The 57421-nt window shown below is 72.4% G+C and carries 47 protein-coding genes and 2 pseudogenes (2 of these 49 only partly in view); 28 read left to right on the top strand and 21 right to left on the bottom strand.

Annotated elements, in window-relative coordinates:
- Together ACWCXC_RS25460 and ACWCXC_RS25455 are read left to right on the top strand one after the other, a co-directional pair.
- Nucleotides 1–213: the 3' portion of a class I SAM-dependent methyltransferase gene (locus ACWCXC_RS25460; protein WP_450890623.1), read on the top strand. The gene continues 483 nt to the left of window position 1, outside the view; 213 of the gene's 696 nt are visible here — the last part of the coding sequence; its start codon lies off the left edge, out of view; its stop codon occupies nt 211–213.
- Between the two features lie 15 nt (nt 214–228).
- Nucleotides 229–753 (top strand): annotated as a pseudogene (locus ACWCXC_RS25455) (HAD domain-containing protein); the annotation flags it as partial.
- 166 nt (nt 754–919) lie between these two features.
- Here ACWCXC_RS25455 and sodN read toward each other — a convergent pair.
- Nucleotides 920–1315 carry a superoxide dismutase, Ni gene (gene sodN / locus ACWCXC_RS25450; RefSeq protein WP_136330979.1) on the bottom strand — a complete coding sequence of 132 codons (396 nt, stop codon included), beginning with the start codon at nt 1313–1315 and terminating at the stop codon, nt 920–922.
- Nucleotides 1316–1497: 182 nt separating this feature from the next.
- On the opposite strand from sodN, the gene sodX reads away from it, so the two are divergent.
- Nucleotides 1498–1974: a nickel-type superoxide dismutase maturation protease gene (sodX, locus tag ACWCXC_RS25445; RefSeq protein ID WP_450890622.1), complete on the top strand. Its 477-nt coding sequence runs from the start codon at nt 1498–1500 to the stop codon at nt 1972–1974.
- On the opposite strand, the gene ACWCXC_RS25440 is transcribed toward sodX, so the two are convergent.
- Entirely contained in the window at nt 1860–2507 is a 648-nt protein-coding gene (locus ACWCXC_RS25440; protein ID WP_450890621.1) for a CGNR zinc finger domain-containing protein, read from the bottom strand. The two genes, sodX and ACWCXC_RS25440, sit on opposite strands and share 115 nt — an antisense overlap.
- A gap of 89 nt (nt 2508–2596) precedes the next feature.
- Here ACWCXC_RS25440 and ACWCXC_RS25435 point away from each other — a divergent pair, with 89 nt between their 5' ends.
- From ACWCXC_RS25435 to ACWCXC_RS25425, 3 genes are all read left to right on the top strand, one after another.
- The gene (locus tag ACWCXC_RS25435) at nt 2597–3358 is read left to right on the top strand and encodes a class I SAM-dependent methyltransferase (RefSeq protein ID WP_450682750.1); all 762 of its coding nucleotides are present in this window, start codon (nt 2597–2599) and stop codon (nt 3356–3358) included.
- Nucleotides 3359–3574: 216 nt separating this feature from the next.
- Nucleotides 3575–4063 (top strand): SigE family RNA polymerase sigma factor, encoded by a 489-nt coding sequence (locus ACWCXC_RS25430; RefSeq protein WP_450682751.1) that lies wholly within the window; start codon nt 3575–3577, stop codon nt 4061–4063.
- On the top strand, nt 4060–4830 hold the full coding sequence (locus ACWCXC_RS25425) for a hypothetical protein (protein ID WP_450682752.1): 771 nt from the start codon (nt 4060–4062) through the stop codon (nt 4828–4830). Before ACWCXC_RS25430 ends, ACWCXC_RS25425 begins: the two co-directional genes overlap by 4 nt.
- A 64-nt stretch (nt 4831–4894) precedes the next feature.
- On the opposite strand, the gene ACWCXC_RS25420 is transcribed toward ACWCXC_RS25425, so the two are convergent.
- Genes ACWCXC_RS25420 through ACWCXC_RS25410 form a run of 3 tightly spaced genes read right to left on the bottom strand, consistent with a single transcriptional unit; the run spans nt 4895 to nt 7600 of the window.
- Nucleotides 4895–5656, bottom strand: coding sequence for an amino acid ABC transporter ATP-binding protein (locus ACWCXC_RS25420; protein WP_450682753.1), 762 nt, complete (start codon nt 5654–5656; stop codon nt 4895–4897).
- Nucleotides 5653–6606, bottom strand: a complete 954-nt coding sequence (locus ACWCXC_RS25415) for an amino acid ABC transporter permease (protein ID WP_450682754.1) — start codon at nt 6604–6606, stop codon at nt 5653–5655. The genes ACWCXC_RS25420 and ACWCXC_RS25415 overlap by 4 nt, the downstream gene beginning before the upstream one ends.
- A 28-nt stretch (nt 6607–6634) precedes the next feature.
- Nucleotides 6635–7600 (bottom strand): ABC transporter substrate-binding protein, encoded by a 966-nt coding sequence (locus tag ACWCXC_RS25410; protein ID WP_450682755.1) that lies wholly within the window; start codon nt 7598–7600, stop codon nt 6635–6637.
- A 524-nt stretch (nt 7601–8124) separates the two neighbouring features.
- On the opposite strand from ACWCXC_RS25410, the gene ACWCXC_RS25405 reads away from it, so the two are divergent.
- The 4 genes from ACWCXC_RS25405 (at nt 8125) to ACWCXC_RS25390 (ending at nt 11297) form a co-directional block, all read left to right on the top strand.
- Complete coding sequence (locus ACWCXC_RS25405) at nt 8125–9336, top strand: NAD(P)-dependent malic enzyme (protein WP_450682756.1); 1212 nt, start codon at nt 8125–8127, stop codon at nt 9334–9336.
- A gap of 173 nt (nt 9337–9509) precedes the next feature.
- Nucleotides 9510–10481 carry a zinc-binding dehydrogenase gene (locus ACWCXC_RS25400; RefSeq protein ID WP_450890620.1) on the top strand — a complete coding sequence of 324 codons (972 nt, stop codon included), beginning with the start codon at nt 9510–9512 and terminating at the stop codon, nt 10479–10481.
- Between the two features lie 31 nt (nt 10482–10512).
- Nucleotides 10513–10722, top strand: a complete 210-nt coding sequence (locus ACWCXC_RS25395) for a sigma factor-like helix-turn-helix DNA-binding protein (RefSeq protein ID WP_266782775.1) — start codon at nt 10513–10515, stop codon at nt 10720–10722.
- Complete coding sequence (locus ACWCXC_RS25390) at nt 10722–11297, top strand: Clp protease N-terminal domain-containing protein (protein WP_450682758.1); 576 nt, start codon at nt 10722–10724, stop codon at nt 11295–11297. The genes ACWCXC_RS25395 and ACWCXC_RS25390 overlap by 1 nt, the downstream gene beginning before the upstream one ends.
- A gap of 129 nt (nt 11298–11426) precedes the next feature.
- On the opposite strand, the gene ACWCXC_RS25385 is transcribed toward ACWCXC_RS25390, so the two are convergent.
- Both ACWCXC_RS25385 and ACWCXC_RS25380 read right to left on the bottom strand, forming a co-directional pair.
- On the bottom strand, nt 11427–12431 hold the full coding sequence (locus ACWCXC_RS25385) for a helix-turn-helix transcriptional regulator (protein ID WP_450890619.1): 1005 nt from the start codon (nt 12429–12431) through the stop codon (nt 11427–11429).
- Nucleotide 12432: 1 nt separating this feature from the next.
- On the bottom strand, nt 12433–13290 hold the full coding sequence (locus ACWCXC_RS25380) for a DUF4097 family beta strand repeat-containing protein (protein ID WP_450890618.1): 858 nt from the start codon (nt 13288–13290) through the stop codon (nt 12433–12435).
- Between the two features lie 173 nt (nt 13291–13463).
- Here ACWCXC_RS25380 and ACWCXC_RS25375 point away from each other — a divergent pair, with 173 nt between their 5' ends.
- Nucleotides 13464–14333: a hypothetical protein gene (locus tag ACWCXC_RS25375; RefSeq protein WP_450890617.1), complete on the top strand. Its 870-nt coding sequence runs from the start codon at nt 13464–13466 to the stop codon at nt 14331–14333.
- Between the two features lie 97 nt (nt 14334–14430).
- On the opposite strand, the gene ACWCXC_RS25370 is transcribed toward ACWCXC_RS25375, so the two are convergent.
- A complete protein-coding gene (locus ACWCXC_RS25370) occupies nt 14431–14613 on the bottom strand; it encodes a DUF6104 family protein (RefSeq protein WP_005312030.1) in 183 nt (60 codons plus the stop codon).
- Nucleotides 14614–14841: 228 nt separating this feature from the next.
- Between ACWCXC_RS25370 and ACWCXC_RS25365 the strand changes: the two genes are divergently transcribed.
- The 8 genes from ACWCXC_RS25365 to fxsT all read left to right on the top strand — a co-directional run bounded on the left by ACWCXC_RS25365 (nt 14842) and on the right by fxsT (nt 28543).
- On the top strand, nt 14842–15498 hold the full coding sequence (locus tag ACWCXC_RS25365; RefSeq protein ID WP_450682762.1) for a CU044_2847 family protein: 657 nt from the start codon (nt 14842–14844) through the stop codon (nt 15496–15498).
- A complete protein-coding gene (locus tag ACWCXC_RS25360; RefSeq protein ID WP_450682763.1) occupies nt 15495–17576 on the top strand; it encodes a VMAP-C domain-containing protein in 2082 nt (693 codons plus the stop codon). Before ACWCXC_RS25365 ends, ACWCXC_RS25360 begins: the two co-directional genes overlap by 4 nt.
- Before the next feature lie 148 nt (nt 17577–17724).
- Nucleotides 17725–18756, top strand: coding sequence for an AAA family ATPase (locus tag ACWCXC_RS25355; protein ID WP_450890616.1), 1032 nt, complete (start codon nt 17725–17727; stop codon nt 18754–18756).
- Between the two features lie 208 nt (nt 18757–18964).
- On the top strand, nt 18965–22465 hold the full coding sequence (locus ACWCXC_RS25350) for an SAV_2336 N-terminal domain-related protein (RefSeq protein WP_450890615.1): 3501 nt from the start codon (nt 18965–18967) through the stop codon (nt 22463–22465).
- Nucleotides 22466–22485: 20 nt separating this feature from the next.
- Nucleotides 22486–22698 carry an FxSxx-COOH cyclophane-containing RiPP peptide gene (fxsA, locus tag ACWCXC_RS25345; protein ID WP_450682766.1) on the top strand — a complete coding sequence of 71 codons (213 nt, stop codon included), beginning with the start codon at nt 22486–22488 and terminating at the stop codon, nt 22696–22698.
- A gap of 190 nt (nt 22699–22888) precedes the next feature.
- Nucleotides 22889–24088, top strand: a complete 1200-nt coding sequence (locus tag ACWCXC_RS25340; RefSeq protein WP_450890614.1) for an FxsB family cyclophane-forming radical SAM/SPASM peptide maturase — start codon at nt 22889–22891, stop codon at nt 24086–24088.
- Nucleotides 24085–25485 carry an HEXXH motif domain-containing protein gene (locus tag ACWCXC_RS25335; protein ID WP_450890613.1) on the top strand — a complete coding sequence of 467 codons (1401 nt, stop codon included), beginning with the start codon at nt 24085–24087 and terminating at the stop codon, nt 25483–25485. Before ACWCXC_RS25340 ends, ACWCXC_RS25335 begins: the two co-directional genes overlap by 4 nt.
- Nucleotides 25486–25549: 64 nt before the next feature.
- Complete coding sequence (gene fxsT, locus ACWCXC_RS25330) at nt 25550–28543, top strand: FxSxx-COOH system tetratricopeptide repeat protein (protein WP_450890612.1); 2994 nt, start codon at nt 25550–25552, stop codon at nt 28541–28543.
- 82 nt (nt 28544–28625) lie between these two features.
- Here fxsT and ACWCXC_RS25325 read toward each other — a convergent pair whose 3' ends face one another.
- The 5 genes and pseudogenes from ACWCXC_RS25325 to ACWCXC_RS25305 form a co-directional block, all read right to left on the bottom strand.
- Nucleotides 28626–32429, bottom strand: coding sequence for a multifunctional oxoglutarate decarboxylase/oxoglutarate dehydrogenase thiamine pyrophosphate-binding subunit/dihydrolipoyllysine-residue succinyltransferase subunit (locus ACWCXC_RS25325; RefSeq protein WP_450890611.1), 3804 nt, complete (start codon nt 32427–32429; stop codon nt 28626–28628).
- Nucleotides 32430–32686: 257 nt separating this feature from the next.
- Nucleotides 32687–33763, bottom strand: a complete 1077-nt coding sequence (locus ACWCXC_RS25320) for a HAMP domain-containing sensor histidine kinase (protein ID WP_450682771.1) — start codon at nt 33761–33763, stop codon at nt 32687–32689.
- Nucleotides 33760–34497, bottom strand: coding sequence for a response regulator transcription factor (locus tag ACWCXC_RS25315; protein ID WP_103530668.1), 738 nt, complete (start codon nt 34495–34497; stop codon nt 33760–33762). The genes ACWCXC_RS25320 and ACWCXC_RS25315 overlap by 4 nt, the downstream gene beginning before the upstream one ends.
- A 246-nt stretch (nt 34498–34743) precedes the next feature.
- On the bottom strand, nt 34744–35436 hold the full coding sequence (locus ACWCXC_RS25310; RefSeq protein WP_450682772.1) for a spermidine synthase: 693 nt from the start codon (nt 35434–35436) through the stop codon (nt 34744–34746).
- A 945-nt stretch (nt 35437–36381) separates the two neighbouring features.
- Nucleotides 36382–36951: pseudogene (locus ACWCXC_RS25305) on the bottom strand (isochorismatase family protein); the annotation flags it as partial.
- A 257-nt stretch (nt 36952–37208) separates the two neighbouring features.
- Between ACWCXC_RS25305 and lon the strand changes: the two are divergent.
- Nucleotides 37209–39629, top strand: a complete 2421-nt coding sequence (gene lon / locus ACWCXC_RS25300) for an endopeptidase La (RefSeq protein ID WP_450682773.1) — start codon at nt 37209–37211, stop codon at nt 39627–39629.
- A 164-nt stretch (nt 39630–39793) separates the two neighbouring features.
- On the opposite strand, the gene ACWCXC_RS25295 is transcribed toward lon, so the two are convergent.
- Together ACWCXC_RS25295 and ACWCXC_RS25290 are read right to left on the bottom strand one after the other, a co-directional pair.
- Entirely contained in the window at nt 39794–40474 is a 681-nt protein-coding gene (locus ACWCXC_RS25295; RefSeq protein WP_450682795.1) for a polysaccharide deacetylase family protein, read from the bottom strand.
- A 300-nt stretch (nt 40475–40774) separates the two neighbouring features.
- A complete protein-coding gene (locus ACWCXC_RS25290; protein WP_450682774.1) occupies nt 40775–41620 on the bottom strand; it encodes a lysozyme in 846 nt (281 codons plus the stop codon).
- Between the two features lie 239 nt (nt 41621–41859).
- Between ACWCXC_RS25290 and ACWCXC_RS25285 the strand changes: the two genes are divergently transcribed.
- Nucleotides 41860–42357 (top strand): MarR family winged helix-turn-helix transcriptional regulator, encoded by a 498-nt coding sequence (locus ACWCXC_RS25285; RefSeq protein ID WP_450682775.1) that lies wholly within the window; start codon nt 41860–41862, stop codon nt 42355–42357.
- A 166-nt stretch (nt 42358–42523) separates the two neighbouring features.
- On the opposite strand, the gene ACWCXC_RS25280 is transcribed toward ACWCXC_RS25285, so the two are convergent.
- Nucleotides 42524–43309: a hypothetical protein gene (locus tag ACWCXC_RS25280; protein WP_450890610.1), complete on the bottom strand. Its 786-nt coding sequence runs from the start codon at nt 43307–43309 to the stop codon at nt 42524–42526.
- Nucleotides 43310–43673: 364 nt separating this feature from the next.
- Between ACWCXC_RS25280 and ACWCXC_RS25275 the strand changes: the two genes are divergently transcribed.
- Genes ACWCXC_RS25275 through ACWCXC_RS25255 form a run of 5 tightly spaced genes read left to right on the top strand, consistent with a single transcriptional unit; the run spans nt 43674 to nt 49542 of the window.
- A complete protein-coding gene (locus ACWCXC_RS25275) occupies nt 43674–46742 on the top strand; it encodes a nitrate- and nitrite sensing domain-containing protein (RefSeq protein WP_450890609.1) in 3069 nt (1022 codons plus the stop codon).
- Nucleotides 46739–47221 carry a roadblock/LC7 domain-containing protein gene (locus ACWCXC_RS25270; RefSeq protein WP_450682778.1) on the top strand — a complete coding sequence of 161 codons (483 nt, stop codon included), beginning with the start codon at nt 46739–46741 and terminating at the stop codon, nt 47219–47221. The genes ACWCXC_RS25275 and ACWCXC_RS25270 overlap by 4 nt, the downstream gene beginning before the upstream one ends.
- A complete protein-coding gene (locus tag ACWCXC_RS25265; RefSeq protein ID WP_450682779.1) occupies nt 47218–47634 on the top strand; it encodes a DUF742 domain-containing protein in 417 nt (138 codons plus the stop codon). Before ACWCXC_RS25270 ends, ACWCXC_RS25265 begins: the two co-directional genes overlap by 4 nt.
- Nucleotides 47615–48265, top strand: a complete 651-nt coding sequence (locus ACWCXC_RS25260) for a GTP-binding protein (protein WP_450682780.1) — start codon at nt 47615–47617, stop codon at nt 48263–48265. The genes ACWCXC_RS25265 and ACWCXC_RS25260 overlap by 20 nt, the downstream gene beginning before the upstream one ends.
- A gap of 41 nt (nt 48266–48306) precedes the next feature.
- Nucleotides 48307–49542, top strand: coding sequence for a styrene monooxygenase/indole monooxygenase family protein (locus tag ACWCXC_RS25255; protein WP_450682781.1), 1236 nt, complete (start codon nt 48307–48309; stop codon nt 49540–49542).
- Between the two features lie 118 nt (nt 49543–49660).
- On the opposite strand, the gene ACWCXC_RS25250 is transcribed toward ACWCXC_RS25255, so the two are convergent.
- From ACWCXC_RS25250 to ACWCXC_RS25230, 5 genes are all read right to left on the bottom strand, one after another.
- Nucleotides 49661–50833, bottom strand: coding sequence for an NlpC/P60 family protein (locus ACWCXC_RS25250; RefSeq protein WP_450890608.1), 1173 nt, complete (start codon nt 50831–50833; stop codon nt 49661–49663).
- Between the two features lie 247 nt (nt 50834–51080).
- A complete protein-coding gene (locus ACWCXC_RS25245; RefSeq protein WP_450890607.1) occupies nt 51081–53783 on the bottom strand; it encodes an outer membrane protein assembly factor BamB family protein in 2703 nt (900 codons plus the stop codon).
- Between the two features lie 76 nt (nt 53784–53859).
- Nucleotides 53860–54126: a hypothetical protein gene (locus ACWCXC_RS25240; RefSeq protein WP_450890606.1), complete on the bottom strand. Its 267-nt coding sequence runs from the start codon at nt 54124–54126 to the stop codon at nt 53860–53862.
- A gap of 50 nt (nt 54127–54176) precedes the next feature.
- Nucleotides 54177–54935, bottom strand: a complete 759-nt coding sequence (locus ACWCXC_RS25235; RefSeq protein ID WP_450682785.1) for a TetR/AcrR family transcriptional regulator — start codon at nt 54933–54935, stop codon at nt 54177–54179.
- Nucleotides 54936–54996: 61 nt separating this feature from the next.
- The gene (locus ACWCXC_RS25230) at nt 54997–55932 is read right to left on the bottom strand and encodes an AurF N-oxygenase family protein (protein WP_450682786.1); all 936 of its coding nucleotides are present in this window, start codon (nt 55930–55932) and stop codon (nt 54997–54999) included.
- Nucleotides 55933–56112: 180 nt separating this feature from the next.
- Here ACWCXC_RS25230 and ACWCXC_RS25225 point away from each other — a divergent pair, with 180 nt between their 5' ends.
- Both ACWCXC_RS25225 and ACWCXC_RS25220 read left to right on the top strand, forming a co-directional pair.
- Entirely contained in the window at nt 56113–57213 is a 1101-nt protein-coding gene (locus ACWCXC_RS25225) for a ferritin-like domain-containing protein (protein ID WP_450682787.1), read from the top strand.
- 111 nt (nt 57214–57324) lie between these two features.
- On the top strand, nt 57325–57421 hold the 5' portion of the coding sequence (locus ACWCXC_RS25220) for an ADP-ribosylglycohydrolase family protein (RefSeq protein ID WP_450890605.1). Its footprint extends 797 nt past the window's final position; the window shows 97 of its 894 coding nt (coding positions 1–97); the start codon lies at nt 57325–57327; its stop codon lies beyond the right edge, outside the window.

Genomic DNA, 57421 nt, shown 5'->3' with positions numbered 1-57421 from the left:
AGACATCCATGCACGGACGACCGTCCGCGCGAGGACTACGTCACCATGCCCGACCGCACCCCACTGCCACTCGTTCGATGGGAATTCGACGCCCACCGGTGGGGAGCCCACCTCTTGCGGACGGGTTTGCGTATCACCTCGGCGGTGGAGCTGCGGCACCCGCGCCGTGACCCGTGGCCCACCACCCTCCTGATCACCGCCCGCAAACGCTGACCGAAGGAGGCACCGATGACCCCGCCCTACCTGCTCCTGGACATCGACGGCGTCCTCATACCGTTCCCGGCCGCCGACGGCAGCACCCCGCCCACCCACGTCCGCCACACCGTCCTGCCCACCGGCCGACACCCCGACGACCCCGTGCCCATCTGGCTCGATCCGAGCCAGGGCCGCATGCTGAGCGATCTCGTCACCGGCGGGCTCGTCACCCCCGTGTGGTGCACGAGCTGGCGCAAGGACGCCACCACGATCATCGGTCCTCTCCTCGGGTTGCCTTGCTTTCCTCACCTCGACCTGCCGCACCCCCAGATCATCACCAGCCATCCCCGTGGCTACCTCTGGAAGCGCGACTACGCCGATGCCTGGCTCGGCGACGCACCCGCTGTATGGATCGACGACGACTTCACCCGCCTCGACCACGCCTGGGCGGCGGAGCGCACCGTCGGGGGAGTTCCGACCCTCCTCGTTCAACCTGACTCGCACGCTGGGCTCCGCCCTGAGCATCTGTCCGAGGTGACTGCCTGGGCCTCGGAGCTTTCTCGGCCGAGCCCGTCCGAGCCCCCGACCGCGCCCGTACGCGCGTCTCCCGAACATCTCCCAAATGATCTTGAAAGTGCGGAGAGGCCCGACCGCTCGCTGCGGTCGGGCCTCTCGCGTTCGTGCTTTGACCTGCGGTCCAGCCGGTGGCCGAACGGCGGGAAGATCAAGCCTTCTTGGTCTCCCAGAAGATCTTGTCGATCTCCGCGATCAGGTCCAGGGCCTTCTGGCCCGTCGCCGGGTCGGTCGAGCCCTTGGCGGCCGAGAGAGCCTTGAGGGTGTCGTTGACCAGCTGGTGGAGCTGGGGGTACTTCTCGAAGTGCGGGGGCTTGAAGTAGTCGCTCCACAGCACGGAGACGTGGTGCTTCGCCAGCTCGGCGCGCTGCTCCTTGATGACCACCGCGCGGGCCCGGAAGTGCGGGTCCTCGTTGGCCTGGTACTTCTCCTGGACGGCCTTGACGGACTCCGCCTCGATGCGGGCCTGGGCCGGGTCGTACACGCCGCAGGGGAGGTCGCAGTGGGCGCTGACCTTCACCTTGGGGGCAAACAGGCGGGAAAGCATGGAGCTGTCCTTCCTCGTGATCGTCTTCTCAGGTGGGACATTACTCCGTGAGAGACGCGAAAACGTGGGTGCCCCCATGGGCTTAGGCCAAAAGTCCAGGGTGAGGATGAGACCAGTGGCCGAATGTACGTAACCCTGTGGGGGAGACGGTGTACGGGACGGACCGGGGAGGTGCGGGAGAGATGCGGGAGGTGCCGGAGGTGCCGGAGCCGGCCGGGGAGCGGCACGGACGGGGGGCCGGGGCGCGGTCGCGGTTCCAGGTGGTGGAGGTGACGGGGCCCTCGATGGTGCCCACGCTCCATCACGGGGACTGGCTGCTCGTGCGCTACGGGGCGCGGGTGCGGGTGGGGGACGTGGTGATTCTGCGCCATCCGTTCCAGCAGGACCTGCTGGTGGTGAAGCGGGCCGCGGAGCGACGGGCCGGCGGGTGGTGGGTGCTGGGGGACAACTCGTTCGCGGGCGGGGACAGTACGGACTACGGGGTGGTCCCGGAGGAGCTGGTGCTGGCCAGGGTCCTGGCGCGGTACCGGCCGCTGACGAAGGATCAGCGTTCGGTGCTCGGCGCCGTCGGCTGGGCCGTGTCCGCGCTGCGGCCGGTCTCGTCGGCGCGGCCGGGGGCGGCGGCGCGTTCGGTCTCCAGGCGTTTGCGGGCCCGGTAGGCCGCCACGTTGGCGCGGGTCGCGCAGCGGTCCGAGCAGTAGCGGCGCGAGCGGTTGGTCGAGGTGTCGAGGTAGGCGTTGCGGCACGGTGACGCCTCGCACAGGCCGAGCCGGTCCGCGCCGTACGACGTCAGATGGAAGGCGAGCCCCATCGCCGCGATCGCCGCGTAGCCCGAGGTGGCGTTGGACGGGTGGTCGGCCAGATGCATGTGCCAGTCCGGCTTCCCGTCCGAGTCCCGGTGGTCGTGCCCGGAGATCTGCGGGCTCACCGGGAACTCCAGCAGCAGCGAGTTCAGCAGGTCGACCGCCAGGGTCTCGTCGCCGGCGTCGGCCGCCTCGAAGACCGTCCGCAGCCGCGCCCGTACCGACCGGAAACGCGTCACGTCCGCGTCCGTCGCGCGCCGCGCCGCCTGCTGGTTGGCGCCGAACAGTTCGCGGACCGCCTCGACCGAGGTGAGCGTGTCCTTGCCACGGGCCGGCTCCTCGGTGTTGACCAGGCGCACGGCGTAGTCCGAGTAATAGGCCAGTTCCACTTGTAGTCCTTACGCCGTCGGTCTAGAGTCGCTGTGGTGGCGAAGTAATGGTCTGTCGCCATTACAGGGTATTACATCGGGAGGATCGGATGACCGGGACAGCGACGGGCACCGACTGGCGGGCCTGGCAGACGAGCTGGGACCGCCAGCAGGAGTGGTACATGCCCGACCGTGAGGAGCGCTTCCGGGTGATGCTCGACATGGTCGAGGCCTTCACCGGACCCGCCCCGCGGGTGCTCGACCTCGCCTGCGGTACGGGAAGTATTACGGACCGGCTGCTCCGCCGGTTCCCGGAGGCCACCAGCACCGGCGTCGACCTGGACCCGGCCCTGCTCGCCATCGCCCGCGGATCCTTCGCCGGGGACGAGCGGGTCACCTTCGTCACCGCCGACCTCAAGGACCCCGACTGGACGGCGAAGCTCCCGTACGACTCGTACGACGCCGTCCTCACCGCCACCGCCCTGCACTGGCTGCACAGCGAACCGCTCGCCGCGCTCTACGGGCAGATCGGCGGCCTCGTCCGCGACGGCGGCGTCTTCATGAACGCCGACCACATGATCGACACGAGCACGCCCCGGATCAACGCCGCCGAGCGCGCCCACCGGCACGCCGGCATGGACCGGGCCAAGGCCGCCGGGGCGGTCGACTGGGCCGAATGGTGGGCCCTGGCCGCCAAGGACCCGGTCCTCGCCGGACCGACCGCCGAACGTTTCGTCATCTACGGCGAGCACGCCGACGGTGACATGCCCTCCGTGACCTGGCACGCGGACACCCTGCGCGCCTCCGGCTTCGCCGAGGCCCGCGCCGTCTGGTCCTCGCCCTCCGACAGCCTGGTCCTCGCGGTGAAGTAGCCGGCCCCACCCTCCGGCGGCCCTGCCGCGCACCTTCCGGCCTCCCGGTTCTTGCGGTGCGGCGGGGCGGGGGAGAACCATGGCCCGGGGCGGTGCGGACGACGGTCCGTGCCGCCCCGCCAACATTTCCGGAAGCCCCTGCAACCCCGGCGCCCACCCGCCGCACTGGAAGGGTGAGACGGTCCGCGCCCGCGGACCAGGAGAGGGGCGCTGACGATGCGGAGCGATGACGACGCCGCGCTGCACGCCTTCGTCGAGAGCCGACGCACCGCACTCTTCCGCAGCGCGTATCTGCTCTGCGGCGACCGGCACGAGGCCGAGGACCTGGTCCAGGCCACGCTGGTCAAGGTGGTGCTCGGCGGACGGCGGCACGGACGGCTCGACAACATCGAGGCGTACGCGCGCAAGACGTTGGTCAACACCTTCATCGCGGCCCGCCGCCGGTTCTGGCGGCGCGAGCACTCGTACGGCGAACTGCCCGACCGGGCGGCCCAGGCACCCGACACGGACACCGGCCTCGCGGTACGGGCGGCGCTCGCCCGTCTCACGCCCAGGCAGCGGGCCGTACTGGTGCTGCGCTACTGGGAGGACCTGAGCGTCGAGGCCACCGCCGCGGTGCTCGGGATGCGGGAGAACACGGTCAAGAGCCACACGGCTCGGGGGTTGGCGGCGCTGCGCGCCGAGATGGCGGAGGAACTGGTATGAGCGACGTACGGGAACTGCTGGGGCGGGCCGCGGAGGACGCGGGGCACCCGGTGATCAGCACCGAGGTGGTGTACGCGAGGGCCGCACGGGTCCGTCGGCGTCGCCGGGCCGCGGTGTCGGCCGCCGCGGTCTGCGCGGTCGCGGCGGGGGCGTTCGTCCTGCCCGGCCTCACCGCCGGACCGGAGAACAGCCCGCAGACCGCGTCCGTGGCCGCCCCGGTCACGGCCGACGGCGGCCGGGCCGAGCGGCTGGCCGCGCTGCTGCCGAAGGAGACCGGGGCGATTCAGCAGGTGTCGCTGGCGCAGATCATCAAGAACGCGACCCCCGCCCAGGCCAAGGAGAAGTACTACGGACCGCTGGACGGGCAGTACGCCGTGCGCCGCGACGGCGGCGTCGGCTATCTGACCATCAGCCTCCAGTCGGCGAAGTTCCTGGAGAAGAAGCGCGGTGGCTTCCCGCCCGAGGCCGACCTGTGCCACCCGGGCAACGGCGAGCCCGCGCCCACCGACTGCGTCCGTGAGGCGCTGCCGGACGGCCGGGTGCTCACCCTCTGGAGCGACGCCATGGAGTACGGCGCCGGCACCCTGCAGTGGGGGCCCGAACTGGTGGCCCGCCTCACGCTGAAGGACGGATCCGAGCTGGCCGTGCGCGACAGCACCGGTTTCGAGTCCGACCGTTCGCAGGGACCGCTCCTGAAGACGCCGCCGCTCACCCGCGAGCAGCTGCGGGCCCTCGTGCTCCGGCCGGAGCTGGTCGCGAAGAAGTAGCCGGCCGCCGGGACACGACGAGGGCGGTACGGAACCGGTCCGTACCGCCCTCGTCGTGTGCGTCCTACAGCACCTTCGACAGGAACGACTTCGTCCGGTCGTGCTGCGGGTTGGTCAGGACATCGCGCGGGTGGCCCGATTCGACCACCACACCGTCGTCCATGAAGACCAGCGCGTCGCCCACCTCCCGGGCGAAGCCCATCTCATGCGTGACGACGATCATCGTCATCCCGTCCTCGGCCAGTCCGCGCATCACGTCCAGGACATCGCCGACCAGCTCCGGGTCGAGCGCCGACGTCGGCTCGTCGAAGAGCATCAGCTTCGGCTCCATGGCCAGCGCGCGGGCGATGGCCACGCGCTGCTGCTGACCGCCGGAGAGCTGCGAGGGGTAGTTCCTCGCCTTGTCGGACAGCCCGACGCGGTCCAGCAGGCGTTCCGCGCGGGCGCGGGCGACCGCCTTGGACTCCCGCTTGACCTGGACCGGCGCCTCCATGACGTTCTCCAGCGCCGTCATGTGGGGGAACAGGTTGAAGCGCTGGAAGACCATGCCGATGTCCCGGCGCTTCAGGGCGACCTCGCTGTCCTTCAGCTCGTAGAGCTTGTCGCCCTTCTGGCGGTAGCCCACCAGTTCGCCGTCCACGTACAGCCGGCCGGCGCTGATCTGCTCCAGGTGGTTGATGCACCGCAGGAACGTCGACTTGCCGGAACCGGACGGGCCGATCAGACAGAAGACCTCGCGCGGGGCGACCTCCAGGTCGATGCCCTTGAGGATATGCGCGGCGCCGAAGGACTTGTGGACGCCCTCGGCCTTCACCATGGCGGTCATGCCATGCCTCCCTTCGGGCGGCCCAGCGACAGCACGTTGGCCCTGAGCTTCTGGAGCGGTGTGGGCGGCAGGCTGCGGCTCGATCCACGCGCGTAGTACCGCTCCAGGTAGTACTGGCCGATGCTGAGCACGGAGGTCATGATCAGGTACCAGGCGGCGGCGAGGAAGTACATCTCCACCGGGGACCCGGAACTCTGCCCGATGTCCTGGGCGTTCTTGAAGAGTTCGTAGAACTGGACGGCCGCCACCAGCGAGGTCGTCTTGAGCATGTTGATGACCTCGTTGCCCGTCGGCGGCACGATCACGCGCATCGCCTGCGGGATGATCACCCGGCGCAGCGTCTTGCTGTGGCTCATGCCCAGCGCGTGCGAGGCCTCCGTCTGGCCCTCGTCGACCGAGAGCAGACCGGCCCGGCAGATCTCCGCCATGTACGCGGCCTCGTTGAGGCCGAGTCCGAGCAGCGCCGTCAGCAGCGGCGTCATGAAGCTCGACCAGTAGTCCTTGTAGATCGGCCCGAGGTTGATGTACTCGAAGACCAGACCCAGGTTGAACCAGACGAAGAGCTGGACGAGGACCGGGGTGCCCCGGAAGAACCAGATGTAGAACCACGCGATCGACGAGGTCACCGGGTTCTTCGACAGGCGCATCACGGCGAGCAGCACACCGCCCACCACGCCGATCACCATCGACAGCGCGGTCAGCAGCAGCGTCTGGCCGACGCCGTCGATGATGCGGTCGTCGAAGAAGTAGTCCGGGACGGCACCCCAGTTGATCTTGCCCTGGCTGAAGGCGTAGACGATCGAGGCGAGTGCGGCGATGGCGACGACCGCAGCGACGTACCGGCCGTAGTGCCGGACCGGGATCGCCCGGATGGCCTCCGGGGCGGCCGTCGCGGCGGCGAGGGGTGCGGCCGGCCCGTCGTCGGGGCCCGTCTTCTTGATGTCAGTCACGGCTGATGCCTTTCAGCGCCGGATCCGGTCAGGATCCGCCGTTCACCTTGGCCTCGGTGACGGCACCGGCCTCCACGCCCCACTTGGCGATGATCTTCTCGTACTCGCCGTTCTTGATGATGGCGTCCATGGCCGCCTTGATGGCCTTGGTCAGCTGGTCGTTGCCCTTGGCGACGGCGATGCCGTACGGGGCGGCCTCGACCTGCTCGCCGACGAGCTGGAAGTCCTTGCCGCCGCCCGAGGTCTTCACCGCGTACGCGGCGACCGGGAAGTCGGAGGAGCCGGCGTCGGCACCGCCCGAGCGCAGCCGGGTCTGGGCCTCCAGGTCCGTGTCGTAGGACTCGATGGCGATCTTCTTGCCGCCTGCGCACTTCTTGGACTCGGCCTTGGCCAGGTCGTTGGAGACCGTGTTGCGCTGGACGGCGATCTTCTTGCCGCACAGGTCGGCCCAGCTCTTGATCCCCTGGTCGTCGCCCTTCTTGGTGTAGATGGAGACGCCAGCGGTGAAGTAGTCGATGAAGTCGACGCCCTCGCCGACCTTCTTCTTCGTCTCGGGGTCGATACCGTTCTGACGGTCCTTGGTGTCGGTCATGGCCGACATCGCCAGGTCGTAGCGCTTGGCGCGCAGACCGGTGATCAGGGTGTCGAAGGTGCCGTTCTCGAACTGGAACTCCACGCCCAGCTCCTTGCCGAGCGCGGCGGCGAGGTCGGGGTCGATGCCCACGGTCTTGCCGGACTTGTCCTTGAATTCGACCGGCGGGTACGCGATGTCCGAACCGACCTTGATGACGCCCTTGGACTTGATGTCCGCCGGAAGCAGGTCGGCGGGGGAGGACCCGCCGTCGCCCGACTGGGCCGAGGCCGAGGCGGCGTCGCTCGTGTCGTTCTTCGTCTGGTCGCCGCAGGCGGTCAGCAGCACGGTGCCGGCGACCGCGATGGCGCCGACCGCGGCAAGCCGGGACTTAGCGGATCGACGGATGGTGCGTGCGGTCATGATGGGGCTCCTCCGGCAGGTGAGGGGGGTGTTGCCAGGCGGTTGACACACAGCGTCGGGAGTCGCCGCCTTGTGTGATTACGGCATCTTGCCATTCGGACTAGCCCGAACAGGGGGCGCAGCATGTCAAAATCGGGTAACGGGACACCCCCGTAGCCAGTGGGCCGGCACACACAGGCCGGACCTTTCCCTGGAATCGCTTCTTCCTGCCGGAAGATCCTCCGCCTCGGACCCGTTCCGGGCGGATTTCGTCTCGGTGTGCCGACGGGCGCGTATGTCCCCCTATGAGACGCGTCACCGTGGGCATACGGACTCGTCTGCGGTGCCCCCTGTCCGGTAAGAAGGACGTTTACACCCCTCATCCGGGGCTCAGGGCGCGTGTGCGGCGCGCCCGCGCGTACGTCGTTTTCCCCTGCCGGGGCGGGCCAAATCGCCCGGCGCAGGGCATGTACGCGGTGCCCGCCCACCCCTCCTCAACCAGGAGTGGCCACCCTCAAACGATGAAGACTTAAGGGGTCAACACCATGGCAGCGGAGATCGTCAATCCTCGCAGCGACAGCAGTACGGAGAGCGCCACGGACGAGCCGTTCGATCCGGCCTTCGCGCTCCACCGGGGCGGGAAGATGGCCGTGCGGGCCACCGTCCCGATCCGGGACAGGGACGACCTGTCCCTCGCCTACACACCGGGCGTGGCGAAGGTGTGCAGCGCCATCGCCGAGAATCCCGAGCTCGTGCACGACTACACCTGGAAGTCCCAGGTCGTCGCGGTCGTCACGGACGGCACCGCGGTGCTGGGGCTCGGCGACATCGGACCCGAGGCCTCCCTCCCCGTGATGGAGGGCAAGGCCATCCTGTTCAAGCAGTTCGGCGGGGTGGACGCGGTGCCGATCGCGCTCGCGACCACCGACACGGACGAGATCGTGGAGACCGTCGTCCGGCTCGCCCCGTCCTTCGGGGGTGTCAACCTGGAGGACATCTCGGCGCCGCGCTGCTTCGAGATCGAGCGCCGGCTCCAGGAGCGGCTCGACATCCCGGTCTTCCACGACGACCAGCACGGCACCGCCGTGGTCACCCTCGCGGCCCTGCGCAACGCGGCGAAGCTCTCCGGGCGCGGCCTCGGCGATCTGCGCGGCGTCATCTCCGGCGCGGGCGCCGCGGGCGCGGCCATCGCCAAGTTCCTGCTGGAGGCCGGGATCGGCGATGTCGCCGTCGCCGACCGCAAGGGCATCGTCAGCCGGGACCGCGAGGACCTGACCGACGTCAAGCGCGAGCTGGCCGAACTCACCAACCGGGCCGGGCTCTCGGGCTCGCTGGAGGTGGCGCTGGCGGGCGCCGACGTCTTCATCGGCGTCTCCGGCGGTACGGTCCCGGAGGCGGCCGTCGCCTCGATGGCCCCCGGGGCCTTCGTCTTCGCCATGGCGAACCCGAACCCCGAGGTCCACCCCGACATCGCGCACAAGTACGCGGCCGTCGTGGCGACCGGGCGGTCCGACTACCCCAACCAGATCAACAATGTCCTGGCGTTCCCCGGCATCTTCGCCGGCGCGCTCCAGGTGCGGGCCTCGCGGATCACCGAGGGCATGAAGATCGCCGCGGCGAACGCGCTGGCCGACGTGGTCGGCGACGAGCTGGCCGCCGACTACGTGATCCCGTCGCCGTTCGACGAGCGCGTCGCCCCCGCGGTCACGGCCGCCGTGGCCGCCGCCGCCCGCGCGGAGGGCGTGGCCCGGCGCTGAGTCCGGTCGGGTGAACGCGCGGGGCCGGTGTCTCTCCGGGGACACCGGCCCCTGCCGTTGGCGCGGGGCCGGTGTCTCTCCGGCCCCGCCGGTCCCTGCCGTTGGTGCGGGGCGGCGCGTGTCACAGCCGCAGCCGGTTACGCGGGAGTAGCGCGGCCCCTATCGTCGGCCCCATGTTCGCCGCCTACGCATCCCGCATCGACCGCGACCACCCCCTCAACGGCCTTGAGCTGGGCGAACGCCCGGCTCCCCAGGCGCGTTCCGGGTGGACCACCGTCAACGTCCGGGCCGCCTCCCTCAACCACCACGATCTCTGGTCCCTGCGCGGCGTCGGCCTCGCCGAGGACAAGCTGCCGATGATCCTCGGCTGCGACGCCGCGGGCGTCGACCAGGACGGCAACGAGGTCGTCCTGCACTCCGTCATCGGCCAGACCGGGCACGGGGTCGGTCCCGACGAGCCCCGCTCGATCCTCACCGAGCGCTACCAGGGCACCTTCGCCGAGCAGGTCACCGTCCCCAGCTGGAACGCACTGCCCAAGCCGAAGGAGCTGACCTTCGAGCAGGCCGCCTGCCTGCCCACCGCCTGGCTCACCGCGTACCGCATGCTCTTCACCAACGCCGGGGTGCGGCCCGGCGACTCCGTGCTGGTGCAGGGCGCCGGCGGCGGGGTCGCGACCGCCGCGATCGTGCTCGGCCGGGCCGCCGGGCTCCGGGTGTACGCCACCAGCCGCGACGAGGCCAAGCGCCGGCGGGCCGTCGAGCTGGGGGCCGTCGAGGCGTACGAACCCGGCGCGCGGCTGCCCCACCGGGTGGACGCCGTCATCGAGACCGTCGGCGCCGCCACCTGGTCGCACTCCGTCAAGTCGCTGCGCCCCGGCGGCACCCTGGTCATCTCCGGGGCCACCAGCGGCGACCGCCCCGCGCACGCCGAGCTGACCCGCATCTTCTTCCTGGAGCTGAAGGTCGTCGGCTCGACCATGGGGTCCCGGGACGAACTGGAGGATCTGCTCTCCTTCTGTGCCGCCACCGGGGTACGGCCCGTGATCGACGAGGTGCTGCCCCTCGACCGGGCCCGCGAGGGCTTCGAACGGATGGCCTCGGGGGACCAGTTCGGGAAGATCGTGCTCACCGTCAACCAGGGTTGACACCTTCCCGCTGTCAACGTACGTTGACAGCATGACGGAAGCAACGGATCTCGCCGAGCGCGCCGGCGACCGCGACCCCCGGGTGGGGCTGCGGTCGGTCGCCGCGCTGCGGCGGCTGCTGGAGCAGCTCGAAGCCGTACAGGTCAGAAGCGCCCGGGTGCAGGGCTGGTCGTGGCAGGAGATCGCGGCCGAACTGGGCGTCAGCCGGCAGGCCGTGCACAAGAAGTACGGGAGGCATTGATGTTCGAGCGATTCACCAAGGGCGCCCGCGCCACCGTGACGGGCGCCGTGACCCTGGCCGGACGGGCCGGCGCCGACCGGGTCACCGAGGAACACCTGCTCCTCGCCGTGTACGACACGGCGGAGGGGCGGGCCTCGTTCGCCCTCGGGGCCCTGGGCCTGGTGGACCACCGGGCCGCCGTCGAGACCGCGCTGTTCGAGGCGCGCAGACGCGGCGGCATGAGCCGGGCCGACGCCGACGCCCTCGCGGACATCGGCATCGATCTGACCGCGATCGTCTCCCGGATCGAGGAGGCGCACGGCGAAGGGGCCCTGTGGGACGGCCGCCGGCCCCGGCGCGGCCGCACCGGCACCCCGCGCTTCAGCCGGCCGGCCAAGAAGATCCTGGAGAGGGCGCTGCGGATCGCGCTCGGCCGCGGCGACCGCTTCATCGGCGAGGAGCACCTGCTGCTCGCCCTTACCGCCACGCCCGGCGTGGTCGCCGACGTCCTCGCCGACCACGGCGCGACGTACGCGACGGTCGAACGCGCCCTGTACGGCGAGGGCGGCGCGGGCCAGGAACGCCGGGCGGGCTGAACGGGGGCGGGGCCCCGGCGGCAGGCGTCCCGCCACCGGGGCCCGCCACCGGAGCCCTTGCATCGGAATCCCGACTTCGGAGCCCCTGCATCGGGGTCCCGCCCCCAACGCCCGCCCTGCTTCCCGTCCCTACTTTCCGTCGCTGTCGCTGTCGCCGTCTCCGCGCAGCAGCGCTCCGATGTGCGCCGCCGCCGTGGACAGATGGCGGCGGGCCTCCGCGAGCTGGTCCTCCGTCACCCCCCGGTCCCTGGCCGCGTCCCGGATGTCGTCACGGAAGCGGTCGAGCAGCCGGTCCAGATCACGGGCCGGATCGCCCGTGCCGCCGGTGTCCTTGCCCCACTCGGGGTCCGTGCCGGCGGCGTCCGGCTTGATGTACGGGGCCCAGGTGCCGGTACGGGCGAAGCCGCCCAGCTGGCCGGTGATCTCGGCCAGCCCCTCCCGTACGCCGGCCGGCCAGTCGCCCCGGGCGAAGTGCTCCTGGACCTGGCGGGCGGCGTTCTGCATCTGCTCGCGTGCCCGGTCCTGGGCCTCCTTGGCCTGGCGGCGGGCCCGCTGGGCCTCCTCGCGGGCGCGCCGGGACTCGTCCTTCGCCCGGCGGGCCTGCTCCTTCCACTCCTGCTTCGCCTTGCGCAGTTCCTCCTTCGCCGTGCGCCAGGCCTCCTTGTCGCCCAGATCGGCGAAGTCGCCGAGGTCGCCGAACGGGGAGGAGGACCCGGCCTTGCGGCCGGGACGGGAGGGGCCGGAGTGCCGGGACTCGTCGGCCGCCGCGCGCATCTCGCTGCGCAGCTGACCGGCCGCGCCCCGCACGTCGTCGCGGATCTCGGCGGCCAGCTCCGAGACCGACTCCCTGATCTCCAGCTCCAGATCGGCCAGCTCACCGGTGCGCCCGGCCAGTTCGGCGCGGCCCGCGTCGGTGATCGAGTACACCTTGCGGCCGCCCTCGGTGGCGTGGGTGACCAGGCCCTCGGCCTCCAGCTTGGCCAGCCGGGGGTAGACCGTGCCCGCCGAGGGCGCGTACAGGCCCTGGAACCGCTCCTCCAGGAGGCGGATCACCTCGTAGCCGTGGCGCGGGGCCTCGTCGAGCAGCTTCAGCAGATAGAGGCGGAGGCGGCCGTGGGCGAATACGGGCGGCATGTCAGAGCACCTTTCCGGTCGGCTCGGTGTCGTGCGGACCGTCCTCGGCGGGCGGGCGGCGCAGCAGGGCGATCGATCCCGAGACCGTCGTCGCCTTCAGTGTGCCCGTGCCGGAGCCGAGGGTGCCCGTGATCTTCTTCGCCCCCCACTGGCCGCTGACCCGCAGGTCCTCGAAGCCGTTGGAGACGGAGCCGCTGGCCGTGTTGGCCTCGACCCTCGCGTCGGCCGGATGGGGGAGCCGGATGGCGATCTCGCCGGAGACCGTGGTCAGCCGGATGTCGGCCGGACGGCCCGTGGGGTCCAGGTCGAGCACCATGTCGCCGCTGACCGTTTCGGCCTTCACCGCGGCGCCCGCGCCCTCGACGACGGTCAGGTCCCCGGAGACGGACTGGAAGCGCAGCTCCCCGGTGACGCGCTGGGCCTCCACATTGCCGGAGACGGTCTCCGCGCCGACCGGCCCGGCGAGCCCGACGAGCGTGGTGTCGCCGGTCACGCCGCGGACGTCGGTGCGGCCCCGCACCCCGGAGACGAACGCCCCGGCCCCGACCACGCCGACCTCCACCCGCGAACCGGCCGGGACGGCGAGCGAGACCTCGGCGCGGCGGGTCCAGCCCTTGCGTTCCAGCCACTTGAGGAGGCCGTGCCAGGCCAGGTCCTCGTACGCGACCGTCAGGACGCCGTCCTCCTGGGTGACCACGAGTGGTGGTCCCTCGATGCCGGAGACCTCCAGCCGGGCGGTCGGTTCGTCGGTGCCGACGACATTGACCGTGCCGTTGACGATGCGCACGTTCAGCGCGGTCACGGGTCCCTCGAAGGCGAGCTTGCGCGGCTCGGCGACGGCCCACGTCGACACAGGCATGGTTCTGACCTCCCGGGGAGCGCGGCGACGCAACATATCGCGTCTCTTGAAGAACACGATATATCGCGGATTGGGGAAGTCAAGGCGTGAAGGGAGGGACGGAAGGGCCCCTAGGGCTCCTCTATGCGATCAAAAGAGGTCATGAAGGGTGAAACTGGCCTACGGTGTGGGGCATGGACGCGACCTCACCCGTGGGTGCACTGCTGCTGTGCCGGGCCGAACCGGAGACCGTGCGGCCGGTCGCCCGACTGCTCCGCGACCGGATGCTGCTTGCGCCCGCCGGACACGGCTGGAGCGTGCTGGTGCCCGAGGGGCGCCCCTGGCGTGGCGGCGGGGACGACGGCGGCGTTCCTTCGGAGCCGGGCGAGGTCGTGGAGCCCGTCGACCGGGTGCTCGGCGGCTGGGCCACGGCCCTCGCGGTCGGCTCCACCTGGCCGGTCCTCGCCCTGTGGTGGGACGCCGACCGGGCCGGATACACGCTGGCCGCGGGGTTCCGTCGCCCGGTCGGCTACGTCTGGCTCGCGGACGGGACCCCGGCCGGCGAGGACGAGGCGATGCGGACGTTCGCCGAACGGCTCGGTCTCGACCCCGTCCTGGACGTCCAGGTTCTGGAGGCGCTGACCCGGCCGGACCCGGAGGCCGACGGGCGGGCCAGGCTGCGCGGACTGCTCGCCGTCCTCACCCGCATCGGGCTGGAGCTTCCGCCGGGACTCGACCCGGGCGAGCCCTCGCACCGGCTGGCGGCGGGCGCGGACGCCTGGCCGCACACCGAGCGGATCGCCTGGACCGGCTGGCGCGACGCGGTCCTGGCCGAACTCGACGTGGTGGAGTCCAGCCGCGTCGGCGCCTGGATGCGCGGCCCCCGCGCCCGCGCACTGGCGGGCGCCCAGCTCGTGGCGGGACTGCCCCTGGCGCTGTGGGGCGCGTCCCGGCGCAGCGGCGGCTGGATCGTCGCCGGAACCCTGCTGATGGCGCACGGCGCGCTGGGACTGGCGTACGACCGGATCAGGGACGACGGCCCGGAGGGCGTGCGGGGCGTGTGAGACGTACGGGACGCACCAGGCGTACGGCAGGAGGGCACGGTCTGAGACCGGGGCCCCTGACTCGGTCCGGCCGCTCTGCTCCCGCTCCGGCCCGGTCCTACTCCTCGTCGTCCTCGTCGTCCAGCCGAGCCAGCCACGTGGCCAGCCGCTCGACAGGAACCTCGAAGTCGGGGTTCAGGTCGACGAACGTACGCAGCTGCTCGGCGAGCCACTCGAACGTGACTTCTTCCTCGCCACGCCGCTTCTCCAGCTCCTCGATACCGCGGTCGGTGAAGTACATACCCACAGTTTAAGGGCCTGCCGAACGCCCTCCGAACGCCGTCGGAACGTCCTCCGATCGCTCCCCGATCGCTGTCCGCACGTCCTCCGGCGGCCCTCCGGACGCGGTCGCGGAGCTCTGCGCGGCGGGTCGAGAACCGACCCGCCGCCCCCTCGCGTCATGGTCCATGTCTCTCGCGCCGGTCCTCTGCGGCCGTTAATCTGCGGGGAGTTGGGGAACGGGGGGTTCATGGCGGACAACGGGTCCCGCATCACACGCATCGAGATGCCCGACGGCACACCGGTCTGGGCGCGCGTCTCCGGCGCCGAGGAGTTGGACGGGCCCGAGCCGGGCGGTCTGACGTTCACCGACACCGGGTTCGCCGGTGACGTCGCCGACCGGGTGCAGGCCGGGGTGCAGGCCCGGGTCGAGAGCCTGCACTCCGTGGTGACGAGCGTCGCGCGTTCGCTCGCCGTGCCGCTGCGGGCCGTCCGGCCGGACGAGGTCAGCGTCGAGTTCGGCATCGAGCTGACCGCCAAGTCCGGCAAGGTCGTCGGACTCCTCGCGGACGGCGAGGCCAAGGGCGCGATCAAGGTGACACTGACCTGGAACGGCGGCGGACCGCCGATCGACCCGCCGGTCCCGCCCGCCCCGCCCGCGCATCTCCCGGCCCAGGCCCCCGCACCGGCCCCCGCCGGACCGCCCGCGCCAGCCCCTGCCGGACCGCCCGCACCGGTCCCCGCCGGGTCGCCCGCGCCGCCGCCCCCGCCCGCACACGCCCCCTCCGCGCCCCCGGTGTCCGAACCGTCCGCCGGCGCGTCCGGGGTGGTGCCGCACGCCGGGGCAGACCCCGGCGCACCGGCCCACCCGGACGGCGCGGACGGCACCGGCGGCGGCGGGGCATGACCTCGGACGGCGGCTGGGGCGCAGAGGAGGACCGGCGGCGCTACGAGCGTGCGCTCATGGCCCTCGTCCAGGAGGCCACCGTACGAATTCACCGGCCCCCGCCCGGGTATGCCCCTGAAGGGCCGGGGGACTTCCTGGGGAGCGGCTTCTTCATCGCTCCGAGCTGGATTCTCACGTGCGCGCACGTGGCGACGCGCGGGGAGGGGGGCACGGTGAACGTGGTGTTCCGGAGCGACCGGTACGGCGGGGACCGTGCCGAGGTCCCCGGCCGCGTCGTCGTCGCCCTGCCCGGCGCCCGGCCGCCCGGGGCCACCGGCTGGCCCGCCCCCGATCTGGCGCTCGTCCAGCTCACCCGCCCGGTGGAGCACTCCTGCGTCTATGTCACCGAACGCTCCGGGGGACTGCTCTGGGGCAGCGACATCCGCTGCGTCGGCTGGGCCGACGCGCCCGGCGGCGAACTGAAGCTGCTCAGCGGCGCGTACCGGGTGCGCGGCGCGTACGGGGCCGCCGACGACGTCGACCAGCTCGTCCGGCTGGACGAGGACTGGCTGGTACCGGGCATGTCGGGCGGGCCCGTGGTCGACTTCGCACGCGGCGAGGTGGTCGGGGTCGTCAAATCACAGCTCGACCGGCAGCAGGGCGGCATCGCCGTCGGCATCGAACGGCTGCGGACCCTGACAGTGCCGTCCACACCCGTGGAGGCGGAGACCGACGACGTCTACCAGGCCGTCTTCCACGCCCACGACCGCTACCACGCCGACCGCCACAACAGCGCCGGCGCCGAGCGCACCTGGGCCGACGTGCAGAGCGAACTGCCCGTCCCGCCCGGCGGGGTCCTCGGCCCCAAGCGCCGCGCCGACCTGCTCGGCCGGCTCGCCGACCTCACCCCGCCGCCCAGCACCCGCTCCCTGCTCACCCTCCTCGACGGGCTGCCGGGCGTCTACTCCCACGACCACCGCCCCGCCCCGCGCGGCTGGCGCGACGGTCTGGGCGTCCTCTACGACACCGAGGCCCGCGACCGTACCGCCGGGTTCGAACTGATCGTCCGCTACTGCCTGGGCGTCCTCGCCGCCGACCGGCCCCACGGCCGGCTCTCGGTGCGCAACGCCAAGGCGCTGTGGGGCTGGGCCAAGACGATCGCCGACGTCGAACTGCCCCGCGACCTGCGCCGCCGGCTCGACCAGGAGTGGGCGGACATCCGGCTGGGCCTGGAGCAGAACCGCCAGCAGGCCGCCCCGCCCCCGGCGCCCCCACCGGTCGGCTACGGGGACCGCGACGGGGTCGTCCTCCAGATCGACCAGCAGGGGTGGGCGCGCGGGCAGTACGACTGGCGGGTCTCCGTCGGCCGACCCACCGGCGAGGCGCAGCCCATCGACGAGGACAGCCGGGGCGTGCCGCTCGACACCGTGCCCGACCGGCTCGCCGCCGCGCTGACCGAGGCGTTCCGCCGCTGCGACGAACCGGGCAGCCCGGCCGTGCTCTACGCCGTCGTCGCACCGGGCCAGTTCGGGCTGCCGGTCGACGGCTGGACGCTGTCCCCGGAGGGGCCCTCGCTCGGAGCCGTACGCCCCGTCGTGCTGAGCAGCTCCTACCGCGGACCGGACGGCGTCGGCCCCGACGAGGAGGGGCCCGGCGGCCGGCACGGCGCCTTTGACCCCGGCATCCAGGCCGAGGTGGTCGACTGCGAGGACGATGTGCGGGTACGCGTACCGGAGGTGGCCGGGCTGCGCACCCTGCCGCCCGCCACCGTGCCCGTCCTGTGCCGTTACGGATCACGGCCGGACGCCGAGGCCGCGGCCGGTGTGGTGCGGCTGATCGACGCGGGGTTCGGGGCGGCGCTGATCCAGCGGCGCCCCGCCGAGGCCGATCGCGTGTGCCGCGCCTTCCACCGGGGCGTGGGCCGGACGGTGTCGGAGGCGGGGACCCGCGACCGGCTGCCGTGGGCGGTCCACGAACTGCGGCGCGGGGTGAGCGCCGGGCGCTCGGAGACGTACTGGTCCGACGGCGTCGCCCTCTACGTCCGCGACGCGCCCCACGAACCGCCCGGAGCCGACGACCCGTTCCTGGCGGCGCCGTGAACGGCGCCGTCGGGGGACCGCTCCGACCCGATCCCCGGGGCCGCGCCGGCCGGCCCCTTAACGGGACTGTGCCGGATCGCTACGGTGAGGCGGCGGCGGGCGCGACGGCCGCCGTCCGTGGCGGACGAGTGACATCGAGGAACACGGTATGAGTGAATCCAGCGAGTGGCTCATCTACCGGGGCATCGGCGAACCCCACGACGACGTCCCGCAGTTGCCCCCGCCACCGCCCTGGCGCGATTTCGCCGGGGCACGGGAGGGCGGGCCCGGCGAGAGCGGCTGGGACGAGTCGGCCGACCGCCGCCTGGGCATTCCCGGGCGCGTCGCCGAGGAGCACCGGCCGGGCGCCGAGGAACTGGAAATGATCAACGCGGCGCTTTATCTGCGGCGCCCGCTGCTCGTCACCGGGGACCCCGGGGCGGGGAAGAGCACCCTGGCCCATTCCGTGGCCCGGGAGCTGGAGTTCGGCAAGGTGCTGCGCTGGCCCGTCGTCAGCCGCACCACCCTTCAGGACGGGCTCTACCACTACGACGCCATCGCCCGGCTCCAGGACGTGCAGATCGCCTCGCACGCCGCGGCGGACGGCGGGGAGGCCGCCGACTCGGCCCAGAGCGTGGGCAGTTACATCCGCCTCGGCCCGCTCGGCACCGCACTGCTGCCCTCGGACCGGCCCCGGGTGCTGCTCATCGACGAACTCGACAAGAGCGACATCGACCTCCCCAACGATCTGCTGAACGTCCTGGAGGAGGGCGAGTTCGCCATCCCCGAGCTGGAACGGATCGCGGACCGCCTGCCCGACGGCGAGGCCGTCGTGCTGGACCACGACGGCAACAAGGTGCGGATCAAGGGCGGCCGGGTCCAGTGCAGGGCCTTCCCCTTCGTGGTGCTCACCAGCAACGGCGAGCGCGACTTCCCCGCGCCCCTGATGCGTCGCTGCGTCCACCTGGAGCTGGGGCGCCCCGACCACAAACGGCTGGCGGCCTTCGTCAAGGCGCATCTGGGCGAGGAGGCGGCCCGCTCCAGCGAGGACCTGATCACGCACTTCCTGGAGCGCTCGCGCAGCGAACTCCTCGCCACGGACCAGCTCCTCAACGCCATCTACCTCACCCAGACCGCCGCCCCCACCGGCCGCGACCGCCTCGCGGACCTGCTCATCCAGCGACTCGACCGGCCGAGGTGACGACCAGATGGACGGGGCGGGCGAGGTGAGAGGTGAGGCATCGGCCCCTGGGGCGGATGCGCCTGCCGCAGCGGGTGCCGGGCCGGGGAGCGGTGCGGAGTCGGGGGCTGGTGCCGGGCCGGGGGCGGGTGCTGGGCCGGGGGTCGGTGCGGCGTCCGGGGCGGGTGCCGCGGCTCCGGCCGCCGAGGACGCGCTGACGGCGCTGGTCGTGCGGCTGCGCGGCGCCGGGCTCGACCCCGACGTCGAGCAGCTCTGCGACGCGCTCTGGCTGGCGCGCTGGACCCGTGGCGCGGAAGCGGAACCCGCGGACCGCGCCGAGGACACGGAGGGCGACGGGAGCGCGGGCGGGAGCGGAGCGCCGCCGGAGCGCACCGCGCCGGACCGGCCCGGCGGCGACGCCCCGGGGTCCGGAGGGACCGCCCCGGACCCCGGAGCCGACGAGGACCACGTGGAGGACCCGCCCCGCCCCCGGGGCGACGGCAGGGTCGCGCTGTACCCGCTGCCCGGCCGCTCCGGCCCGGGCCCGGGGGACGGCGACGGTGCGCTCGCAGGCCGGGGCACCCGGGATCCCGGGTCCGCAGCAGACCGGGGCACCCGGTATCCCGGCCCCGGGACCGTGCTCACCTTCGGGGTGCCCGCCGCCCCCGTGCTGCCCGCGCCCATCGAACTGACCCGCGCCTTACGCCCGTTGCAGCGCTACCGCCCCGCGTCGGCGCCGCTGCGCCGCGTCCTGGACGAGACGGCGACCGCCGAGCGCAGCGCACGGGCCGGCGGGACCGTGATGCCGGTGTTCCGGGGCGTGCGCCGGGCGGACGCCATCCTCCAGTGCGTCATGGACGCCTCCACCTCGATGCTGGTCTGGGACCGGCTGTTCGGTGAACTCCAGAGGATCTTCGCCCAGTTGGGCGCATTCCGGGATGTGCAGGCGCGCTATCTCCACCAGGGCCCGGACGGCGGCTGCGCCGTCAGCCGCAGCTCCGACCCGGCCGCCGCCCCGCTGCACTCCGCCGACCGGCTGAGCGACCCGACCGGGCGGCGCGTCACCGTCCTGATCAGTGACTGCGCCGGACCGCTCTGGCACAGCGGCCGGGCCCACCGGCTGCTGCACCAACTGGCCCGGCAGGCCCCGGTCGCCGTACTCCAGCCGCTGCCCCAGCGGATGTGGAACCGCACCAGGCTGCCCGTCACCTTCGGCTCCCTCGCGCGCGGCGACGGCCCCTCCGGGGCGGCCCTCCTCAAGGTCACCGAGGACGCCGGCACCGGCCCGGCCGTGCACCCGGGTGCCCTGCCCGTACCCGTGCTGCCGCCCGTACCGGAGGCGCTGGCCGCCTGGGCCCGGCTGCTGTCGGGGGCAGGGGGCCGGATCGCCGGAGCAGTCGGCTGGGTCCGGGCCGACCAGCCGGCCGCCGCCGCGCAGCGCTCGGGCGGCACGCTCTCCTCGCTGCAACTCGTCAGCCGCTTCCGCTCGGTGGCCTCACCGGCGGCCGGACAGCTCGCCGTCTATCTGGCCGCGGCGCCCCTCTACCTTCCGGTGATGCAGCTCGTCCAGCGCACGATGCTGCCCCATTCCGGGCCCTCCGAACTGGCCGAGGTGCTGCTCAGCGGATTGCTGACCCGCGCGGACGGGGGCGGCGGACGCGGCCAGTGGTACGCGTTCGAGCCCGGCGTCCGGGACGCGCTGCTCGGCCCGCTCGGCCGCGACGAGGCCCTGCTCGTCCTCAAGCACTGCTCGCAGTACATCGAGCAGCGGTTCGGCAAGGGCGGCCCCAACTTCCCCGCCCTGGCCCTGGCCCAGCTGGGCGAGGGCACCCGGCGCGGCAGGGCACGGACCACCGCCCCCGGCACCGCCTGGCCCGGCGAGAACCCCGCCCTGAACACGCACAGGGAGGACCGGGACGAACAGGAGGACCGAGAGGACCGAGCGGACCGGGACGAACTGGAGGATCCGGAGGACCGGGACGAGACGGAGTACGGCGACGAGGCCGGGGCCCGGACCGGCGCGCCCGGCCGGCCGGGCGCCGGGAGCGGCTGGGGCGGTACGGGGGACGGCCTCGACGTCCCCCACGCCTTCGCCGAGGTCGCGGCCCGGGTCCTGGAGCGCTTCATGCCGATGCCCCCGAGCTTCGTGCCCCGCGACACCCCGGTCCCGGACGCGGCGGCCGGCACCAGCCCCGCCGTGGAGCAGGCCCGGTCCCTGGTGCGGCAGTTCGACGCCGACCGATCGGTGCAGCGCCTCATGGACGCCGTACAACTGCTGCGCGGCGCGGCCGAGAACGGGCCCCGGCCCGCCGGCCCCGAGGTCTGGGCCGAGTACGCGCGCTGCGCCCTGCGGCTCTGGGAGGTGCGCGGCGGCGCCGACCTGCTGAGCGAGGCCGGACGCGCGGCCGAACGCGCCGTCGCGCACCCCGGCGCGGTCCGCGAACGCGCGGTGCTCGCCCAGGTCCTGCACGCCGCGGCCGACGACCGGCGGCGCCACGGCGACCGCCGGGGCGCCCTGGACCTCCTCCGCCGCGCCGAACGCGAGTACACCGCCGCCTGCGCCGCCCCCGGCCTGGCCCCCGCCGAGGCCCTGCGCCTCACCCTCGAACGGGTACGCGCGCTGGAGGCGCAGTGGCGGCTCGACGGCGACAGCGCCCTCCTCCAGAGCGCCTGCGGCATGCTGGAGGCCTTCGCCGACTCCTGGCCCGACCAGGAGAACCGCCCGGCCGCCCTGCCCCTCCAGCACGGCCGCACCCTGCTGAAACTCTCCGGAGTCACCGACGACCCGGAACAGTCCCGCCAGTACGCCCGCCAGGCGGCCCGCTCCCTGCGCACCGCCTTCACCCAGGGCACCGGCCACACCGCGAACACCAACGGCCGCATCGTCCTGGACCTCGTGGACGCCCTCCTCGCCTCCGGCGACGAACCGGAGGAGGCCGCGGCCCTGACGGGGCAGGCCCTGGAGGGGGTACGGGACCAGCGCCGGCGGGCCCAGCTCCAGACCAGGGCGGCCAGGGTCGCCGTCGCGCGCTACGAGCACACCGGCGCCCCCGAGGCACTCGACACCGCCGCCGACTGGTTCGCGCGGGCGGCCCGGGGCACCCCGCGCGACTCCCGGGCACACACCGAGCTGCTCGCCGAATGGGGTGCCGTCCTGCTCCGCCGGGCCCGGCTGCCCGCTGGAACCGCCCACGTGGGGGCCGCCGTCCGCGTCCTGCGGGACTGCCGCTCCGAGACCCCGTCCGGCGACCCCCAGCAGTCGGACCGGCTCCTCATGCTCGGCCGCGCGCTGATGCTCCGCCACCACGCCACCGCCGACCGGGTCGACCTCCGCGAGGCGGAGCACCTCTTCCGCCTTGCCGCCCAGGAGGCCGCGGCCCCGCTGACCGCCGCGCGGTGCTGGCTCGACCTGGGCAGGGCCAGTCTGGAGGCCGCCGACGTCCTCGGCCGCCCGGCCCGCCGCGACGATGCCGCCGAGGCGTTCCGGGCCGCAGCCGAATCGGCCGCCGAAGCCGAAGCGGAGCTCGATCATCCACAACACCGCCAAGAGGCCGTCGAGTTGAGTGCTACAGCCAACCACTGGCGGGGTATGACCTATGAAAGAGCGGGACGCCCCCGCGCCGCGCGCGACGCGTACCGGGCGGCCCGCCAGGAGTGGCGCAAACTGCCGGACGACGGCGGTGCCGCCGGCCAGTCCACCGCGGAGCGGCTGACCGAGCTGGAGCGGTGAGGTACCCACGGGGAGGCGTGATGGACGAGGCGACACACGACACGAGGCCGGCCGCGCCCGGCGACGACGGCAGTGGCCCGCCGGCCGCCGGTGCGCTGCCGGATCTGCTGGGACTCGATCTGGAGACCCTGCGCACCCTGGACCACCCGGTGCTGGCCGAGGTGGTCACGGATCTGCGGGGCCGGACATCACAGCCCAGAGAGATGCTCTGGGGGTTCCAGAGCGCCTTCTGAGACCGTGCCCCGCGCGACCGGGACCGGACCCGGCGCGGCGGTGCGGTCACGGCGGGGAGCACGACCGGCCACCACGCCACCGCCCGGGACGAACCCCTCCTCGCCGCGCGCCGGGGCCTCGTACCCCGGGCCGGTCGGGGGTGCGTTCCGGCAGCCGCACCAGTTCGGGGGTACGGGAGTGTCTCGTCGGGTGACACCGCGGGAGGACGACCAGGCGCGGCCGCACCCGCGCGTGCCGTTCGGGCAGTTCATCGTGAAGGTCCACGGCCGGTGCAACCTCGCCTGCCGGTACTGCTACCTGTACGAGGGGCCGGATCGGACCTGGCGGGACCGGCCCGCCGCGGCCGGACCGGCCGTCCTGGAGCGGGTCACGGACCGGATCGCCGAGCACGCGGCCACCCATCGGCTCCCGCGCATCGCCCTCGTCCTCCATGGCGGTGAGCCCCTGCTGGCGGGGCCCGACCGGCTGGCCGCCCTCGCCGACCGGATGCGTGAGCGCGCTCCCGAAGGCTGCGCGGTCCACACCGTCGTCCAGACGAACGCCACGCTCCTCACCGACGCGGGCATCGCCACCCTCGCCCGGCACGGCATACGCATCGGCATCAGCCTGGACGGCGGACTCGCCGCCCACAACACCCTGCGCGTCGATCACGCGGGCCGCCCCTCCTGGCCGGCCGCCTCCCGGGGCGCCCGGCTCCTCGCCGAGCGGCACCCGGACGCGTACGCGGGCGTCCTGACCGTGGTCGACCCGCGCACCGACCCCCTGGAGATGTACGAGTCACTGCTCGCCCTGCGCCCGCCCGCTCTGGACCTGCTCCTCCCGCACGGCAACTGGACCAGCCCGCCACCCGGCCTGGAGGACCGGACCGGAGCGCCCCGGGGCCCGGGATCCGGCAGCCCCACTCCGTACGGGGACTGGCTCTGCGCGGTCTTCGACCGCTGGTGGCCGGCGGCCCGGCGGGAGACGCGGATCCGGCTCTTCGAGGAGTGCGTCGCCCTGCTCCTCGGCCTGCCGGGCGCCACGGAGTCCCTCGGCCTCGACCCCCTCAACGCGGTCGTGGTCGAGACCGACGGATCGATCGAGCAGGTCGACTCCCTCAAGTCCGCCTACGACAACGCGGCGGCCACCGGGCTCGACATCTTCCACCACACCTTCGACGAGGCCCTGCTGCACCCCGGTGTCGCCGCCCGTCAGGCGGGCCCCCACGCCCTCGCCCCCGCCTGTCGCGCCTGCCCGCTGCTGTCCGTCTGCGGCGGCGGGCACTACGCCCACCGCTACCGTGCGGAGAACGGCTTCCGCAACCCCTCCGTCTACTGCGCCGACCTCGAACGGCTGGTCCGCCACGTCGCCTCGCGGCTCGCAGAAGCAACCGCAGGAGACCCCCCATGACCCCCGCCCCGCCCCCGCGTCTGCTGCGCGAACTGGGCCGCACCGAGGGCGGAACCGACGCCCTCGGCCTGCTCGTACGCGACCAGGACACCCGCCGTCTGATCCTCCTCAGAGCCGTGCTCGACGCGGCGGAGGCCGCCCCCGCCTCCGTCTGCCCGCCGTCGCTCCTCGACCGGCTGCGGGCGGACTGGGCCCTGCTGGAACGGGCCGAGCGGTCCGGCCGGCACGCCGTGCGCACGGTGCTGTTCCATCCGATGACCGGCCCCTGGGCCCAGCGGCTGCTGGCCGGCCTCACCGGCGCGGACGCCCCGGGACCCGTCCCGCGAACCGACCTCGGCCATCTGACCGCGCTGGCCGTGGCGGCGGCCGTCCGGGCCGGGGAGCCCTGCACCGTCCGCATCGAGCCCCGCGACGGCCTCGCCGTACTCCCCACGCTGGGAGCGGTCCGCACGGGCTCCGGCCCGGTCGCCCTCACCCACACGGAGGGCCGGATCACGATCCGGCCGACCGACGGGCCGCCCCTGGCCGCCCGCACCCAGCCGGACTCCACCGTGACCTCGGCCGACCCCCGCTGGATCCCCCTGCCGGCGCTTTCCGCCCTGCTGCCCGGAACCGGGACGGTACTTCTCGACGACCTCGACCCGTACCGGGGCCGGACGGGCGCACTGCCGCGCCAGGGCCTCGGCGGCGTCGTCCGCACGGACGACCAGGAGCGCAAGGCATGGGCCGCATGCTGGGCGGGAGTGGATCACGCGCTCCGGGCCGGGGGCGAGCACCGGCTGACCGAGGCGGCCGTGCTGCTGCGGTGCCTGGTGCCGCTCGGCCACCCGCCCGGCTCCGGGGACGGAGGGACGGCGTCGTGCAGCGGAACCCGGCGGGAGGCGTTCGGCGCGGTGCTCAGCAGCAGGCCGCCCACCCCCGCTCACTTCGCCGCCACCCTCGTCCACGAACTCCAGCACACCAAACTCTCCGCGCTCACCACCCTCGTCCCCCTGCACCACGAGGACGCGGCACCACGCCACTTCGCCCCCTGGCGCCCCGACCCCCGGCCCTTCGACGGCCTGCTCCAAGGCGCGTACTCCCATCTGGCGCTGGCCGACTACTGGCAGCGGCTCGCCTGCGGCGACCGGCGTCTCATCTCCCGCGACCAGGCGTGGGCGGAGCACGCGCGCTGCCGGGAACAAGTGGGCGCGGTGCTGCCCGCGCTGGCCGGTTCGGCGCGGCTGACCCCCGAAGGCCGCCTCCTGGTCAACGAGATGATCACGCTCTACCACCGGATGGACGATTGTCCGCCCCCCGCGGGTCATCTCGCCCGGGCGAAGGCGTACGTCAGCACCGTCAGGGTGATATGGCAGCAGAGGAACGGCTCGCGACGTCAGGAGCGGCCACCGCGATGACGACCGGAGCCGACCGCTCCGGTGTATCTTGACAAGGCTCGTATCGAGGCAGGGAGACGGTTGAATGCCCGGAACGGCAAGGCACGTTGGAGCAACCGGGGCGAGTACCGTCACCATCAGCTTCGCCGGGTACAACCGCGCCTGGGCGGCGTGGATCACGTCCCGTCTGGAGCGGCGCGGGGTCACGGTCTACCAGCAGCGGTGGGACCCCCCGGTGGAGATCCCCCTGGAGGAGTCGCTCCGCGATCTGAGGCTCGCGCACGGCCGCGTCCTGGTGGTCCTCAGCGACTGGTACGTCCAGCTCGGCCCGCGCAGCCACGACGAGTGGAACAGGGCACTGCGGTCGGAGATCGCCCCCGACCCCGACCGGTTCGCCGCCGTCTGCGTCACCACCTCCGCGCTGCCCGGCGCCACCTCCGTCCTCGGCGCTGCCGATCTGACCAACGTCGGGGCCGACGAGGCGGAACGCCGGCTCCTCGTCCGCCTGGGGCTGCCCACCGACCCTCTGCCCGACGCGGTCGCCGACCGGCCCGGCCCCCGCTACCCGGCCGACACCCCGCAGGTCTGGGGCGGGGTCCCGCGCCGCAACATCCGGTTCACCGGCCGCGAGGACCTGCTCAGCCAGGCGTACAGCGCCCTCCAGGACGCCGACCGCGGCGCCGGGGTCGTGACCCTGCACGGAATGTCCGGTGTCGGCAAGACCCAACTCGCCGCCGAGTACGTCTACCGCTTCGGCTCGGAGTACGACGTGGTCTGGTGGGTGCCCGCCGACCGCCGCGCGCTCTTCCGCCAGAAACTCGCGGAACTCGCACCGGAGTTGGGCCTGTCCACCGGAGCCGAGTACGGCGAACGGCTCCGCGCGGTCCGTGACGCGCTGCGCCGGGGCGACCCGCACGCCCACTGGCTCCTGGTCCTGGACGGGGCGGACGAGCCCGACCAGATCTCCGACCTGGTGCCGACCGGCCCCGGCCATGTGCTCATCACCTCCCGCAACCCCGAGTGGAGCGAGCACAACAGCCACCTCGTGGAAGTGCCCGTCTACACCCGCGAGGAGTCCGTCGCCTTCATCCGCCGCCGCGCTCCCCGGCTGACCATCCCCGAGGCCGACCAGCTGGCCGACGCCCTCGAAGACCTCCCGCTCCTCCTCGACCAGACCGCCGGCTGGCTCAACGACTCCGACATGTCGGTCGAGGAGTACATCGAACTGCTCGAAGGCGGCATCGACCAGGACGTCGTCAAGGTCTCCGCGGACTTCCCGCTCGCCTTCCAGACCGCCTGGTCGATACTGCTCAACAAGCTCAAGGACACGGTCCCCGAGTCCGTCGACCTGCTGCGCCTGTGCAGCTTCTTCGCGCCCGGCTCCATCCCCGTACAGCTGCTGAAGGACATGCCCGCCGGGGAACTCCCGGAGCAGGTCTCCGGCCTGATGAACGATCCGCTGCTGTGGAACAAGGCGATCGGCCAGCTGCGCCAGTACTCCGTCGTCCGGCTCGAATCCCATGAATCGGCCGTCGACATGGCGTCGTCGGGCGAATCGCTCTACATGCACCGCATGGTCCACCAGATCGTCGGCCACGACATGACGGAGCGGGACCGGCAGGAGTTCATCGACGTCGTCCGGCGCGCCCTCGCGGCCGCCGACCCCGGACGCCCCACCGAACCCAGCCAGTGGCCCACCTACGCCGAACTGACCCCGCATCTGAAGTGGGCCGACGTGCTCCGGAGCACCGATCCGGCCGTCCAGAACCTGGTGCTCAACAGCCTGCGCTACATGTACGTGTCGGGGGAGTACCGGGCGGGCATCAAGCTCGGCGAACGCGCCATGGCGGCCTGGCAGGAACTCCTGGGCGAGAACCACCCCAGGGTCTGGGACGTCAGCTACCACTACGCCAACCTGCTGAGGGCGCTGGGCGACTACGCCGCCACGGAAGCCATCGAACGCGCCGCCGTGGACCGGCTGCGCGCCGAGCGCGGCCCACAGGACCTCAGCCACCTGCGGGCAGCGGCCGGCCTCGCCGCCGACCTGCGCGGCCTGGGACGCTTCGACGAGGCGTGGGAGATCTCCGGCTGGGTGCTCTCCGGCTACCGGGAACTCCTGGGCGACCAGGACTCCAACACCCTCACCGCGCAGAACAACCTGGCCGTCACCCTGCGCCTGCTGGGGCGGTACACCCAGGCCCTGGACCTCGACGGACACACCCTGGACGCCCGCCGCAAGCTGCTTCGCCCGCAGCACGAGTGGACCCTCGACTCCGAGATCCACTACGCCACCGACCAGCGGCTCCTCGGCCGGTACGACGAGGCCATGTCGCTCCAGAACCAGAGCGTCCGGGTACAGCGCCGGGTCATGGGCGCGGACCACCCGCAGACCCTGCGCGCCGAGTTCAACCTCGCGCTCTGCCACTACCGTTCGGGGGAGCGCGCGAAAGCCGCCGCCCTGTTCACCCGGGTGCTGGAACGGGCCGAGCGGGTCCTCGGCGAGAGCGCGCCGCTGACCATGATGTTCGCCGCCGGCCAGAGCTGCTTCGCCCGGGAGCACGCCAACATCGACCAGGCCAGGGCCATAAGCGAAAAGGTGGTCGCCTCCTACACCCAACTGCTCGGCGAGGAACACCCCTACACGGCGGGGGTCGGCGGCAACCATGCCCTGATCCTGCGCAACGTCGGTGAGCGGGAACACGCCCACGCCCTGGTGGAGGAGTCGCTCGCCGCCATGACCCGGGCCGTGGGCGAGAACCACCCCTGGACCCTGGGCTGCGCCATCAACGCCTCGGCGCTGCGCAATCTGGTGGGCGATCCGGAGTCCGCCGCCGCGCTGTCCGACTCGGTGGTGACCCGGGCCGTGGAGGTCCTGGGACGCACCCATCCGCTGACCCTGTCCGCCCGGATCGCCCACGCCGCGGATCTGCGGGGACTCAGGGAACGGCAGCGGGCCGAGAAGATCGAGGCGGAAGCGCTCGAAGACCTGGTGTCGACGCTCGGAGCCCAGCACGTCCACACCGTCTCGGCGCGGTCGCGGAACCGACCGTACTGGGACTTCGAACCGCTGGTCATCTGAGACCCGGTCCCCCGACCCACGAAGAGGGGCCCGTCCCGCGCAGCGCGCGGGCCGGGCCCCTCTCATGTCCCTGCGGTGCCGGTCAGGCCTCGAAGACCTCCGCGACCAGCTGGGCCTGCTCGGCCTGGTGGCGCTTGGCCGAGCCGACCGCCGGGGACGAGCTGTGCGGCCGCGAGATGCGGCGCAGGCGCTCGCCGTGCGGGACGTCCGCGCCGACGGCCAGGTCCAGGTGGTCGATCAGGTTGAGGGCGATGAACGGCCAGGCGCCCTGGTTGGCGGGCTCCTCCTGGGCCCAGAGGTACTTCTCGGCGTTCGGGTACTTGGCGATCTCGGCCTGGAGCTCGGCACCCGGCAGCGGGTACAGGCGCTCCAGACGGATGATCGCGGTGTCCGTGACGCCGCGGCTCTGACGCTCGGCCTCCAGGTCGTAGTAGACCTTGCCGGCGCAGAAGACGACCTTGCGCACGGCGCTCGGGTCGACGGAGTCGTCGCCGATCACCGGGCGGAAGCCGCCGGTGGTGAACTCCTCCACCTTCGAGGCCGCCGCCTTGAGGCGGAGCATCGACTTCGGGGTGAAGACGATGAGCGGCTTGTGGTGCGGGTTGTGCACCTGCCACCGCAGCAGGTGGAAGTAGTTCGACGGCAGGGTCGGCATCGCGACCGTCATGTTGTTCTGCGCGCAGATCTGGAGGAAGCGCTCCGGGCGGGCGGACGAGTGGTCCGGGCCCTGGCCCTCGTAACCGTGCGGCAGCAGCAGCGTGACGCCCGAGGTCTGGCCCCACTTCTGCTCGGCGGAGGAGATGAACTCGTCGACGACGGTCTGCGCGCCGTTGACGAAGTCACCGAACTGGGCCTCCCAGATGACCAGCGACTCCGGACGGGCCAGCGAGTAGCCGTACTCGAAGCCCATCGCCGCGTACTCGCTGAGCAGCGAGTCGTAGACGTTGTACCGGGCCTGGTCGTCGGTGAGGTAGAGCAGCGGGGTGTAGTCCTCGCCGGTCTTCTGGTCGACGAGCACCGCGTGGCGCTGGCCGAAGGTGCCGCGGCGGCTGTCCTGGCCGGCGAGCCGGACCGGGGTGCCCTCCATCAGCAGCGAACCGATGGCCAGGGTCTCGCCCATGCCCCAGTCGATCGTGCCGTTCTCCACCGAGGTGGCGCGGCGCTGCATCTGCGGCAGCAGGCGCGGGTGGACGGTGATCGAGTCGGGGATGTTGACCTGGGACTCGGCGATCCGCTTGACGACCTCGGCGGAGACCGCGGTGTTCACGGCGACCGGGAACTCGGCCTGCGGGTCGGAGACGTGCGGCTGAGCCGGCTGCGAGGTGGCCTCGCGGACCTCGGCGAAGACCTTCTCCAGCTGACCCTGGAAGTCCTGGAGCGCCTGCTCCGCCTCTTCGAGGGTGATGTCGCCGCGACCGATCAGGGACTCGGTGTAGAGCTTGCGCACCGAGCGCTTCTTGTCGATCAGGGTGTACATCTGCGGGTTGGTGAACTCCGGGTTGTCGCCCTCGTTGTGACCGCGGCGGCGGTAGCAGATGAGGTCGATCACGACGTCCTTGTTGAACGCCTGCCGGAACTCGAAGGCCAGCCGCGCGACGCGGACGACGGCCTCGGGGTCGTCGCCGTTGACGTGGATGATCGGCGCCTCGATCATGCGCGCCACGTCCGTGGCGTACATCGAGGAGCGCGAGGATTCCGGGGCGGCGGTGAACCCGACCTGGTTGTTGATCACCACGTGCACGGTGCCGCCCGTGCGGTAGCCGCGCAGCTGCGACATGTTGAGCGTCTCGGCGACGACGCCCTGGCCCGCGAAGGCCGCGTCGCCGTGGAGCGCGACGGGCAGGACCGTGAAGTCCGTGCCGCCCTTGTTGATGATGTCCTGCTTGGCGCGGGCGATGCCCTCCAGGACCGGGTCGACCGCCTCCAGGTGCGAGGGGTTGGCGGCCAGCGAGACCTTGATCTGCTCGCCGTCCAGGCCGGTGAAGGTGCCCTCGGCGCCCAGGTGGTACTTGACGTCGCCGGAGCCGTGCATCGACCGGGGGTCGAGGTTGCCCTCGAACTCGCGGAAGATCTGGGCGTACGACTTGCCCACGATGTTGGCGAGGACGTTGAGCCGGCCTCGGTGGGCCATGCCGATGACGACCTCGTCGAGGCGGGCCTCGGCGGCGGAGTCGATGACCGCGTCGAGCAGCGGGATGACGGACTCGCCGCCCTCCAGCGAGAAGCGCTTCTGGCCGACGTACTTGGTCTGCAGGAAGGTCTCGAATGCCTCCGCGGCGTTCAGCCGGCGCAGGATGCGCAACTGCTCCTCGCGCTCGGGCTTGGGGCGCGGACGCTCCACCCGGTCCTGGAGCCACTTGCGCTGCTTCGGGTCCTGGATGTGCATGAACTCGATGCCGGTGGTGCGGCAGTACGACTCGCGCAGCACGCCGAGGATGTCGCGGAGCTTCATCATCGTCTTGCCGGCGAAACCGCCGACCGCGAAGTCCCGCTCCAGGTCCCACAGGGTGAGGCCGTGCTCGGTGATGTCGAGGTCGGGGTGCTTGCGCTGGTGGTACTCCAGCGGGTCGGTGTCGGCCATGACGTGGCCGCGGACCCGGTAGGAGTGGATCAGCTCGAAGACCCGCGCGGCCTTGGTGACGTCGTCGTCGTGCGAGGCGTCGATGTCCTTGAGCCAGCGGACCGGCTCGTAGGGGATGCGGAGCGCCTTGAAGATCTCGTCGTAGAACTCGTTCTCGCCGAGCAGCAGCTGGGAGAGGACCCGCAGGAACTCGCCGGAGGCGGCGCCCTGGATCACCCGGTGGTCGTACGTCGAGGTCAGGGTCATGACCTTCGAGATGCCCAGCTTGTTCAGGGTGTCCTGGGAGGTGCCCTGGAACTCCGCCGGGTAGTCCATCGCGCCGACGCCCATGATGAGGCCCTGTCCGGGCATCAGGCGGGGCACGGAGTGGACGGTGCCGATGCCGCCGGGGTTGGTCAGCGAGGCGGTGACGCCGGTGAAGTCGTCCATGCCGAGCTTGCCGTTGCGGGCGCGGCGGACGATGTCCTCGTAGGCCTGCCAGAACTCGAAGAAGTTGAGCGTCTCGGCCTTCTTGATGGCCGCGACGACCAGCTGGCGGTCGCCGTTCGGCTTCACCAGGTCGATGGCGAGGCCGAGGTTGACGTGCTCCGGCTTGACGAGGGTCGGCTTGCCGTCCTTCTCCGCGTAGGAGTAGTTCATCGCCGGCATGGCCTTGAGGGCCTGCACCATCGCGTACCCGATGAGGTGCGTGAAGGAGATCTTCCCGCCGCGGGCCCGCTTGAGGTGGTTGTTGATGACGATGCGGTTGTCGAAGAGCAGCTTCACCGGGACGGCGCGCACGGACGTGGCCGTGGGCAGTTCCAGGGAGGCGTTCATGTTCTTCGCGACCGCGGCGGACGGGCCGCGCAGCGTCACGTACTCCGGACCGGCCGGGGCCTCGGTGTCCGCGGCGGCCTTCGCCTTCGCGGCGGGGGCCTTCGCGGCGGGCGCCGGAGCGGCCTTCGCGGGGGCGGCCGGGGCCGGGGCCGGGGCGGGGGCCGCCGGAGCGGCGGGCGCGGCCGGAGCGGCCTGGGCCGCGGGCTTCGGGGCGGCAGCGGCGGGCGGTGCGGCCGGTTCGGCGGCCGGGGCCGCCGGGGTCACGGGCGCGGCGCCGGGAACGGGCTTGTCCGCCGTGCCGGACGTGCCCGGCTTGTAGTCGGCGAAGAAGTCCCACCAGGCGCGATCGACCGAACTGGGATCCTGGAGGTACTGCTGGTAGATCTCGTCGACGAGCCACTCATTGGGGCCGAAGGCAGCGGCCGGGTTCGTACCCGGGCCTGCTTGGTCGGTCGAGATGCTCGAGTTACTGGGGGACTGAGACGACACGGCGGCAACCGCCCTCTTCCGCTTCACAAGGTGATGGACAGCGGAAATCAAGGCTACGCCTCCCTGACCATTCCTTGCAGGCCGGGCCGGGCTTCGTCGTGCAAGTCACATCGGAAGACGGGTTTCGGCGCAGGAAATGGCGGGAAACAAGCCTGGTTCCGCTTCAGTCCGGGTACGCGAGGCCGAAGGTACGGCCCCTTGGACCGTACCCCTTGAACAGAACACGCAGAACGTGCCCTTCCGGTTCGAACCCTATGTCAACCTCGGGGCTGAGGGATCCCCGGAAGAGTGACGCGTATGCGGCAGCCGCGCGCGGATTCGGCCACGCCGATCCGGCCCCCGTGCAGATCCACCGCCCAGCGGGCGATCGCCAGGCCGAGCCCCGTGCCGCCGTCGCTGCCGGGGCCGTGCGGGGAGGGCACCTCGCCCCGGTTGAAGCGCTCGAAGACCCGGTGGCGCTCGGACTCCGGAATGCCCGGGCCCTCGTCCAGCACCTCCAGGAGCAGCGACTCGGGCTGCGGGCCGCGCCGGGCCAGGACGGTGACCCGGCCGTGCGGCGGACTGTGCTTCACCGCGTTGTCGATGAGATTGGCCACCACCTGGTGCAGCCGTTCGGCGTCCGCGTGCGCGGTCAGCTCCGGCGGCGAGACGTCCAGATGGAGATGGACGTCCTTGCGGGAGTGGTTGCCCGAGCCCGAGGAGAGCCGGCGGTGCGCGGAGGCGAGGTTCGCCTCCTTCAGTACCCCGGAGAGGTAGGGCCACACCTCGAAGCGGTTCGCCTTCAGCGTGACCACGCCGTTGTCCAGCCGCGACAGGTCCAGCAGCGTCTCCACCAGCCGGCCGAGCCGCTCCGTCTGCTTCAGCGCCGTGCGCATGGTCTCCGGATCGGCGGAGGACACCCCGTCCACCACGTTCTCCAGGACGGCCCGCAGCGCCGCGATGGGGGTGCGCAGCTCGTGCGAGACGTTCGCCACCAGCTCCTTGCGGTGCCGGTCCACGGCGGCCAGGTCGTCCGCCATCAGATTGATCGTCTGGGCCAGGTCGCCCAGCTCGTCGCGCCGGTCGGCGCCGCTGACCCGCCGGGTGTAGTCGCCGTGCGAGATCGACCGGGCCACCGCCCGCATCTCGTCCAGCGGCGCGGTCAGGCCGTGCGCCACGAACTGGGTGATCAGAAGCGTCGCGATCACCGAGAACACGGTGATGAAGCGCAGCTCCGTACGGGTGCGCAGCGCGACCATGAGCAGTCCGGTGGTGATGAACACCGAGACGACGACCAGCGTGCCCAGCTTGGCCTTGATGGAGAACGGCCGCAGCCCCGGTCCGGGCGGCGTCATGGCGCGGGGGTCTCCAGCGCGTAGCCGACGCCGTGCACGGTACGGATCCGCTCGGCGCCGATCTTGCGGCGCAGGGCCTTGATGTGGCTGTCGACGGTCCGGGTGCCCGAGGCGTCCGCCCAGTCCCAGACCTCCGCCAGCAGCTGCTCCCGGGAGAGCACCGCGCGCGGGGTGTTGGCCAGGCAGACCAGCAGGTCGAACTCGGTCGGGGTGAGGTGCACGTCCTCGGCGCGGACCCGGACCCGCCGCTGGGCGTGGTCGATCTCCAGCTCGCCGAGGCGGAGTATGCCGCTCCGGGGCGTCACTGCGGCCAGCGCGGCCCGCTCCACCCGGCGCAGCAGGACATGGACCCTGGCCGCCAGCTCACGCATGGAGAACGGTTTGGTCATGTAGTCGTCGGCGCCGACGCCGAGCCCGACCAGCATGTCCGTCTCGTCGTCCCGGGCGGTCAGCATGAGGACCGGGACCGGCCGCTGGGCCTGGACCCGGCGGCAGACCTCCAGGCCGTCGAAGCCGGGAAGCATGATGTCGAGGACCATCAGGTCCGGCTGCCACGCCTCGGCCGCGTCCACGGCCGCCGGGCCGTCGAGCGCGGTCTGCACCAGGAAGCCCTCGGCCCGCAGCCGGGCGGAAATGGCGTCGACGATCGTGGCGTCGTCCTCGACCACCAGCACACGGCGCTGCGCGCCCGGGGTGGCCGCGACACCTGAGTGGGTGGTGTGTGTCTGTTCCATCGCCCCGCCCCTGCCCGTTCTCACGGGGGTCATTCCCCCGGACGTACGGTCTTCGCTCGTGGATTTCGTGGGTGATCCCGCTATCGGTCAGCAGCGTAGAGGCAGCGGACGTCATCCGGCTACGCAGGGTGCAAGCCGGTCCGGGCGGGCGGGGCGCGGAACCGGTGCGGGGAAGAGGCGGAGTGTCGCGCTTGTGGCGCTTGGCCCCCGGGCGTCCCGGGGGCGCGCATACCCGGTGGGGGGATCTCAGGATGGCCGGATTGCGAGATGAACCACGTCGGGCACACCTCGGGCAACGCCCACTTCTTCGGTGCGTACTCCCGTGAATCCGGCATTCCGCAGGGCTTGTTCGAAGGTCTCGGACGGTTGTGCCGACCACACCGCCAGCACCCCGCCCGGCGCGAGCCGCGCCCGGCAGTCCGCGAGACCGGCCGGCGCGTAGAGGTTCCCGTTGTCCTCGGTCACCGTCCAGTCCGGCCCGTTGTCGATGTCCAGGCACAGCGCGTCGTAACAGTCCGTAGTCATATGCAGATACGCGACGAGGTCCGTCGTCAGGATCTCCGTCCGCGGATCGGCGAGCGCCGGCCCCGAGATCCCGGCCAGCGGCCCGTTGCGGTGCCAGTCGACGATGGCCTCCTCCCGCTCGGCGACCGCGATCCGCCCCCACCGCGGCTCCTCGGCCGCCCGCGCGAGCGAGAACCCCACCCCCAGCCCCCCGATCAGCACCGCCGGCTCCGTCCGCTCCGCCGGCAGCGCCTCCAGCGCGGCATCGATCAGCAGCCGCTCGGAGCGCCCGTCCGACGTGTCCATCAGAAAGCACCCGTTGGCGATGATCTCGAAGTCGTCCCCCCGCCTGCGCAGAACCACCTCCCCGTACGGCCCCTCACGGCGGTCGAGGGTCACGGGGGCGAGGGCGTCGGGGCCGAAAGCAGCAGGCATGCGCGGATATCTCCGGTGGGTGTCCGTCGGTCGGTACCCCGCCATCCTGTCCCGGCGGGGGCGCGGGGGCCAATGGAGGCTCGGCCCCGGTCGGTTTCAGGGGCGCGGCGCCTTCTCCCCGTGTGTCGCGAGGTGTTCGGCGGCCAGCCACGGGGCCAGGTCGTCGATGAGGAGGGAGAGGTCGGCGGGGTCGGTGCCGGGGGTGCGGGCGAGGCGGGCGGCGTGCCGGATCTGGCGGGCCCGGTCGGGGGCGTCGGGGCGGTAGTGGGTGAAGAGGGCGGCGGAGTGGGTGAGGTCGCTCGTCCAGCCGTTCCAGGCGGGCATGACGAGGGTGAAGGCGGTGCGCACGATGCGGCGGGCCACGCCCCGGATCAGGGTGCGGCGGGCGTCGTCCGTGGTGGCCGCGGCGGCGCGGGTGCGCCAGCGGGGGAGGAGGAGGTCCAGGTCGCCGTTGGTCTCGCGGGCGAGGAGGGAGGTGGGGCGGTAGCGGGGCAGCCGGCCGGCGAGGTCGTCGCCGAGCAGCGGGGTGCAGAGGCAGGCGGTGAAGAAGCCGAGGTCGTGCCGTTCCAGCGGGCTGAGGAGCGTGTCGGCGGAGGCCAGCAGGACCCCGGCGCCGTCGATGACGTCGAAGGCGGCGTCGAGTTCCGCTTCGAGGGCGTCGGCGGCCTGTCGGTCCGCCTCCGTGGGCGCGGAGCGCAGGGCGATCTGCAGATCGAGGTCCGAGACGCCGGGGACGGCCGTGCCGCGCGGGATGCTGCCGTAGACGTACGCGCTGTCGAGCCGGTCGGGGCCGAAGGCGGCGGCGATCGCCTCGCGCGCGGCCGCGACGACGGGGGCGAACTCCGCGGCGACCCGGTCGAGCGCGCCCTCGCGCCGGATCATGCCGTCCGCGTCGAGGCCCCGGTCCTCGTACGTGTCCTCGGAGCGGGCCACTCCGGCCGGGAACGGCGGCGCGGTGAAGGCCACCCGGGCCGCCGGTGTCGTCACGTCGGCGTCGCCGCTGACCGCCCAGGCGGCGACCCGGGAGACCACGGCCGCCGGGACCGCCTCGCTGATCCCGGGAACGGCCGGGACATCCTGCGTGGCGTGGGCGTCGTGGGGGAGGACCACCCGGTAGTCCCGCTCCAGCGCGGTACGGGCCGTCGCCTGCACGCACATCTCCGACATCACCCCGCACACCGCGACCGCCTCCACCCCGGCCCCGCCCAGCAGCGCGCCCAGCGGCGTCCCGGCGAACCCGTCGGCCCGGGTCTTGCGGACCACGTACTCCGAAGGGCCGGGCTCGACGGGCAGGTGCAGCTCCCAGCCCGGGGTGTACGGGGCGTCGCCCGAGCCCGGGGCGCCGTCGTTCTGGAGGTGCACCACCAGGGCGCCCGCCGCCCGCGCCCGCGCCAGCAGCTCCGCCGTCCGCTCCAGCAGCGCGGCCGCGCCGGGGACGGCCCGGTCGCCGGTCACCCCCGCCTTCTGCACATCGACGACGATCAGGGCCTGGACGGGAAGCGGGAAGCCGGTCATGGGGTCATCCTGTCGGGCCGGGCGGACGCGTTCCACGGGGTTTCGGCCGGGGGGAACGCGGGGCGGCGGAACCGGGATCACCAGCGGCGGGGAGTCGGGACTACCGGGGCCTTCCGCCGTGTTGGCAGCGGTGTCGGGAAGCGGCGTCCCCCGGACGGCGTACCGCGATCGCTCACAGCGAACACACCCTCGGGAACATTGAGCGGCTCATATGCATTGAGTCCACATAGCTCAACTTGAATGCCGAAGGGGAGATCATGGCTACTGAGTCCACTGCCGTCACGCCGCTGGTTCTGCCTGTGCTGCCGCTCGACGACGAGGTCGTGCTGCCCGGCATGGTGGTGCCTCTGGACCTGTCCGACACCGATGTGCGCTCGGCGGTCGAGGCCGCGCAGGCCGCGGCCCGCGACGGCGGGGGCAAGCCCGAGGTGCTGCTCGTTCCGAGGATCGACGGCACCTACACCGGGATCGGTGTCATCGGCACCGTCGAACAGGTCGGACGGCTCTCCGACGGCGACCCCGGCGCGCTCATCCGCGGTCGCGGGCGGGTGCGGATCGGGGCCGGGACCAGTGGCCCCGGCGCCGCCCTCTGGGTGGAGGGGACCCGGGTCGACGTCTCCGTCCCCGACCCCCTCCCCGGAGCGGCCGCCGAACTGGTCAAGGAGTACAAGGCGCTCGCCACCACCTGGCTGAAGAAGCGCGGCGCCTGGCAGGTCGTGGACCGGGTCCAGCAGATCGAGGACATCTCCGCGCTCGCCGACAACTCCGGGTACTCGCCCTTCCTCACCACCGCCCAGAAGGTGCGCCTCCTGGAGACCGCCGACCCGGTCGCCCGGCTGAAGCTCGCCATCCAGTGGCTCGGTGAGCACCTGGCCGAACAGGACGTCGCCGAGTCCATCGCCAAGGACGTCCAGGAAGGCGTCGACAAGCAGCAGCGCGAGTTCCTGCTGCGCCGCCAGCTCGACGCCGTACGCAAGGAGCTGTCCGAGCTCAACGGGGACCCCGAGGACGAGTCCGACGACTACCGGGCGCGCGTCGAGGCCGCCGACCTGCCCGAGCACGTCCGCGAGGCCGCGCTCAAGGAGGTCGACAAGCTGGAGCGCTCCTCCGACCAGAGCCCCGAGGGCTCCTGGATCAGGACCTGGCTGGACACCGTCCTGGAGCTGCCGTGGACCGAGCGGACCGAGGACGCCTACGACATCAGGGGCGCCCAGGAGATCCTGGACGCCGAGCACGCCGGACTCCAGGACGTGAAGGAACGCATCACCGAATACCTCGCCGTGCGCAAGCGCCGGGCCGACCGCGGTCTGGGCGTCGTCGGCGGGCGGCGCGGCGGCGCGGTGCTGGCCCTCGTCGGCCCGCCCGGCGTCGGCAAGACCTCGCTCGGCGAATCCGTGGCGCACGCCATGGGCCGGAAGTTCGTCCGCGTCGCGCTCGGCGGTGTCCGGGACGAGGCGGAGATCCGCGGCCACCGGCGTACGTACGTCGGGGCGCTGCCCGGCCGTATCGTCCGCGCCATCAAGGAGGCCGGTTCGATGAACCCGGTCGTCCTGCTGGACGAGATCGACAAGGTCGGCTCCGACTTCCGGGGCGACCCGGCCGCCGCCCTGCTCGAAGTCCTCGACCCGGCGCAGAACCACACCTTCCGCGACCACTACCTGGAGGTCGAACTCGACCTCAGCGACGTCGTCTTCCTCGCCACGGCCAACGTGCTGGAGGCCATCCCGGAGGCCCTGCTCGACCGCATGGAGCTGGTCAGGCTCGACGGGTACACGGAGGACGAGAAGGTCGTCATCGCCCGCGACCACCTGCTCCCGCGCCAGCTGGAGCGGGCCGGTCTGGAGAAGGACGAGGTCACCCTGGAGGAGTCGGCGCTGCGCAAGCTGGCCGGCGAGTACACCCGGGAGGCCGGGGTCCGGAACCTGGAACGGGCCGTGGCCCGGCTGCTGCGCAAGGTCGCGGCCCAGCACGAGCTGGGCGACCGGGAGCTGCCGTTCACGGTGGGCGAGGACGATCTGCGCGGCCTCATCGGCCGTCCGCACCACGTCCCCGAGTCCGCCCAGGACCCGGCCGAGCGCCGCACCGCGGTGCCGGGCGTGGCCACCGGGCTCGCGGTCACCGGGGCCGGCGGTGACGTGCTCTTCGTGGAGGCGTCGCTGGCCGATCCGGAGACCGGGGCGTCCGGACTGACCCTGACCGGCCAGCTCGGCGACGTCATGAAGGAGTCCGCGCAGATCGCGCTGAGCTTCCTGCGGTCGCACGGCGCGGAGCTGGAGCTGCCGGTCGCGGATCTGAAGGACCGCGGCGCGCACATCCACTTCCCGGCGGGCGCGGTGCCCAAGGACGGTCCGAGCGCGGGCATCACGATGACCACGGCGCTGGCCTCGCTGCTCTCCGGACGGCTGGTCCGCACCGATGTGGCCATGACCGGTGAGGTCTCGCTCACCGGGCGGGTGCTCCCGATCGGCGGGCTGAAGCAGAAGCTGCTCGCCGCCCACCGGGCCGGGATCACCACCGTGGTGATCCCCAAGCGCAACGAAGCGGACCTGGACGACGTTCCCGCCGAGGTGCTGGACACCCTGGAGGTCCACCCGGTCACCGATGTGCGTCAGGTCCTGGAGATCGCCCTCGCCCCGGCCCAGGCCCCGGCGGAGCGCAGGATCCCGGCCGCGGCGTAGCCCCCACGACGTGACGGACGTGGCGGCACGCGCACGGCCGGTACGGACGGCCCGCTTCCCCTCGCAGGAGGGGAGGCGGGCCGTTTCCGTTTCCGCTTCGGGAGCCGCCTCCGTCCCCGTTTCGTCGTACGGAGAGAGGGCGGGGGCGCCGGTACGGCGAGGGGTCAGGGGCGGTAGATCGTGCCCGGGACCGGCTCGGCGGGGGCCATGAGCTGGGGGACGGTGACGAAGGTGTAGCCCCGCTTCTTCAGCGCGTCGATGATGCCGGGGACGGCGGGCACGCTGCCCTTGTAGATGTCGTGGAGCAGGATGATGCCGTCGCGGCTCGCCTGGTCGAGTATCCGCTTCTGGATCAGCGCGGAGTCGGTCGTGGAGTAGTCCTTGGCGGTGGCGCTCCACAGGATCTGGGCGAGTCCGAGGTCCTTGCTGATCCCGGAGACGGTGTCGTCGGTCCGGCCCTGCGGCGGGCGCATCAGGCGGGGCTTCTTGCCGGTGATCGCCTCGATCGCGTCCTGCGTCTTCTTCAGCTCGGCGCGTATCTCGGCTGGCTTCTTGTCCGTCAGGATCTCGTGCGACCAGGTGTGGTTGGCGACCTCGTGCCCTTCCGCCTCGATCCGGCGGACGGTCTCGGGGTGCTTCTTCACATGGTTCTTGCCCAGCAGGAAGAAGGTGGCGTGGACCTTCTTCTCCTTGAGGATGTCCAGCAGATGGGGGGTGTCCTCGGCCGGCCCCGCGTCGAAGGTGAGCGCGATGCACTTCGCCCTGCGGCAGTCGACCGGGCCGAGTTCCCCCTTGCCGTCCGCACCGGCGTCGGCGCGGGCGGTCGCGGGAGCCGTGGTCTCCATCGAGCAGCCGCTCAGGGTCAGCGTGAGCACGGTCACCAGGCCGGCGGCCAACCCCGCGGTGATCGATTTCGTCCTACTGGGCACTACAGGTCACTCCCTCATGGCTTGCGTCGCACATATGTGCGGACTGCCAGGACTATACACAGCACGTATACATGTGATGTATAGGGGGTGCGGGGCGGGTGCTTCTTGACCTGAGCGCGTCATCGTACCTGGTCAGGGCCTTGGATACGGGCGGAGCCCGGCGACGGGGTGCGTCACCGGGCTCCGTAACGGCCGGGGTGGATCTCCGCGTACGGACTAGCCGTTGGCCAGGGCCTGTACGCGGTCGAGGGCGCCGTTGAAGTGGTTGTGGTCGCCCACCGTCGGGCCGGACGAGGTGTACTGCCAGATCGTGTAGAAGCCCCAGCCGGCCGGGAGCGTGCCGACCGTGGTGTTGTAGCGGGCCACCCACAGCGGGTTGGTGGTGCCGAAGCTGGAGTTGTTCCCGGTGCAGGTCTGCCACCAGCTCGTCGCGGTGTAGATGACCGCGTCGCGTCCGGTGCGGGCCTTGTAGGTGTTCACGAAGTCGCGGATCCAGGACACCATTCCGGCCGCGGTCTTGCCGTAGCACTGCGCGCCGTACGGGTTCCACTCGATGTCGAGCACGCCGGGCAGGGTCTTGCCGTCCCGGGACCAGCCGCCGCCGTGGTCCACGAAGTAGTTCGCCTGGGTGGCGCCGCTGGTGGTGTCCGGGGTGGCGAAGTGGTACGAACCCCGGATCATCCCGACGTTGTACGAGCCGTTGTACTGCTGGGCGAAGTACGGGTTGGTGTAGTACGTGCCCTCGGTGGCCTTGGTGTAGGCCCACTTCACGCCGCTGTTCCAGAGCGTCGACCAGGCGACGTTGCCCTGGTGGCTGCTGACGTCCACGCCCTCGGTCTGGACGGCGCGGGTGGTGGGCAGTCCGCCCTGACCGTCGTGGGCGACGACGCCCATGCCCATGGTGGCCGTGCCCCGGGCGGGAGCCGTGGGGTCGCCGGCGGTGGCGGCCGCGCCGGCGGTGGTGGGCAGGGCTATGAGCAGGGAGAGGGCGGCGAGGAGGGTTCCGGCCGCCGCGAAGCGCGAGCGGCGACGAGTTCTGGTGCCGGATCTGTGCACGAGCATGACGTGCCTCCGAAGAGCATGGGTGGGGGGAGCTGCGGGGGGCGTGCGGATCCGGAGGCGCGTGGGGTGCGCCCCTGGCGCGGCATGCAATGGTGTGAACATGCCATGCATGACGCTACGCACGTAGACCCGGTGGCGGAAGAGGGCCTGGGCGGTGCCGTTGGTCTACTCCTGCGAAATACTGGCCAAGCTGCGGCGATGACCTGTGGTGAAAGAAATTTTCAGCGACGGGAAAGCTCATGAGGGGTGTTGACGTGCACGGGAGCGTAAGCGGGAGTGAACCCGGCGCATCCGGGGGGAATGGTGTGGACCACGAATTCCTCGCACTGGAGGTGGAGTTGGCCGTTTTCCTCCGCCGTGCCCGCGCCAACTCCGGTGAGATGGCGCGCGAAGTCCATCCCGAACTGGAGTCCGCCGCCTACGGTCTGCTCGTCCGCCTCGAATCGGCCGGCCGTCAGCGCGCCACCGACCTCGCCGCCTACTTCGGCGTCGGCAAGGCGACCATGAGCCGTCAGCTCCGCGCCCTGGAGAACCTCGGACTGGTGGCCAGGGAGCCCGACCCGGCCGACGGGCGGGCCTTTCTCGTCCACCTCACCGACGAGGGCCTGGCCCGCTTCCGCCGCGTCCGCGACGCCCGCCGCGACCGCTACGTGCGCAAGCTCGCCGACTGGGACCGTGCCGAAGTGGCCGAACTGGCCCGCCTGCTGCACCATCTGAACGCCCGCGCCGAGGACTGAAGGCGGCTCCGGCGCGCACCGCACCCCGACCCGGTCGCAGGTCTCGTCCCCCGCGCCGAGGACTGACGGCGGCTCCGGCGCGCACCGCACCATGGCCCGGCCGCAGGTCCGTCTCCCGTGCCGGATCGCCGGCCGCGACGGCTCCGGTGCGCGCCGCGAGCCGGGCTCACAGCCGTGCGTAGACCGCCGTCGCGTCGTCGTGCGCCTTGCCGCGGCCCAGGTACCTGCGGTCGGTGTCCGCGTTCTCCAGGGCGCGCACGCGCTCGATGAGCCCCTCCGGGCCCTCCTTGCGGAGCACGCCCAGGCAGGCCGACCAGTCGCCCTCGCGGAACATCTCCGTCCAGCGACTCGCCCCGTCCGTCAGCGCCGCGAGCGCGCGCACCCCGGCGCGCGGAGCGCGCCCGGTCACCGCGCGCTCCGCCACGGCCGGATCGGCGGCGGCCGTGAAGAAGCCGCCCTCCTTGTTCCGCACCCGGGCGTCCGCGATCTCCTCCGAGGCCAGGAACTCCGCGGGCACCCGGTCCAGGCGGTCGTCGAGCACGGCCGTGACGTCGCCGGCGGGCGACTCCTTCAGCAGCACCGAGTCGGAGAGCACCAGGTGCTCCACCTCCTCCTCGTCCCAACGCGCCATCACCACCGTTGCCTGTGGCGTACGGACGTGAGAAAGGTCACACGCGGAACGGTGAAGGTCCGCGGTGCGCCGGATGGACTCGGCGAGGATGTCCCGGAGGGTCAGATCTCGCCGCGATCCGGACAGTTCGACCAGGGAACCGCCCAGCCGCGCGGTGAACCAGTGCACCGAGTGCACACAACCGTCGTCCCCCCGGGGCGGGGTCACCCCGTCGAGCAGGACGAGTCCCCCGCCCTGGCCGGACGCCGGAAGAACGGTGGCGGCCCAGTCCTCGTTCGGACGTCCGGGAGTGCCGGCCGCCGTCGAGAGTTCGATACGCATACGGCCAGTCTGCACGATGCCTTCACGGCCCCTGCACGGCCCGTGCATTGGCCCGTACCAGCAGGTCAGCGGGGCGGACGGAGCGGAAGGAAACCCTCCGGCCGGAGTGCGGCGGGGCATCCTGCCAAAGCCTGCCCCGAAGATCCAGCCGACCGCCGGGGCGTGACGGGCGGTGCCCGGGGTGTGACTTGTTCGCCAACTCAGGAGTGCGGTTCACTCGTTCGAGTGGCGGAGCGGTTGATGTGCGCCCCCCTCTCAAAAGCACTGGAATGGTCAGAAGCCGTACCAGGAGACGGGGCGCTCGTTCACGTGACCGTGCGTCACCTCTGCTTCAAGGGCGGACGAGTCGAGATTGCGAGCACCGGTGCAGAAGAAGCGGCCTCGGAGCAAGGGCGGCAAGCAGAACGGTTCCGGGGCGACGGCTTCGGCGCAGGCCGGGAGCGGGCGCACCGTGCGCGTCCGTACCCGCCTCGTCGCGGGCGTCGCGGTCGTCGGAGTCACCGTCATAGCCGCAGGGGCGCCGGCGGTCCTCACCGCCTCCTCCGACCTGACCGACTCCCAGCGGCTGGTCACCCTCGCCGAGCTGAACCAGCAGGCGATCGTCCTCGCCCACTCCCTCGCGGACGAACGCGACGAGGTGACCGCCTTCATCGCGGCCGGCCGCACCGGCAAGCCCGGCCAGGACGGCGCCGGCAGCCGCAGCGCCCGGGTCGACCAGCAGGTCGACGAGATCGCCGACGCGGCCCCCGCCGCGCTGCGCCGCGACCTCTCCACCATCCCCTCGCTGCGCCGCAACGCGATCGGCGGCAAGGGCACCGCCCTGGAGGCCCACCAGGCGTACTCCGAGGTCATCGCCAAGCTCCACGACCTCGCCGACGAACTGGCGGACAGCACCCCGCCGCGCGCCGCCCAGTCGGTCCGCGCCCCGCTGGCCCTCGGCCGGGCCACCGAGCAGGCGTCCGCCACCCGCGGACTGCTCCTCGCCGCGCTCGCCGTCCCCGTCAAGGAGCCGGCCGCCCCGCAGATCGACCCGTTCACCGGGCTGCCCGTCCAGACCCAGGACGAGGGCGAGACCAAGGAGGACCGCACCCGCGACGAGCTGAGCGCCGCCGCCCAGCGGTCCCGGACCGGCGAACTGTCCGCCCTCGCCGAATTCGACCAGGCCGCCGGGGCCACCGGCCGCGACAAGCTCGCCACCACGGTCACCGGACCCGAGGTCAACAGCGCCGAGAAGTACCTCGCCGCCCTGACCGACCGCCCCGAGCTCTCCGAGTCCGACCGCAAGGTCAGCCCCAAGAAGCTCACGGCGGCGCTGTCCGCCCGGGTCGACCGGATGCGGAGCGTCGAGTCCGCCCTGGGCACCGCCCAGGTGCGACGCCTCGAAGGGCTGCGCGACGACGACGTCACGGCGCTCGAACTGCGCATCGCGCTCCTCGGCGCCTGCTTCCTCGTCGCCGTCGGCGTCTCCACCGCCGTGGCCCGCACCCTCACCCAGCCGCTCGCCGTCCTGCGCATCGGCTCCGGCCGCCTCGCCGACGAGCCCGAGACCGCCGAACCCATCCGCTACACCGGACGCAACGACGAGTTCGCCCAGGTCGTCCGGTCCATCAACGCCCTGCACGGGCGGCTCCACGGACTGCTCCACGAGTTCAACGGACGGTTCGAGCGACTGGAGCGCGAGCGCGGCGAGCTGGTCGCCGGACGCGAGGCCCTCACCCTCCAGCGCGCCGAACTCCAGGTGCAGACCGCCGACCTGTCGGCCCAGCTGGAGAAGCTCCGCAACACCGTCCACCACACCTTCGTCAACCTCTCGCTGCGCACCCTCGGCCTCGTCGAGCGCCAGCTGGGCGTCATCGAGTCCCTGGAGGAGCGTGAGCAGGACCCGGAGCGGCTGGGCACCCTGTTCAAGCTCGACCACATGGCCACGGTCATGCGCCGCCACAGCGAGAACATGCTGGTCCTCGCCGGCGCCGAGCACGGACACGGGCATCCCGGGCCGATCCCGCTGGTCGACGTCCTGCGCGCGGCCGTCAGCGAGATCGAGCGGTACGAACGGGTCACGATCCAGTCCCTGCCGCCGCACGCCCAGGTCGCCGGATTCGCCGCCGACGACCTCAGCCACCTGGTGGCCGAACTGCTGGAGAACGCCACCGCGTTCTCCCCGCCGGACTCCCAGGTCCAGCTCTCCGGCTGGCTTCTGGAGAGCGGCGAGGTGATGCTCTCCGTGCAGGACGCGGGCATCGGCATGTCCGCCGTACGGATGGGCGAGCTGAACACCCGGCTCGGCGACCCGTCGCTCTTCGAGGCGGGGGAGCAGAGCGCCGACGGGGCCGGCCTCGGCCTCCAGGTCACCGCGCTGCTGGCCGCACGCCACGGAGTGCGGGTCGAACTGCGCGAGCAGAAGGGCAGCGGGGTCACGGCCGTCGTCGTCCTGCCCACCGCCCTCCTGCCCAAGGCGCCCCCCGCCGCCACCCCGCCGCCCGTCCGCACCTCGGGCGACGGCCCCTCGCTCAACCTCCCCGGCTCGGTCGCCGAGGCCAACTCCAACGCCCTGCCGCAGCGCGGCGCGCTCGCCCCGGCCGGAGACCCGCTGATCGCCGCCGCCGAACGGACCCTCGCCGCCCGGGAGGCGGAGGCGGCGGCACCCGACGGGGCCGAGACCGCCGCCGCACCCGACGCGGTCGACCCGGTCGAGGAGCCCGCGCTCGCCGCCGGTACGGGGACGGGGGAGCCCGGGACCGCCGTGGAGCCGGACGAGGCGTGGAGCGCCGCCGAGGCTCCGGAGTCCGGGAGCGCCGAGGCGCGGGAGGAGTCCGGGAGCGCTGGGGCTCGGGAGGAGTCCGAGAGCGCTGGGACGCCGGAGGAGTCCGGGGGCGTACGGCCTCCGGTCGAGTCCGAGGCCGAGCGGACGATGCAGGTCCGGATGCCGAAGCCGCCCGAGACACCGGAGGCGTCCGCGTCCGCCCCGGCCGACGGTGAGGGGCCGGAGCCCACGAACGCCGCCGGACCCTACGCCATCGGCCCGGACCGCCACGAGCGCGCCCCCGACGAGCGCGCGCCCGAGCCCGCCGCCGGGTCCGTCGCCGAGGTCCCCGGACCGCGCAGGCCGGAACCGGAGCCGGGCGAGGCCGCCGCGCCCCGGGCCCCGGCGGTCACCGCCAAGGGGCTGCCCAAGCGCACCCCCAAGGTCGTCAAGTCCGCTCCGGCCCCCGCGGCCGAGCGCAAGGGCGGCATCGACAAGGAGGCCCTGCGCCGCCGCCTCGGCGGATTCCACCAGGGCGCGAAGAACGGCCGCAGGGACGTCGAGGCGGAGATCGCCGAGGCCACCGCCCCCGCGGGCAGCACCACACGTACCGAACACACTGAGCCGGCCGGCCGTACCGACGGCCGTACCGGAGAGACGGGGGACACAGTCGAGGAGGCACGCAGTTGACTGCGCCCAGCACATATGGGCTGAGTACCGAGGCCCGTAACCTTCACTGGTTGCTGAGCAATCTGGTGGAGGAGGTGCCAGGGGTCCACTCGGTCACCGTCGTCTCGTCCGACGGACTCATGCTGCTCTCCTCCGACCCCGGCCATCAGCACGCCGGCACCTCCGGCGGTCGGCAGGACGGGCCCAGGGGCTCCAGCGCCGATCTGGCCACCATCGTCTCGGGCATCGGCAGCCTCACCGTCGGCGCCGCCAAGCTCATGGACGGCGGTGGCGTCAAGCAGACCATGGTCGCCATGGACGAGGGCAGCGTCTTCGTCATGTCGATCAGCGACGGCTCGCTGCTCGGGGTGCACGCCACCCCCGACTGCGACATGAGCGTCATCGCGTACCACATGGCGCTCTTCGTCGGCCGCGCCGGACACGTCCTCACCCCCGAACTCCGCAGCGAGCTGCGCAAATCGATGGAGAGCGCCCAGTGACCCCCGCCGCCGCCCAGCCCGCCCGAAAACTCCCGGTGCGCGGCGCCGACAAACGGCCCGCGCGCGTACGCCCGTACTCCCTCACCGGCGGCCGTACCCGCTTCGGCCACGTCCTGCTCGTCGAGACCTTCGTCGCCGCCCTCGAAGCCCCCGAGGAGCGCCGCGAACTGCCCAACGGCAACCTCGCCGGCCGGGTCATGCCCGAACTGCGGGCCATCGTCGAACTCTGCCGCCGCATGCGCACGGTCGCCGAGATCTCGGCCCTGCTCAAGATGCCGCTCGGCGTGGTCCGCGTGCTCCTCAGCGACCTGGCCGACCAGGGAAAGATCCGCGTGTACGGAACCGGTCACGGCGCCGGTCAGCCCGACCGCGCACTGCTCGAAAGGGTGCTCAATGGGCTCCGCCGTCTCTGAGTCGCCGCTGTTCGCCCCTCGCCAGCCGGGACCGGCGGACCGGACCGAGGAAGCGCCGCAGGACTGGCAGCTCGACCACACCAGGGCCCCGATCGCCACGAAGATCGTGGTCGCCGGAGGCTTCGGCGTCGGCAAGACGACCTTCGTCGGCTCGGTCTCGGAGATCACCCCGCTCCAGACCGAAGCGATGATGACCCAGGCCAGCGAGGACACCGACGACCTCAGCGCCACGCCCGACAAGGTCACCACCACCGTCGCCATGGACTTCGGCCGCATCACGCTCGACGACGACCTCGTGCTGTACGTCTTCGGCACCCCGGGACAGCAGCGCTTCTGGTTCATGTGGGACGACCTGGTGCGCGGTGCGATCGGTGCCGTCGTCATGGCCGACACCCGGCGGCTCGCCGACTGCTTCCCCGCCCTCGACTACTTCGAGAGCTGCGGGCTGCCGTACATCGTGGCGGTCAACCACTTCGAGGGAACGCCCGGCTTCGAGGCCGACGACGTCCGCGAGGCCCTGACCGTTCCGCCGCACGTGCCGGTTGTGATCATGGACGCGCGCAACAGGATCACCGTCGTCGAGTCGCTGCTGACCCTGGTCGGCCACGCCCTCGACGCCACCCCCGCCTAGCCCGTACGCACCCCCGTACGTACGCACAACGGAGAACCACGATGCGGAAGATACTCATAGTCGGAGCCGGTCAGTCCGGGCTCCAGCTCGCTCTCGGACTGCAGTCCAGAGGGTACGAAGTCACCCTCATGTCCAACCGGACGGCCGACGAGATCCGCTCCGGCCGGGTCATGTCGACACAGTGCATGTTCCACACGGCCCTTCAGCACGAGCGGGACTACCAGCTCAACTTCTGGGAGTCCCAGGCCCCGCGCATCGAGGGCCTCGGCGTCTCGGTCGCCGGACCGGACTCCTCGCGCGCCGTCGACTGGGTCGGCAGGCTGGACGGCTACGCCCAGTCCGTCGACCAGCGCGTGAAGATGGCCGGCTGGATGGAGACCTTCGCCCAGCGCGGCGGACAGCTCGTCATCCACGGCGCGGCCGTCTCGGACCTGGACTACTTCTCCCGCACCTACGACCTGGTGCTGGTCTCGGCCGGCAAGGGCGAGCTGGTGTCCATGTTCGGCCGGGACGCCTCCCGTTCGCCGTTCGACGCCCCGCAGCGCGCCCTGGCCGTCGCCTACGTCCACGGCATGGGCCCGCGTCCGGAGCACCCGGAGTTCGACGCGGTCCGCTGCAACCTGGTCCCGGGCGTCGGCGAGCTGTTCGTCATGCCCACCCTGACCACGTCCGGCCGCGCCGACATCCTGTTCTGGGAGGGCGTCCCCGGTGGCCCCCTCGACGTCTTCCAGGGCATCAAGGACCCCTCGGAGCACCTGGCGAAGACGCTGGAGCTGATGGAGCGGTTCACCCCCTGGGAGTACGCCCGCGCCACCAAGGTCGAACTGACCGACGCCAACGGCACCCTGGCCGGACGGTACGCCCCCACGGTCCGCAAGCCGATCGGCCGGCTCCCCGGCGGCGGTCTCGTCCTCGGAGTGGCGGACGTCGTCGTCGCCAACGACCCGATCACCGGCCAGGGCTCCAACTCGGCGTCCAAGTGCGCCAACGCCTACCTGGACTCGATCATCGAGCACGGGGACCGGGAGTTCGACGCGGAGTGGATGCAGGCCACCTTCGACCGCTACTGGGAGACCGCCCAGCACGTCACCAAGTGGACGAACGCGATGCTCGGCGTCCCGCCGGAGCACGTGCTCAACCTGATCGGTGCCGCCGGCCAGCTCCAGCCGGTCGCCGACCGCTTCGCCAACGGCTTCAACGACCCGGCCGACTTCGAGAACTTCTTCTTCGACCCGGAGAAGACGAACGCCTACCTCGCGTCGGTCTCCGGTGCGTGACCGTTTGACCGTGTGATCGCTCGGTGATCGATTGCCGGTCACCATGAGAGATTGATCGTTTGGCTGATCGATCGACCGGTGGATCGATCAAACGATCACGGCCTCCGTGTCCGACGCCCTACGCGTCGGGTGCGGAGGCTTCTCCGTACCCGTCGTCCGAACCGTCGGACGCGCCGTCGGGGAGTTCCGGCGGGGTGTACGAGGCCAGCGGCGTGCTCTCCGGGTCGGGCCGGACCGCGCCGAGCAGCGGGTTGGCCGCCAGGGGCGAGACCTTCACCACGGAGCCGGGGCGGGGCGCCTGGACGACGAGGCCGTTGCCGATGTAGATCGCCACATGGGTCGCCTTGGGGAAGTAGACGATCAGATCGCCGGGGCGCAGTGCGTTCACCGAGACCTTTCGCAACTGCCGCCACTGCTCCTGGGAGGTACGGGGGATGGTGCGGCCGGCGCTCGCCCATGCCTGCGAGGTGAGCCCGGAGCAGTCGAAGGAGTCCGGACCCTCCGCCCCCCACACGTACGGCTTGCCGATCTGCCGGATCGCGTACCGGACGGCCGCGCCGCCCTCCTCCGTCGGCGGCCGGGACGAGGACAGCGCACCGGAGGCGACCAGGGCGTCCTGGGCGCGGTCCGTGCCCTGCTGCGCGAGGCGGTTCACCCCGGCGAGCTGATCGGTGGAGAGCGAGGCGAGCATGGCCTCCACCTCCGCGAGCCGGGCGCGCACCGCGTCGCGTTCCTTCTTCTGGCGTGCCGCCAGGACCTGTGTGCGGTCCAGGACCGCACGCGAGGACTTCGCGAGTGCGGCGGCCCGCTTCTCCGCGACGTCGAGCCGCTTCATGGTGGCCACCCGGCCGGCGGCCAGCCGCTGGATGACCTGCCCCTGGTCCAGGGCGGTCGCCGGGTCGCGCATCAGCAGCAGCCGCAGGTAGAGGGAGAGGTCCGAACGGCCCTGGTACTGCTCACGGGCCAGCCGGCCCGCGTCGTCCCGGCTGCGCGACAGCGCGAGCCGCGCGGTGACCACCTGGGCGTCGAGCTTCTTCGCCTCGGCGGTCCGCTTCTTCAGCTCGGCGGCCGTCCCGTTGTACGTCTCGGTGGCCTCCTCCGCCTGCTGGTAGAGGCTCTGGAGCCGGGTCAGCAGCGCGGGGACGCCGGCCGGGGCGGCCTGCGGTCCGGCCGCCGGGGCGGCGGGGTCCGAGGGGCCGGGCGAGGGAGCCGGAGCGGCGGCGGCCGGTGAGGTCACGACGACGGCGGCCAGCGCCGCCGTGCCGATGGAACGCAGAAGCCTGCCCGACACGACATCACCTCCGGGAACGGGGTGAATCGTGCGACTACCCCATGAGTGAGCGCAATTGGTCCATACGCTCACTCACCGGGGGGCGATGCAAGAACCTCAGGGGTGGTGGCCGGTCGATTCCCCCGACCGGCCGACCGCTCACTGATCGTTTGCCCCATGGAACGATCGATTGATCGCTTTGCCTTTCCATTGATCGTTTGGCTGAGGGGCCGATCGATTGACCGATCGCGCGACCAAACGAAAGCCGTCAGTCGACCGGGAAGGCGTAGACGACGCGGCCGCGCCGCACCAGGGCGGTCCGGCCGTACGTCAGCACCTGGTACCCGGCGGTGACGGTTCCGCCCTGGGGGTCCTGCTCACCGACGTCCTGGAACTTCCACAGCCGTCGCCCGTCCGCCGCCGCGAAGGCGGTGACCTGGCCGGCGCTCGCCGCGAGCAGCGTGCGGCCCGAGCCGCTGACGGCCAGTGAGGGCGCCGAGCCGTTGGCCACCGCTTCCGTGGAGCGGCGCCAGCGGAGCTTGCCGGAGGCCCGGTCGACGGCGCCGACCTCCTGGTTCCGGCTGGTGGTGTGCAGGGTGGCACCCGCCTCGACGGAGGGGCCGAAGACGGAGCCCGGCGTGCCGTTGAGCGTCCACTTCGGACGGCCGGCCGGAGTTTCGAAAGCGCGCAGGTCGTCGCCGACCGCCGCGAAGAGCGTGCCGTCGGCGTCGCCGGTCGCCGCGTCGTCGGGCGTCACCGTGCCGAAGGACTTGGTCCAGCGGAGCTTGCCGGTCTCGCGCTCGAAGCAGCGGAAGACGGCCTTGCCCTTGGCGGCCTTCACATCGGCCGGGGTGAGCGTGGGCCGGCTCTGCCGTACGACGATGTCGTCCGGGCGGACGGCGGTCAGCCGGTACACCGGAGCGGCCGGGCCCCGGCCGGTGGGCACCGGGGCACGCCACAGTTCCTTGCGCTGCTCGACGTCGTAAGCGAACAGATAGGACCTGACGACCTTTCTGTCCTTGCCGGGCTTCTTTCCCTTCTTCGGCTTGGGTGCCTTCACGGTGACCTGGTACGAACCGGTGAACCAGACGGTCGCCCCGGACGCGCCGACGATCTGCCCCATGGCGAGACCGGAGGCGTTCTCGAATCCGTCGGCGTACGCCACCCGGTGGGCGACCTTCCCGTCCTTCGCCGCCAGCCACAGGAACTCGGAGGGCCCCGCGACGAAGCAGAACTCCTTGCCGGCCGCCAGCGCCGCCTGGCCCTTGGCGGCGTCCGGGCTCTCCCAGATCCGGCGGCCGGTGTTCAGGTCGATGGCGGAGGCGTGGTTGTCGCCCGTCAGCACGAGCAGCCGCTCGTTCCAGAGCGCGGCGGTGAGCGGCGACGGTTCGGCGGCGGGCAGGGTGTGGATCCAGCGCGGCTGCGGCGCGAGACCGGCGACGGTCGGCCGGCTCGGTTCGGGGGCGGGTTTGGCGTCCGGCTCGGGCGCCGCCTCCTCGTCCCCCAGCGCCAGGACTCCGCCGCCCCCGATCACCAGCCCCGCGACACCGGCCGCGGCCCCGATCAGCAGCGTCCGCCGGTCGACCGGGGCGGCCTTCGCGGCGGAACCCGACGACACCGGCCGCGCAGGGTCCGCCCCTTCGGGCACGCCGCCGCCGGCCGCCGGAGGCCGCACCTCGGACGAGGGCGCGGAGGACGGGGAAGCCGGCGCCGGTACGGGCAGCGGCTGCGGGGGCGCCGACAGATCGGGCCCGGCGGGCAGTTCACGCGGTACGGAGAGCTGAGCCGTCACCCGGTCGGGGCGCGGTGCCGAGGGGTCGATGACGCCCAGCTGCGCGGTCCGGGTGTCCTGAAGGGGCGCGGGGGCGTCCGGGGCGGGCGCCTCGGGCACCACCGCGTCCGCGACCGCCGCGTCCGTGATGTCCGCCTCGGCCCCTGCCGCGTTGTTCACCGGTGCATCGGCAACGACCGCGTCCGCGACGGACCGGCCCTCACCCGGGCCGTCCCCTGCCGGCCCGTCTCCTTCCGGCTCGTCCCCTGCCGGCCGGCCCTCGGCCGGTGCCTCCAGCTTGCGGGCCGCCGCTTCCTGTTCGGCCACGGCTGCGGCGAGCGGGGCCGGGAGCCAGCCGCCCCGGGCGAGGCCGGCGGCGCCCTCCAGGGCCAGGTCGGCGGCGACGGCGCCCGCCTCGGGGCGGTCGGCGGGGTCCTTGGCCAGACAACGGGCGACCAGATCGCGCAGGGCGTCCGGGACGTCGTCGAGGCGCGGTTCGGAGCGGGCGATCCGCTCGACGGCCTCCTCGGCGGGGCCGTCGGCCAACGGGGTGCTGCCCGTCGCCGCGTACGCCAGCAGCAGACCGAGGACGAAGAGGTCGGAGGCCGGTCCGGCTTCCTGGCCCGTGACCTGTTCGGGAGTCAGGTAGCCGAGCCGTACGGAGAGCTGGCCGCCCGGCCGGGCCTCGGCGGCGGCCGCCGCGCCCAGCGGACCGAAGGCGGTGAGCCGGGGGCCGTCCTCGGCCAGGAGCACGGTCCGGGGCGCGAGGCCCTGGAGGACGGCGCCGGTCGCGTGCACCCGGGACAGGGTCTCGGCGATGCCCGCGCCCAGTATCCGTACGGCACGTTCGGGCAGCGGCCCGGCCAGGTCGATCGCCTCGGCGAGCGTCAGCGCCGGGACGTACGGCGAGGCGGTCCACAGCCCGTCCCCGTCCCCGTCCGGCGCCGCGTCGGCCGGGGTGTCGATCCGGGGCGCGACCCAGCCGCCGGCCAGCCGGTCGGCGGTGCGGGCCTCGGCCTGGAAGCGGCGTCGGAAGGCGGGCAGTTCCGCCAGGCCGGGCCGGGCGGCGGTCACCACGACGAGGTCGTCCCCGGAGGTGTCCCGCGCGAGGTACTGGAGGGCGGCGGCCGTCTCGCGGAAGCGCGCCAGCACCGTGTACGGGCCGAAGCGGCGTGGATCGTCCTGACGCAGCGCCTCCATGGCGCACCCCCTCTTGACCGTCCCTCGGACCTGAGCGCCGATCTTAGAGGGTTCGCCGCCGCCTTCGCGGGGCCGGTCAGGCCCGCTTCGACCAGGGCCACTTCGGGCGGTGCGGTCCGCGTCCCTCGGGGACGTACTCGTACACCCAGCCCCGTTGGATGCCCAGTCGGGGGGTGTGACCGGCCGGCGCCCTCCGGTACGCGTGCACGGTGGCCGGGGCGTCGTCGGTGGCCGGCACCGGGACCTCGTACCACTTGGGCGGGTGGCCGGTCGGGCCGACCAGGACCGGCAGTACCCGGCCGTCCAGCGGGCCGCCGGTGAAGCGGGTGTTCTCGGATCTCACCGCCCCAGTCTGACCGATCGGTGATCCGGGCGGCCGATCGGCCGGCTCGCTCAGTCCTCGCTCGGCGGCAGCAGATGCTCGGCCGCGCCGACGAGCGGCGCGAGACGGTCCGCCAGCCGGCCCGCCGGGCCCGCCGCGGTCTCCAGGGGCAGGAGCGCGGCCACCGCCTCGGCGGTGCGCACGTCGCTGGCGGCGGTGACGGCGAGGAGGCCGATGAAGTGGTCGACGAGCCAGTCGCGCAGTTCTTCCGGGTGGGGTTGCTTGCCCTCGTCGAGCCAGATGAGCGAGGCGGCTTCGACGGCGGCGATCCACGTGCGGACCATCATGCGCAGCCGGGGTGCCGGTTCGCTGTTCTCGTCGTGGCCCAGGTGCAGGAGGATCTGTTCGGCCGCGGACCGCCGTACCTCGTCCACGATGGTGCTCGTCCGGGACGTCTCGGCGACGCTGCCGCCGCGCAGCAGGGCGCTGAAGCCCGCGTCGTGCTGGTCGACGAAGGCGAGGTAGCGGTCGAGGACGCGGGTCACCCGTTCCGTGGGCGGGCCCATGGCCGGCTCCGCGAAACAGAGCTTCAGCTCCTCGGCGGCGGAGCGGAGCGCGGCCTCGTACAACTGCTGCCGACCGCCCGGGAAGTAGCGGTAGACCAGCGGGCGCGAGACCCCGGCGACGGACGCCACCTCGTCCAGGGAGACCTCGTCCGGGGCCCGGTGGGCGAAGAGCGTCAGGGCCGCACCGAGGAGCTGGGTGCGTCGTTCCTCGACGCTGAGCCTTCGGTACGCACGGCTGGGCGGCGCGGCTGCGGCAGGGGTCATAACAGGCACCCTAGGCCCTTTCCCGCGGAACGAGCCGGGTCCGAGCCATACCCGGGCGGCCTCACGCAAGCAGTCCCGACTGCTTCCAGAGTCTGCGGCCGACCCCGTTCAGGACGCCGATGTCGTCGAAGAAGTCCGTCAGCTTCTTCGCCCCGGTCTGCATGACCTCCGCGCGGTGGCCGCTCGCCCGGACCTGGGCGACGGCCTCGCGGCGGTCCAGACCGACGTTCTCGTACACCTGGGGGTTGACGAAGCAGACGGAGAAGACGCGGGCGGCCTCCCCGCAGTTGACGCGGGTCAGTTCGCGCTGCCAGCGCGGGGCGGTGATCATCTGGCGGCGCAGTTCCTCGCGGGCGTAGCGCACGTGCCGCGCCTCCTCGATCACATGGATGCGGGTCACTCCGCGCACCAGCGGCTGGACGCGCTCGTCCGGGAAGGTCAGGCGCTGCATCCAGTCGAGGATCTCCTCGCCGAGCAGGGTAGAGGCGAAGGAGCCGGGGGTGGTGGAGATGGTCTTCAGGACGCGGGCGAGGTTGTGGTAGCGGCGTGGTACGGGGTAGCTGGGGGAACCGCCCCAGGTGATCATCCGGCCGAACATCATCGAGTGCCGGCACTCGTCGGCGATCTCGGTGAGCGCGTAGCGGACGTGGTTGCTGACGACGGGCTTGTCGTAGATGTGCCGGACCAGCAGCTGCATGAGGATGATCTCGAACCAGATGCCCAGGGAGGCCAGCGAGGCCGCCTCGTGGCGGGACAGCTCCTGGCGCTGCTCCTCCGACATCCGGCGCCACAGGGGGGTGTCGTACAGGGAGAGCAGCTCGGGCGGCCAGTACCACTTGCCGTCCACGGGCGGGGTGTCCCAGTCGAGCTCCCGGTCCGGGTCGAAGGAGTGCTTGGCGGACGCCTCCAGGAGGCGCAGGGCGACCTGTTCGCGGTCGCGGAGCGGGCCCAGTGCGTCGCGGAGCAGCTGTACATCGCGTTCGGTCGCGGTCGTCATGGCGGGACGTGCCTCTCCCAGGGGTTACCGGCGGTCACCCACTATGAGACTGCCTGTCAGCAAGTCAGTCAATCCCCTGGCGCACGACTTGTTGACCCGGCGTCTACCAACGTGTGAATCTGCCAACTGAGCCAGGAACCACGTGACTTACCGGAGTATCGCGAGGCGAAGGAGCCGTCCGTGTCGACACACGACCTCTACACCACCGCCCCCGAGGAGCCGCTGTGGACGGTGCCCGCCACCGGCGCGGCCCGCTTCAGCTGGGATTACGACGACGGCCGCGAACGCCTCCTCGCCCTCTACCAGAAGGGCAAGGACAAGCAGTGGGACGGCAACAAGCGCATCGACTGGAGCCTGGAGGTCGACCCCACCGACCCGCTCGGCACCCCCGACGAGGCCCTGCCCCTCTACGGGACGCCGCACTGGACGAAGATGACCGAAAAGGACCGGGGCGACCTGCGCCGGCACTACACCTCCTGGCAGTTCAGCCAGTTCCTCCACGGTGAGCAGGGCGCGATGATCTGCGCCGCCCGGATCGTGGAGTCCGTCCCCGACCTCGACGCGAAGTTCTACTCGTCCACCCAGGCCATGGACGAGGCCCGGCACGCCGAGATCTACGGGCGCTTCCTCCACGAGAAGGTCGGGATGCTCTACCCGGTCAACGACAACCTCCAGGGGCTCCTCGGGGACACCCTGCGCGACTCCCGCTGGGACATGCCCTACCTCGGCATGCAGGTCCTCATCGAGGGCTTGGCGCTCGCCGCGTTCGGCATGATCCGCGACACCACGACCAAGCCGCTGCCCAAGCAGATCCTCGCGTACGTCATGCAGGACGAGGCCCGCCACGTCGCCTTTGGCCGCATGGCCCTGCGCGACTACTACAAGCAGCTCAGCGACGCCGAACTGCGGGAGCGCGAGGAGTTCGTCATCGAGGGCTGTCACCTGATGCGCGACCGGCTCAGCGGGGTGGAGGTGCTGGAGAACTTCGGCATCGCCAAGCAGGAGGCGAAGGAGCTCTCCGAGCACTCGGAGTTCCTCCAGCTCTTCCGCAAGCTGCTGTTCAGCCGGATCGTGCCGTGCGTCAAGGACATCGGCCTGTGGGGCGAACGCCTCCAGAAGGCGTACGTCGACATGGGCGTCTTCGACCTCGGCGACTCCAACCTCGACCTCCTCATGGCCCAGGACGAGGAGATCGCCGAGGAGCTGGACCGCCAGCGCTTCGCCGCCGAGGAACAGGCCCGCGTCGCGGAGGTCGCGGAGGCGATAGCCGAGGGAGCCTGAACCGGCGGTGTCGGACCTCCCGCGTCCCGACCGGGCCGCGGCAGTCCGGGCGGGCAGAACGCGGCCGGAAACCGCTGTACGGTCCCGGGCCGGTGGCGGGAGGATGCGTGGGTGTCCACCGAAGCCACCGCCGCCCAGGACCTTGCCGCCGCCCGCCGGAGCCTCGAAGCGCTCGCGCTCGGGGACGCGTTCGGCGAGCGGTGGTTCC

This window comes from Streptomyces sp. NPDC001515 (assembly GCF_053597115.1).
Note: the sequence above shows the minus strand (reverse complement) of the source record. Positions and strands in the feature narration are given on the sequence as shown.

Coding starts and splice junctions, on each gene's coding strand:
- sodN (WP_136330979.1), bottom strand. CDS start 1,315: ATGCTTTCCCGCCTGTTTGCCCCCAAGGTGAAGGTCAGCGCCCACTGC.
- sodX (WP_450890622.1), top strand. CDS start 1,498: ATGCGGGAGGTGCCGGAGGTGCCGGAGCCGGCCGGGGAGCGGCACGGA.
- ACWCXC_RS25435 (WP_450682750.1), top strand. CDS start 2,597: ATGACCGGGACAGCGACGGGCACCGACTGGCGGGCCTGGCAGACGAGC.
- ACWCXC_RS25430 (WP_450682751.1), top strand. CDS start 3,575: ATGCGGAGCGATGACGACGCCGCGCTGCACGCCTTCGTCGAGAGCCGA.
- ACWCXC_RS25425 (WP_450682752.1), top strand. CDS start 4,060: ATGAGCGACGTACGGGAACTGCTGGGGCGGGCCGCGGAGGACGCGGGG.
- ACWCXC_RS25420 (WP_450682753.1), bottom strand. CDS start 5,656: ATGACCGCCATGGTGAAGGCCGAGGGCGTCCACAAGTCCTTCGGCGCC.
- ACWCXC_RS25410 (WP_450682755.1), bottom strand. CDS start 7,600: ATGACCGCACGCACCATCCGTCGATCCGCTAAGTCCCGGCTTGCCGCG.
- ACWCXC_RS25405 (WP_450682756.1), top strand. CDS start 8,125: ATGGCAGCGGAGATCGTCAATCCTCGCAGCGACAGCAGTACGGAGAGC.
- ACWCXC_RS25400 (WP_450890620.1), top strand. CDS start 9,510: ATGTTCGCCGCCTACGCATCCCGCATCGACCGCGACCACCCCCTCAAC.
- ACWCXC_RS25395 (WP_266782775.1), top strand. CDS start 10,513: ATGACGGAAGCAACGGATCTCGCCGAGCGCGCCGGCGACCGCGACCCC.
- ACWCXC_RS25390 (WP_450682758.1), top strand. CDS start 10,722: ATGTTCGAGCGATTCACCAAGGGCGCCCGCGCCACCGTGACGGGCGCC.
- ACWCXC_RS25385 (WP_450890619.1), bottom strand. CDS start 12,431: ATGCCGCCCGTATTCGCCCACGGCCGCCTCCGCCTCTATCTGCTGAAG.
- ACWCXC_RS25380 (WP_450890618.1), bottom strand. CDS start 13,290: ATGCCTGTGTCGACGTGGGCCGTCGCCGAGCCGCGCAAGCTCGCCTTC.
- ACWCXC_RS25375 (WP_450890617.1), top strand. CDS start 13,464: ATGGACGCGACCTCACCCGTGGGTGCACTGCTGCTGTGCCGGGCCGAA.
- ACWCXC_RS25370 (WP_005312030.1), bottom strand. CDS start 14,613: ATGTACTTCACCGACCGCGGTATCGAGGAGCTGGAGAAGCGGCGTGGC.
- ACWCXC_RS25365 (WP_450682762.1), top strand. CDS start 14,842: ATGGCGGACAACGGGTCCCGCATCACACGCATCGAGATGCCCGACGGC.
- ACWCXC_RS25360 (WP_450682763.1), top strand. CDS start 15,495: ATGACCTCGGACGGCGGCTGGGGCGCAGAGGAGGACCGGCGGCGCTAC.
- ACWCXC_RS25355 (WP_450890616.1), top strand. CDS start 17,725: ATGAGTGAATCCAGCGAGTGGCTCATCTACCGGGGCATCGGCGAACCC.
- fxsA (WP_450682766.1), top strand. CDS start 22,486: ATGGACGAGGCGACACACGACACGAGGCCGGCCGCGCCCGGCGACGAC.
- ACWCXC_RS25335 (WP_450890613.1), top strand. CDS start 24,085: ATGACCCCCGCCCCGCCCCCGCGTCTGCTGCGCGAACTGGGCCGCACC.
- fxsT (WP_450890612.1), top strand. CDS start 25,550: ATGCCCGGAACGGCAAGGCACGTTGGAGCAACCGGGGCGAGTACCGTC.
- ACWCXC_RS25320 (WP_450682771.1), bottom strand. CDS start 33,763: ATGACGCCGCCCGGACCGGGGCTGCGGCCGTTCTCCATCAAGGCCAAG.
- ACWCXC_RS25315 (WP_103530668.1), bottom strand. CDS start 34,497: ATGGAACAGACACACACCACCCACTCAGGTGTCGCGGCCACCCCGGGC.
- ACWCXC_RS25310 (WP_450682772.1), bottom strand. CDS start 35,436: ATGCCTGCTGCTTTCGGCCCCGACGCCCTCGCCCCCGTGACCCTCGAC.
- lon (WP_450682773.1), top strand. CDS start 37,209: ATGGCTACTGAGTCCACTGCCGTCACGCCGCTGGTTCTGCCTGTGCTG.
- ACWCXC_RS25295 (WP_450682795.1), bottom strand. CDS start 40,474: ATGGAGACCACGGCTCCCGCGACCGCCCGCGCCGACGCCGGTGCGGAC.
- ACWCXC_RS25290 (WP_450682774.1), bottom strand. CDS start 41,620: ATGCTCGTGCACAGATCCGGCACCAGAACTCGTCGCCGCTCGCGCTTC.
- ACWCXC_RS25285 (WP_450682775.1), top strand. CDS start 41,860: ATGAGGGGTGTTGACGTGCACGGGAGCGTAAGCGGGAGTGAACCCGGC.
- ACWCXC_RS25280 (WP_450890610.1), bottom strand. CDS start 43,309: ATGCGTATCGAACTCTCGACGGCGGCCGGCACTCCCGGACGTCCGAAC.
- ACWCXC_RS25260 (WP_450682780.1), top strand. CDS start 47,615: ATGGGCTCCGCCGTCTCTGAGTCGCCGCTGTTCGCCCCTCGCCAGCCG.
- ACWCXC_RS25255 (WP_450682781.1), top strand. CDS start 48,307: ATGCGGAAGATACTCATAGTCGGAGCCGGTCAGTCCGGGCTCCAGCTC.
- ACWCXC_RS25245 (WP_450890607.1), bottom strand. CDS start 53,783: ATGGAGGCGCTGCGTCAGGACGATCCACGCCGCTTCGGCCCGTACACG.
- ACWCXC_RS25235 (WP_450682785.1), bottom strand. CDS start 54,935: ATGACCCCTGCCGCAGCCGCGCCGCCCAGCCGTGCGTACCGAAGGCTC.
- ACWCXC_RS25230 (WP_450682786.1), bottom strand. CDS start 55,932: ATGACGACCGCGACCGAACGCGATGTACAGCTGCTCCGCGACGCACTG.